A 57,671-nucleotide genomic window follows, 5' to 3' on the forward strand; every position below is an offset into this window, starting at 1 on the left:
AAACCAGACTCTTCGGAGTGTGGGGTTGTAGGACTGCCAATAAAGAAGATAAACTTAGGCGAAGCGAACTGGAAAGTTCGGGCAAAGAAGGTAAAACCCCTGTAGGCGAAAAGTTTAGAATCGGAGGCAGGATCCTGAGTACCGCGGGGCACGAGGAATCCCGTGGGAAGCAGGGGGGACCACCCCCCAAGGCTAAATACTCCTTAGCGACCGATAGCGAACAAGTACCGTGAGGGAAAGGTGAAAAGCACCCCGGGAGGGGAGTGAAATAGAACCTGAAACCGTATGCTTACAAGCAGTCAAAGCACAAGCAATTGTGTGATGGCGTGCCTTTTGTAGAATGAACCGGCGAGTTGTGATATGCAGCGAGGTTAAGTATTAAAGATATGGAGCCGAAGCGAAAGCGAGTCTGAATAGGGCGTCGAGTTGCATGTTGCAGACCCGAAACCGTGTGATCTACCCATGGCCAGAGTGAAGGTGGGGTAAAACCCACTGGAGGCTCGAACCCACTGTCGTTGAAAAGGCAGGGGATGAGTTGTGGGTAGGGGTGAAATGCCAATCGAACACGGAAATAGCTGGTACTCCTCGAAATAGCTTTAGGGCTAGCCTCAATGAATGGTATCTGGGGGTAGAGCACTGAATAGGCTAGGGGCCTTATCGGTTACCGAACCTTATCAAACTGCGAATACCAGATATAAGAAATTGGGAGTCAGACTGTGGGGGCTAAGCTTCATAGTCAAAAGGGAAACAGCCCAGACCGACGGCTAAGGTCCCTAAGAGACGCTAAGTGGGAAAGGATGTGGAACCGCCCGGACAACCAGGATGTTGGCTCAGAAGCAGCCACCATTTAAAGAGTGCGTAATAGCTCACTGGTCGAGTGGTTCTGCGCCGAAAATGTAACGGGGCTCAAGCGTCACACCGAAGCCACGGCAAGGGATCGATTCATTAAGACTTCAGAAGAGAGAACGACATTAGAAATTTTGCCACAGAATAGAGAAAGAATAAGACAGAAGCAAAATTTCCAAATGGACTCAGGGAAAAAGCAAAGAGAGCTGAGGGTTTAATGAATCGATTCCTTGGGTAGAGGAGCATTGTCACAGCGTAGAAGTTGAACTGTAAAGTTTGGTGGAGCAGTGACAAGAGAGAATGCCGGTATGAGTATGCGAAAAGGAAGGTGAGAATCCTTCCCGCCGAAAATCCAAGGTTTCCTGGGGAAGGCTCGTCCGCCCAGGGTAAGTCGGGACCTAAGCTGAGGCCGAAAGGCGTAGGTGATGGACAATTGGTTGAAATTCCAATACCACCTTTGATTGTTTGAGCGATGGGGTGACACAGGAGGACAAAGCGAGCGTGTGACTGGTAGAGCACGTCCAAGCTGCAAGAGGGTGCTGCAGGCAAATCCGCAGCGCGAAACCTTGAGCAGTGATGGGGAGCGAAAAAAAGTAGCGAAGCGCAGAGTTCAAACTGTCAAGAAAAGCCTCTAGTGAGAGAGAAGGTGCCCGTACCGTAAACCGACACAGGTAGATGAGGAGAGAATCCTAAGGCGCGCGAGATAACCCTTGTTAAGGAACTCGGCAAAATGACCCCGTAACTTTGGGAGAAGGGGTGCTCTAGAAATAGAGCCGCAGAGAATCAGTCCAGGCGACTGTTTAACAAAAACACAGGTCCCTGCAAATCCGTAAGGAGAAGTATAGGGGCTGACGCCTGCCCGGTGCTGGAAGGTTAAGAGGAGATGTTAGCCGTAAGGCGAAGCATTGAATTGAAGCCCCAGTAAACGGCGGCCGTAACTATAACGGTCCTAAGGTAGCGAAATTCCTTGTCGGGTAAGTTCCGACCCGCACGAAAGGCGTAACGATCTGGACACTGTCTCAACAAGGGACTCGGCGAAATTGTAATACCCGTGAAGATGCGGGTTACCTGCGACAGGACAGAAAGACCCCATGGAGCTTTACTGTAGCTTGACATTGGATTTTGGTATAAAATGTACAGGATAGGTGGGAGGCAGAGAGCCGAGTACGCCAGTATTCGGGGAGCCGCCGGTGGGATACCACTCTTTTTGTACTGAAATTCTAACAAGTGTCCCTAAGCGGGACATTGGACATTGTCAGGCGGGCGGTTTGACTGGGGCGGTCGCCTCCTAAAGAGTAACGGAGGCGCCCAAAGGTTCCCTCAGCGCGGGTGGAAATCGCGCGAAGAGTGTAAAGGCAAAAGGGAGCTTAACAGAGAGACAAACAAGTCGAGCTGGTACGAAAGTAGGGCTTAGTGATCCGGTGGTACCGAGTGGAAGGGCCATCGCTCAACGGATAAAAGCTACCCTGGGGATAACAGGCTTATCTCCCCCAAGAGTTCACATCGACGGGGAGGTTTGGCACCTCGATGTCGGCTCATCACATCCTGGGGCTGTAGTAGGTCCCAAGGGTTGGGCTGTTCGCCCATTAAAGTGGTACGTGAGCTGGGTTCAGAACGTCGTGAGACAGTTCGGTCCCTATCCGTCGCAGGCGCAGGAAATTTGAGAGGATCTGTCCCTAGTACGAGAGGACCGGGATGGACGGATCACTGGTGTACCAGTTGTACCGCCAGGTGCATAGCTGGGTAGCTAAATCCGGATCGGATAAACGCTGAAAGCATCTAAGCGTGAAACCGGCCTTAAGATGAGATTTCCCATAGCGAAAGCTAGTAAGACCCCTGAAAGAAGATCAGGTAGATAGGCCGGAAGTGGAAGCACGGTGACGTGTGGAGCGGACCGGTACTAATCGGTCGAGGTCTTGACCTAAAGGAAGATAAAGAAACCTATGTAAAAAGCTCTGTGCAGTTTTGAAGGAACACAGCCAGGGATGGCAAAGGAATTTGAACATCCCGGATAAAGGCAAAGGCCTTCAAGTGATCTGGTGACAATACCGGAGGGGTACCACCCGTTCCCATCCCGAACACGGAAGTTAAGACCTCCAGGGGCGACGATACTTTACGGGAAAATAGCAGGTTGCCAGGTAAATGGAATCAAAAAACACCGCTATCTGAATGGTATAATCATACTATGTGGATAGGGTGTTTTTGATATATATGAAAGAATCAGGTATAGATCAAGTTCTTTTACAAATTTTTTTAGTTGAAAGATAAATTGCCATTAAGTGAATTTTTTATCATATGATTATGCAAGAATCTTTTCAACAGTACCTCAGAAGCTAAAATTTTATTGAATTCAAGATGACGATTAAGGAGAAAAACATGTCAACCCACATAGATAGTGAAATATCAGATAGAATAAGGACCTTACGCAGAGAACTCGTAGCTGTCAGTAAAGATATTTATGAGCGGAAGCTTTCTTCAGGAATCTGCGGCAATTTAAGCGCAAGAGTACCGGACTGTAAAAACCTAATGTTGATTAAGGCCAGCGGAAAGAGCTTTAAGGACATGGCCGAACATGATTTTCTGCTTGCGGATATGGAACAAAATTTATACGAGGGCGAAGGGAAACCTTCCATTGAAATAAAGTTTCATGCAGGCATTTACAAAGCCAGACCTGAAGTAAACGCTGTTATTCATGGCCATGCTTCCTATACGACAGCAGTAGGCACAATAATGAAAAGCCTAAAGGTAATAACGGTAGATGCGGAAGTTGGCTTAAAACAAATAGGGATAGTGGACTATGCGGAAGCCGGTTCAGCAGAATTGGCAGAGGGGGTTATCAATGTTTTTAAAATGGAGGAAATTAATGCGGCTTTGCTGCGAAGGCATGGATTCATAACCGTGGGGAAAGATATGAGGCAGGCATACTATCTTGCGGATACACTGGAGGAATATGCCAAGACGGCTTATTTGATGGAAATGTTATCACCAGGTTATACTAGTAAATGAATAACAATGACTGAGAGTATGATACTTTCATATTGGTGAAACAGGGAAAGGAGTTTGCAAGATGACAAATAAAGCAGGTGTGCAAAAAGAAAATCAATCCCTAAGCCAGGGAGAATTAAAAGGTGATAACGATAACTATTTGTTCTTTTCCAGTATTGAATTAATGGAGTATTTCTTAAATAACGTGTCGGAAAAGGATCTAAAGACCCAGACCAAAAGGATCTTCGAAATGGCGAGGGTTTATATGGCGAAAAAGGATTTTGAGATTGAGGATGTATACTCAGTTTTTATTATGATGAAAGATATCAGCCAGGTTGAAACAGTTAATGAAGTATTCAAGCTGTATTTTAAAAAGGGTAAATATCCAACCAGGGTGGTCGTCCAATCTGCTGAAATGGAAGAAACGGCAGACATCGAAATAGAATTTTCGGCATACCGCGGAAAAAAGGAATACATCATTGATGAACAGATTGAGCAGCTTTCAGGGCCGGTATCGGCGGCTGTTAAGGCAGACAGTTTTGTATACTGTTCCGGTGTCGGACCTGAAAATTTCACAGAATCAGATAAGATGGACTTTAAAGATAGAGTCAAACAATGTATGGATAAACTGCAAAAGACATTGTCAGAAGCCGGTTCAGATTTCAAGAGGACTTATTCATTTATGATCTATCTGCAAGATGAAAATAAGATTAAAGATATTGAAGAGGTATTCGAACAATATATTGGAAAGGATGAAGAGAAGGCCAACCAACTGATGAAAGTCGAAAAAATGAGTAATGATTGCGACGTTCTAATATGCTGCTCTGCCTATCAATGAGGTCCTTAAAAAAAATGAACTAAAGACAGATGTTTAGATGTTTGAATGGATAAAAATCAGCCTATGAAAAGAAATCCCGAGTGCAATAAAGAATTGGTGGAATGAATTAAGATGAAAAAAAGAACAATAGTAATTTCAGCAATAATCATTGTGATCCTGAGTGCAGCAGCGATAAATTATATTTTTCAATCTTTAACATACAAAGAAAGTTTAAAAGGTCCCGCATTACATGAGAATGATTCAAACCAGGACGATAATGAACTTGCGGGAATGTCAAATTCCATCAATATTCTTTTTCTGGGGATAGATAAAACTGAAGAAAGAGAAAACTGGCTGGGAAGTTATCGAGCAGATACGATTGCTATTGCCAGAATCAATCTTGATACCCAAAAAATTAAAATTTTAAACATTCCGAGAGATACCTATTCTTTTATTCCGGTTGAGAATAAGAAAGATAAAATTAATCATGCTTATGCCTATGGGAGTATGCAGGGGGATGGAATCAAAGCCAGCATAGATGCTGTAAATAATTTGACCAATAACAAGATTGACTATTACTTTGCCATGGACATGGAACCTGTTCCTGGTATCGTGGATGAAATCGGCGGAATAAAATTGGATGTTGAAATTGATATGAAAGATCATGGGGTAAATCTTTCTAAAGGACTGCAGGTTTTGAACGGAGAACAAGCATTTGATTACATCCGTTGGAGATATTCTCCGGGAGGAGATATCGATCGAATCAAAAGACAGCAAAAATTTGTGAGTACATTTCTCAAGCAGCAGAGAGACTCTGGGAAAATAATTGAGACCGCGGAGCTTGTCTTAAAATATAAGGACAATATTCAGATGAATTTAACCTTTAAACAATTGATTGGTTTTGCTAAATTCCTTAAGGAAGTTCCGGAAGGAAGTGTAAGTTATCTGACTTTACCGGGAGAAGGAAAAATGATTGATGGAATTTCTTACTGGGTGTTGAATGAGGAAAAAACCAACGAATTATTCAATGAGTTTTTTAAATGAATTCTGTTTAAAAAAATATTTTTATCAATAAAAAAGGTGTCTGACTTTGTCAGATCACCTTTTTTCATTATTGTACCGGGTACATTCCATTGCTGTGCATATAATTAAAGAGTTCTTCACCGTGTTGCTGTTCTTCACTTTGAATGTGATTTAATACTTGTCGGATATTGGGATCTCTAAATTCAAAAATCGCAGTGTCATAGGTACCGGAAACATATTTTTCCACAGAAAGAGCGTCATGACATAAATATTCATTCTTTTTCTTATCCGCAGGCTGCTGATTATCAGAAGCGGATTTTTTCATTTCCCATTGATCGGGTTGTTGGAAGTTTGATTTATTTCCCGAGGATTGTTGAATATTAGGGACTTGTCCACTAAGAATTTGGGTAAGACTGTCAAAGTGGTGCTGTTCTGTTTGGGCATGATTCTGAAAGATTTGTTTAAGTTGTGGACATGTAGTCTGCGAAGCATAATTATTGTATTTTTGAATACAAATATCTTCCTGGCTTTTCAGTTCTTCCAGAAACATTTTTTCCTTTTGACTAAGCTGCTGCTCCATGATCATTACCTCCGAATTGATAAAATTAACCGTACATAGTTTTCTTCTTGTATGAGCGTTTTATTCATTAAATGTTTTTCATATGTTTCATCAATTTAAGCAAAAAATAGATAGTATATTTATTTTACTAATGAAAAAAAATATATTTAATCAGATTTTGCTGAAAGGAGTTTAGAAAATGTTTAAGCATGATAAACAGTTATTAATGGATGTAAAAGTTGATCGGGTGAATCCCAGCTATGCTGTTATGCTTCAGGATCAGTTGGGTGGACCCCATGGGGAAATGAAAGCCGCAATGCAATATCTCTCTCAGAGCTTTAGAATTAAAGACCCTGCAGTCAAAGACTTATTTTTGGATATTGCAGCTGAGGAAATGAGCCATATGGAAATGGTTGCTACTGCAGTGAACTTGCTTAACGGACACAAAGTGGATGCGATCAATGCGAATATCGGAAATATTGAAGCTCACCTGACCAGTGGCCTTGCGCCAATGATGACAAATTCATCAGGGTACCCTTGGACTGCGGCATATATTGAGACTACGGGAGATTTGGCCGCGGATTTATTATCCAATATTTCAGCAGAGCAAAGAGCGAAGGTTGTCTACGAATACCTCTATAGACAGATCAATGACAATGGTGTCCGTGAAATGATTGATTTTCTTCTGAACAGGGAGGAGGCCCATAATACCCTGTTTCGCCAGGCGTTTAATGAATTGGCTGAAACCGGGTCGCTTCAAGATTGGGGAGTTACTGAAGATTCGAAAATTTATTTTGATCTGTCTACACCGGGAAAATACTTTGATCGCTTAAACAATCCCCAGGCCCCAAAGTTTTCAGCACCAGATAAACAAAACGCTCATTAAACAAAGAAAAACGAAGGAGGGACCGTTGCAAAGGAATATCGGCTATTTGCGGCAGTCCCTGTTCTTTTAATAGAGATAGATCTTTTTAGGAATACTTTGACTGGTTAATATTGTTATCATTTTTGAGGGCTGAATAAAATATGATATGAGGACGCTAACTCTCCGATCAGCTGAAAACGAATCTGAATCAGATTCAATCGTCAGGAGGATTAAAAATGGATGATGACAAAAGCCCTCAGAAAGATCTTACAGTAAGTAAGGAGATCAATGATAATCTCACAGAAATAACGGGATTGGAAACAATCAACTTCACGCTGTTGGCTTGCTTCCGCACATTAACTGACTGCCGCCAGCCATATTATTTGAGGGTAATTTTTTGGAGCATTGTATTGCTGACCATTAGCCCGTTTGATTTGTGTCCGGATTTCATGGCATATATTGGATACATTGATGATAGTATTATAATTTTGCTTGGCAGTATATTGTTAAAGGTATCCTTAGAAAAAGAAATCATAGAGGAATACTACCAAAAGTCTGCAGCAGCAAATTCACACAGATTTGGGGATAAGGCAGGCTGTCTGTTAATCATCATGCTTTGGATTCTGATTACATATCTGACTTCAGAATTATTTATTATTTTGTATTAAGCAGTCTCTCCGCAAAAAAGGCAATATGCTTATCTGTATGGTTGTCGATATCTTCATGTCCATAATCAGGATAAGCAATAATTGTTTTTTCACCTGCAAGGTGACGGTAAAGTGCATAGATGGTGGACGGGGGACAGGCTGTATCCTTTAGTCCTACGGAAATCAAGACAGGACAATGAAGCCATGGGGCAAAATTGATTAAATCAAAATAACTAAGGGTTTGGAATATTTCCTTTTCTTTTTCATGAAGAGGGTCATGCATTCGAAAATACCAGCTTAATTCTGCCCATGGTCCGTCTCCATGGTCCAGATAAGCACGTTTCATATCCGCCAAAAAAGGGATGCCGGCATTAATTGCGGCGATCTTCCCTGTTATTTGCGGATTCCTTTGACTGCTTTTTTCCAGTAAGGCCGCGGCGGCAATAGCAATTCCCCCACCCTGACTATTGCCGAACAATCCTATTTTGGCCTCATTGATTTCCGGCCTTCGGGCCAGAGATTCAATGATTTGGACGCTATCCAGGTAAACCTGACGGTAATAGTATTCCATTGGAGAGTCAAGACCAAGTGTAAGCCAACCGGAGAAAGCGCCGGCAGAGTATGATCGGCCGTCCGGAGTATCTCCGCATTGGCCTCGGATATCCATGGCAAGGACGGCATAGCCTTGGAGGGCCCAAAGTAACAACTCGCTGATTTTGCCTTTATTTGAGGAATATCCGTGAAAACGCACAAGACCGGGCACCCGGTTTTCGGGAGAAGCCGTGGAAGGGAGGAGGTACCAGCCCTTGAGCAAGGTTCCATCTGCCGCTTCAATCTGAGCTTGATAAATAATGACTTGTTTCAAAGGAAAGGGGTATTTTTCTAAAACCAGATCATAAGAAACCTCAAATCTGTCCAGTTTCTCTGATTCAACATTAACCCGCCAACTTTGGCTTCCAATAGCGGGAAAGACTTCCTCCATCGCCTGATACCAGAAGGACTCAAAGTCAGGTTGTCTGGTAAGGTCTGGTTTATATTGCCGAAAGCCAGCTGTTTTTTCTTCTGTAATATCCATATGATCTACCCCTTTGGTTAATATAACAGTTGATGATTCGAGTGAATCACGATGTAAAAGCGGAAAGAATTAAAAAGAAGATCTGGTTTATTGAAAACGTCATAATATATTATACTATGTTTCAAATATTTGCAAATTCAAATTATTTTAAGAATATGAAAGATTTGCTATTTATTTTGAAGAATATGAAGGATTTAGCAATAAATTTAGAGAATAACACATCTTAACAAATCATAATCTATATTAATGGAGTGATTTTATTATGCAGATTACTAAAGCCGTAATCCCTGCCGCCGGTTTGGGAACAAGATTTTTACCGATAACCAAGGCATTGCCGAAAGAAATGCTTCCTATCTGTGATAAGCCTACAATTCAATATATTATTGAAGAGGCGGTTAACTCAGGGATAACTGATATTTTAATCATTACAGGGAGAGGAAAGTGGCCGATTGTCGACTATTATGATCGGTCTCCGGAATTAGAGGCCCATCTTAAAATGAAAGGCAAGGAAGAACAATTAGAAAAATTAATTGACTTGTCTAAAATGGCTAATATTTATTATACGAGGCAGACAGAGCCTCTTGGTCTGGGACATGCTGTTCATTGCGCCAAATCTTTTGTTGGAGAAGAGTCCTTCGCTGTTTTGTTGGGCGATGATATTATTAAGTCAAGGATGCCGGCAATAAAACAATTGATCGATGTCGCGGAAAAAAACCATTCCAGCGTTATTGGGATAAGGGAAGTTCCGGAGCATGATGTGAATAAATACGGGATTGTGGCCTCCGCAGGGAAAAAAGGGAACGTACATCAAGTCAGAAACCTGGTGGAAAAGCCATCATTGGAAAATGCCCCTTCAAGATTAGCCATTATGGGAAGGTATGTTCTCACTTCCTCCATATTTGGATACCTGGAGAAGATTCCTCAAGGATCGGGAGGAGAATATCAGCTGACTGACGCTCTCAATTTATTAAGTAAAGAAGACAAAGTCTATGCCTGTGAATTTGAAGGGACACGCTTTGATGCGGGGGATAAGCTTGGTTTTCTTAAAGCTACTGTCGAATATTCCCTGGAATCGCCCGACATTGGAGTTGAATTCGCAAAATATTTGGACGGTCTTTATGAAAGAAAAAAAGTAATTGCAGGCAGACCAAAAAGGCAAGTCACAGAAGGATAAACTTTGTAATAGATCTTGGTGATAGTCTTGTTAAGATTTTGAATAGGGGAAGTTCTTTGGTATTTAAATGGAAAAATTATTATAATTTGGAATATTTTAATAAGGAATCTTATTAATTATACGGAATAGTATCTTATGTAATCTTAAATCTAAAAAAAGGGGGGATTTTTATGCAATGGTATTTGGCGGTGTTGAAAAGGTACGCCAAATTCAGCGGCAGGGCCAGAAGAAAAGAATACTGGATGTTTGCTCTTTTCAACTTTATTTTTTCTTTTGTCGCCATCATTCTGGATCACGTATTGGGGTTGACGGCGATTGACACGGGATATGGTATGGAGTATGGTTATCTTTTTTTGTTATACGGACTATTTATACTTATTCCTTCGTTTTCAGTGTCCTTTAGAAGACTGCATGATCAGAACAAGTCCGGAGCTTGGATCTTGATCAATTTGATTCCTTTTGTCGGGACAATTTGGTATCTGGTGCTGATGCTCCTGAGCGGAACGGCCGGATCAAACAAATACGGGGAAGACCAGAAAGCGTTGGAGAGTGGGCGAAATAATGTACAGAACGATCTGGGCGCTTAAAAGACCTGTCTTCACTGGGGTCAAAGAGTAGAATGCAGCAAACAGCCGGGGCAAGTCCCGGCTGTTTGCTGCATTCTATATCATCATCTCAATCTGTAGGACTTACCCGATCTCCTTCCTTTAAACCATCGGGAGGTGTGGTGATGTACCGGTCTCCAACAGAGAGACCTTCCAATATTTCAATATACAGGTCTGTTTCCAGTCCTGTTTTGATATACTTTTTTACTGCCTTCCCGTCAGCAGCGATGAAGACAAACTTCCTATCGTCTTCTGCTTGAACAGCCCGGCTGTCGGCCGCCGGGATATCAGTTTTTTCCTTGATAGAAATATTCACGTCCACATCATAGTCGGCTTTGATATCTTTTTTTGAGTCATCCAGAGAAATCTGAACCTCATATTTCGGTTCCGTACTGGAGCCGGCAGTTGTATTAGAGACATCGCTGATGGATGTAATTCTTCCTGTGAGGGTTTCCCCCAGTCCTTTAACCTTTACAGAGGCTTTTTGCCCCGGGTTCAAAAGAACGGCGTCATATTGGCTGACATCGGCCTTGACGATAAGCCTGCTCAGGTCCAAAACCTGGACCTGACCCTGGGAACGTGAAGGGTACTGGTTTTCGCGTGCGTCCAGCAAGGTCAGTGTTCCGCTGATCGGTGATTTTATCGTACTCTCGGCAATCTTCCTGTTCAGATTCTGAATATCAAGGTTCAGCCGTTCCATCTGTTTTTGGACATCGGAGCCGCTGGAATTGAGGTTCAAGTTGTTGTATTGAATTTCTGCCAGTTTTACTTGGCTTTCAGCTAATTTTAACGCGTTATCCGCCTGATCAAGGTCATCCTTGGAAGCAGCTCCCGTATCGTAAAGCGCTTTGATGTTCTGGTAAGCTTTACCGGCCAGGGCATAGGAATTTTTGGCAGTATCAAGGTTTATGGAAGCCTGAGCCTTGGCGTTTCCTGTGCTTGTTTTAAGGGTGTCAAGGCTGAGAACCGCTTTATTCAGCTGGTATTCGAGGTCTTCCGTATCAAGAGTAACAAGGATATCCCCTGCTTTGACATCATCCCCAATGTTCTTATACCGTTTGATAACCTTTTGGGAAGAACTCAAGACAGTTTCATAAATTTCTTCAGACTCTATCTTGCCTGTTACAGATATTGAATCCGCCAGATTTCTTTTTTCCAGAGCTGCGACCGCAACCTCAACAGCTTTGGGTTTGAAAATTTGTATCATTCCAATGATAGCGGCCAACCCCCAAATTAATGCAATGGAGATCCGCACGATCGGGATTCCCGCGATGGAGATTCCCGTAATGGAGATCCGCCCAGCCTCTTTTGTTTTTGTTTCCATCCTGCCCGCCCCCTTTATCCATGATTGAATGCCGAAGCTAAACATCTATTCCCTGTTTTTTAAGATCTCAACGAGTGTGACTTTTTGCAAATGTCTTCCCAACAGGAAATTCACAACCAGATAGGACAGCAGGATAATCCCAATTACGGCCAAATATAAATTCAAGGGGATATAGCTTTCAAATCCTGCCACTACATTGGAAATCATAAACGGCCATATTGCCGCAACAATAAACCTGCTCACCGGTATTCCGATTACGGCTGACAACAAAACTGTATAAAAGGCACTTCCGAGATAGATTCTCTTTACTTCTTTTTCGTCGTAGCCGAAGACCTTAAGCAGAGATATGCTGAAGGTTGACTTATTCATCATCATCCTTAATAAAAGATACAGCACGACAATAAAGATAATTACAGACCCTGCCAGCAGTGTGATCATCAAACTTGCCATCATCTCATTAAATTTAGAGGCCGACTCGGCCAGGTCATTCAAATGAATGACGGAAGCAATCCTTCCCTGTTCGATGTTCAGCTTCTTATCGGAAAGCACCGTATTATAGAAATCATCTTCCGTGTCAAATACTTTGCGCAGATGATCGATATTCGCAAAAATATACAAGCCGTTGGAATACGGTACAATACCCGCTACATGAAAGCGATAACTTTTATTTTCAATATGATCATTGAGGATAATATGATCGCCAACTTTATAACCAAATTTATAGGCGACAGAATTCGAGATATAGACATCGTCGTTATCTCCGCTGTCCTTGATTTGAAAATAAAAATAAGGATTATCTTCTTTGATCCCCAGAAGGTTGACTTCTAAATCAGAATCAATCAGATTAAAATAGGCATACAAAGATTGACTGTAGGCCTCTTCGCCGTTCTCAGGAACCTCATCCTCAGGATACTGTAAAATATACATATATTTGAATTTGGCGTCATCGGTAGTGTGCTGCACATAATGATCAATGCTGCCCTTGATTTGGACGGCAAAGACCATCAGCAGGATTGCCAGAAACAGCCCCAGAATAATAGTGATATTTCCTCTGATTTCCCTTAAAAGCTGACGGACGCGATAGCGATGGATAAAACCCAAATTGCCTAAATCAAGATTGGCAATCCGGCTCTGCTTTTTTTCCTGACGCAGTAATTTTAACGGTTCCAAAGACAGCTTTTTATTAATGACCAAGAAATTGACTAAAGCGGCGATGATGACAGGTAAGACAATTCCGTATCCGATGAGGTAGGGTTTCATCACAGCTTGAAGTTCCGGAAAGGAATAGATCCCAGACGATTGGTTCATGACCGGGATCATGAAATAGCCGGCTGCGGTTCCCGTTACAGAGGCCGCCGCCACAAGCAAAAGGGGAAGAATCATGAAATGTTTCAACAAGTCACTTTTCATGTAACCGTGGGAATACAGCGCTCCGATTACGGGGCTTTCCCGTTCAATATTATTCACAATAAATACCGAGATCACATAAGCGAGCAATAATAAAATGATCAGGCCGGCAAAGAGCGCGCTGAGTTTGTTAATTTCGCAATCCGTTTTTACGTCATTAATCCTGGGATTATCTTCACTTGAGATAAAATAAGAAAGATTAACATATTGGTCGTCAATATTGTCTTCCCAAAAATCAAGCAGTGTGGTGCGCATTTCCCGAACGCCATTGTCCAAAGCGGAGGCTCCGTCGCTGAGCTCCCTGCCGCCCGCCGATAAAGAGGCGCTTCCATTATAAAGGTCATTCAATTCGGGGTTCAGACTTCTCAGGCTCTCATTAAGCGATCCCAGTTCCGCAAGAGATTGCACGCCGTCTGTTAAGCTGGTCAACCCGTCGTTCAATTCATTCAGGCCATCCTTTAAAGCTCTGCTTCCATCCGCCAGCCGGTCAAATCCTTTTTCCAGCTCTTGTTTTTTGCTTTCCGCCTCTTCCGCGGCTTCCAGCATATAACGGTTGGTAATCATGGATTTGTCAAAATCCATATCGGCTAAATGATCCTTTAACTTTTTAGCGGTGACATTGCCAGTCAGTAAATAGCTATAGCAAAATTCCGTATTTTCATCATTTTTCAGCTCTTCAAAGGTCTCGGGAGAAACAAACCCTATATTGAATTGATCAGAATCAGCTGCCACATCATACGGATTTTTTTTCACTGAAGCATAATCCGGCGCGGAACCAATACCTGTGACAGTATATTGTTTATTTTTTATTTCAATGGTGTCTCCTACCTTTAAACCGCGGCTGTCGGCGTATCGTTTCTCGATCACGATCTCACCGGCTTTGTCGGCCAATACACCCTCATCCAATTCCAAGGTATTAATCTGTTCTCTGTTTTTAAAGAGACGGAAGGTGTTCCCGCCCAGATCGATATCCAGATAAAAGTTCTCTTCCAGTTTGACGCCCAACGCTTCTATCTCCGCTGCCTGCTCCCTTGAGAATGGCACAAGAACATGAAATTCTCCATCCTCCACATGATTTTTCTGGTGATTTGTATCCACAGTATGGAAAACAGAATCTGTAGCCGAGGCCATACTGATCACAATGCTGAGACTGAACGCAACCAGAAAAAAAAGTGCCCCGTATTGAAGCCAGTTTCCTTTTAATTCCCGTTTTATTCTTTGATTTAAAATCATGGCAGCCACCTGCGTTCCGACCTACCACTCCAAATCCCCGGCAGGAATGATGGTCTCATTACGGTAATCTTTCTCTATTTTTCCATCTTTAATTTCAATGACTTTATGGACCATATCCTTAATCGCGATATTATGGGATACGATCAAAACCGTTGTTCCGTAATCCTGATTTACCTTTTCCAAAAGCACCAATATTTCTTTTGACATCGTGTAATCAAGGGCCCCGGTCGGTTCATCACAGAGCAAAAGCCGGGGATTTTTAACCAGCGCCCGGGCAATCGCGCATCTTTGCTGCTGTCCGCCCGACAATTGAAACGGAAATTTGTTTTGATGTTCCGTAAGGCCCAGGGCATCCTGCAATTCATAGAGGTCCAGGGGGGAAGAGGTGAGGTATTCACATACCTGAATGTTTTCCTTTACGGTAAGATTGGGAACCAAATGATAAAACTGAAAGATAAACCCCAGGTAGTTTTTTCTGTAGAGAACCAGTTCTTTCTGCTCTAGTTTCGCAATATCCAAACCATCAACCACAATGGATCCTTTATCAACACGGTCCAAACCGCCTATGGCATTTAATAACGTTGATTTGCCGCTGCCGCTCGGGCCGAGAATAATGCACATTTTTCCCCTTTCCAGAGTGGTGGAAACTCCGCGCAAAACTTTTGTATGGCTTTCTCCGGTCCCATAGCTTTTTTCAATTTCCCTGACCTCTAGAAACATGTCTAAGCCCGCCTTGTTCCTGCTATTTTCAGTTCCATGGGTAGTCATTGTCCTGATCGTCAGAAAGAAAACCTTCAATAAAAAGGATTTCCTCTGAGTTAGAGATATCTAACAAAAAGTCAAAATTAACTTCTTAAAATATGATAGCCAAACGCCAGGCCATTGTCAATCAATGCCCAGTGGAAAATTCCTTTAATAGTAACGAAACAGAAGACAGCTCGTTAATCATAGAAAACCCCGGGCCAACAGTATGGTTATTGCGGAAGCCGATCAAACCTATGTTTTTCCGTCAGGAACCGTAATAGCTTATTGCGGCAGCAGGTTCTTGGCCACATCCGTCTTATAGGCGTTCATGGCGGGCAATAGCGAAGCTGTGATTCCCAGCAGGGCAACAACAGCTAGGATAAGAAGTTCTTGGGGCAGGAAACCTACGGGGGCATAAAGGGACATGACGCTTTGCAAGTATGCCGCCACTCCGTAAGCCAGCAGATGGCCGAAGATCAGGCCGGAGACAAGGGAGGTCAGGACAAGGAGGGCGCTTTCCAAAACGACAACCTGGAGGATATCCCGTCTTGCCGCGCCGATCGCCCGCAATATGGCGTTTTCCCTGGCCCTGTTCAGCACAGACCAGTAGAGCGAGATGACAATGGTGAGTAAGGACATGGCCAGGACAAGATAAGAAACGACGGTCAGAATATCTTCGCTCTGCCCCAGCATATCAAAAATATCTGCCATCACCGCCCCAGGAAAAGCAGCCTGGGCCTCCTGACCGCTGTTGATCTCCTGATACATCTGCATCAGTCCGGCATAGTCTTTTGGCGTCACCATTAGGGCGGTTACGTCACGGTTTTTGTTGCCGTGCATTTCCCATACCGACTCAATCGGGGTAAAAATACCGTCGTCATAAGGCCTGTTCATTTTCTCCAGGATACCGACAACCACATAATCTTCGTCATGCTCGGAGTGCTCTAGGGCTGCTGTCAGACCGTGGCTGGCTTTAAAGCTGTCTCCGATCTGCAGCCGGAGCTTTCCGGCTGCGACCGCCCCAACTACCACTTCGTGCTCCTCGGCAAAAAGACGTCCTTCTTGCAGGGCAAAAATGGGTTTTTCTTGTAAACTGGGGCGCAATTGAAAAATATCCCCGGTCGTTCCGACAATCCGGTGGCCACCGTAATTATCGCCGAAAGCAAAGGGAATAACTTTGGCCGTCCGCTCATCTTTGACCAGTCGTTCGTGGATGGCGTTGGATATATTGCCCACGGGGGCATCCTGTAAAAATATCGTATTGAAGATAAGCTGGGTGGGGCTCCCTTTTGCTCCGACAATCATGTCGAAAGGCAGGGCAGCATTCACCATGCCCTGCCGTACGGAGGCCGCGATCAGTATGACGGCTAAAGACAGGCCGATGGCCGCAGCCGCTACGATCACTGTCAAGGTGTATTGTAACGGCTTTTGCAGCAAGTCACGCCATGCTATCCTGAGTAGCATCTTCTTTCGCTCCTTCTTTCGTTTGTTCTAAATCTATGACTCTTTTCAAACTTTTCAGTACTTCTTGGTCATGGGTGGCCATGATCAAAGTGGCGGTATTTTCCCGGCAGACCTCCCGTAAAAGTTCCAGGACCATCATTCTGGTTTTCATATCCAGGTTTGCTGTCGGCTCATCCGCGATGACGACGGCTGGCCTGTTGGCCAGGGCCCTGGCGATGGAAACCCTTTGCTGCTCGCCGCCCGAGAGCTGTCCTGGCTTATGGTTGATGCGATGGGATAACCCGACTCTTTTTAAAAGAGCAAGACAGCGCTCTTCTCTTGCCTGGGCCGGAATCTTTTTGCCGAAGACGATGGAGGCCAGGACATTCTCTTTCGCCGTCAACGAAGGAATCAGGTTAAACGTCTGAAACACATAGCCGATGGTCTGAGCGCGGAAAAGGTCTCTTTGCGCTTCCGGGAGCAGGTTGATTTCCACCTCGTTGATCCGCACGCTGCCCCGGGAGGGAAGTGAAATTCCAGAAATAATATTGAGCAGTGTTGTTTTTCCCGTACCGCTGGCTCCGGCAAGCCCTATTTCCTCTCCCGCCTGGATATCCAAGCGGGAGAGTGATAGTGCCGTAATCTCCCCGCCTTCCGGGCTGGGGTATTTTTTTTCAATATCCCTGAGTTTTATCAAACAGATTCGCCTCTTTTATTTGGTATATCCGCTGCTTGGAACAGCTTATTGTTTATATCCTCGCTTCTTACTGGACAACCTTAATCTTGTCTGAATAAATTCTCGCCTGGCTTACAAACCCCGTATCAGGATCGGTGTGGCTTCCCAGTTCAAGCCTGCCGGAAACTGTTAGGATTGCATCGGTAGGAGTCCGACTCTCACCTTTCGGTAAAAAAACCAGGATAATATCTTCTGGCCAGCTTGCATCGGTTGAACAAAAAGGGCAGATGCTCATGGGCTGTCTGGTAAGGACAAAAAAGGCGAAAGACGGTTTGAGTGGCGGGGCCATATATCCCGTGATCGCCACTTTTTTGCCGTTCAGGCCCGTTAATTTATCGGAAAATTTTAAGCCCCGGGAACTGCCGCCCGCGTACATCTCGGAAAATTTTATCTCTACCGGCTGACCGCTGCTGTTCTTTGGCGGAACTTCATTCTTCTCGGTTGCCTTGTCTTTCATTTCAACCGCCTTTGCTTCGGAGGCCGCTTCCGCTCCGCTGTTTCCCGTGTCTATCGTCTGAGCTTCCGGACTGTTCTTTACATCGTTATTTTTCGCATCGACATTGCTTCCGTCCATACTGCTGCCGGCGGCCGCTCCTGCGCCAGTTTCTCCGGCGTCGAAAGAATCAGACCGTCTCTCTTTCTCTGTTTCCGAAACGGTCTGATCTTTTTCAGCACATCCGTACAGCAGCAAGACGATGCTGAGAAGCAGTATTGGCAGGATCAATGATCTTGGGGTCCGCTTCTGCGCCAGCCGCTCCGATGCCATCCATGGCATCCGCGGCACTTGACCATCCCTGGCCGGCGTCTTAACTGCCATTGGGATATCCTCCTTATTTTGCTTCAGCTTGGTTATCTGCTGAATTTGGTGGGATCCAGGCCCAAAGCGTTGATAATTCCGAAAAATACCTCTGTATTATCCATAATTGCCTTGTCAAAGTATTCGGACCCCGTGCCATAGGCCGTCAAAGGGATATCGTCAGCCGAATGTACTTCCTGGGTGTCCGTGACCGGCAGGTTCCCCGCTATTAAATAACCGCCGGGTGCGCTGCCTTCCGTGTTGGCCGCCGCTTTGCCATCCACGGTGATAGCGGGAGAGATAGGTACGGAGGAATACTTGAAATCTTCTATATAATCGGGATGGTTGCCCCAGCCGATAGCAAGCGAGATATCGGTGGATACGACCTGATCGAATTTGCCGTCACCGTTTTCATCTTTACCGGTGTCAGGAAAGCCGTCGCCATCGTTATCTTTATAAGTAGGCCAGGCTGCTTTTTCATAGACCCGGACGGCATCTCTGCCGCTTTTGCTGTAATCAACCGTGCCATATACAGATACGGAGTGGGAATGGTCTGCCACCACAATCACCAGAGTATCGCCATTTTTGTCGGCAAAATCTTTGGCCACGCCCACGGCTTTATCCATTTCGATGGTATCCCATACGGCCCGTTCCCAGTCCATCACATGCTCCTGCTTGTCGATGGAGGCGCCTTCCACCATCAGGAAAAATCCGTTCTTATTTTTGCTCAAAATATCCAGGGATTTTTGCGTCATATCCCAGAGCATGGGCTGATCGGGATAATTTTTCAGGACATTGGGATTTTTCTCAATGGCCTTATCGATATAGACGTTCATCGTGGTATTGTGGAACAGGCCCAGTAATTGATTGGTTTTAGAGGCATCGACATTATTCAGTTCCTGAGCGTTTCCTGCAAATTGGTAGCCTTGACTTTCAAAATCGCCGATTAAGTCTCTTTCATCCGCCCGTTTGGAGCCTGCTACCGATTTGGGCCAGAACCACTGGGCTCCACCGCCCAAAATAACGTCGGGACGTTGGGCAGGATAAAACATCTGGTTGGCTATTTCCTGCATATTGGAACGCTGGGGAACGTGGACAAACATGGCGGAGGGGGTGGCGTCGGTAATTTCCGCGGTGGAGACGATTCCTGTGGCTTTCCCCGCCTTTTTGGCCAGTTCGATAATGTTTTCCACCTTGGGGGGAACCTGGTTCTTATCATTGGGGTCAAAAGTGTAAACGCCCATGGCGTTATTGGAAGTCTTATGCCCTGTAGCATAAGCATGCGCGCTGTTGGCTGAGTCGGTCACCACAGAATTGAGACCGGAGGTTGTCACAAGCGTCACTTCATCCATATTGTCCATTTCCAGCAAGCCGTTGTATTTGCCTTCAGTGAGATTCTTAGACACCATTCTGGCGGCGGTTCTCATGGGAAGAGCCAGGCCATCGCCAATGACTAAAATAACATTTTTTGCTTTCCCGGCTTCAGCTTTTACAACATTGTACTGAACTTCTTTGGAAAGCGTCCAGCCTTCACCCCGGGCACTGACCGACACTGTGTAATTGCCGGCCGGTGCTTTGAAGGTAACATCCTTCCACATCTTATACGGGCCATCCTTGGTGGTGGCTCCCGTGCTTGCCGTCTGATTAAAGAAGGTTTCCGCGTTTGTGCCTTGTACCCGTACATCAAATTCGGTGGGAGCACTGGGAATATGATTGAGTTCCACCTTTAAGTCGAAAATGCTGCCGGCCAAAATACTGGCCTTATCGACGGGAAAGATAACCGCCTGGGGAGCGGCCTGAGCCGGTTCCGCGGCAACGGCCTGTCCGCCGGCAGACAAGTTGCCGATCAGCAAGGCCGAAACCAGGATAAGGAAAAACGTTTTTGAGAGCTTTCTCATAGAAATATCACACCTCCAAAACAATACTTGGATATCCAGAGAAAGTATAACAAAGGAATATATTAGAAAAATTAACCATATGTAAATTTTTCATTAAGTTTATATTATGGTAGAAATTAAATTTGCCCTGGGCGTTGAATACAGAAGCTACCGGATGGCATACAGCTTACGTTCGGAGTCTATAAGATTCGCGGCACAGGGCAACACCTGATCCATAGATTCATTAAATACAGTAGAACCGAAATAGAAGCAGTACTGATTATGGGGGAAGGCCATCTATGCAAAAACTCTTGACAAACTGATTTTTAAAGGACTAAAATAAAAATAGAACGATTGTCGGTCTGCATAGGAGGGATTGAATGAAGACAGGCAGCAAAAAGCACGAAATCAGGAAGCAAGAGCTTATAGAAATTGCGACTGAACTTTTCGTTGAGAAGGGTTATGAAGCCGTATCAGTGAGGGATATTTTAAATATCGTGAACGGTGCACAGGGCATGTTCTACCATTACTTCAAATCCAAGCAGGACATTTATATTGCCGCGATGAGTCAATATATTGACAGGATGATTGAAGAACGGGTAAGTATTTTAAATGATGAAGGAGTGCCCTTCCCTGAAAAACGAGATCATCTCCGGGAATTGCTGGCAAGCAGTTTTGCTGATTATTTGAAAATATTTGGAACAGGAGAAGACGACAGTGTGGAAAGCGATGCCCACCGGATACGGATTTTTGTCGAAATGCTCGACAAGCTTCATATGCCCTACGCAAATTTTATCTTGCAGGGATTGCGTGTGGGGCAAATCCCGAAGGATACAGGTATCAACGAGTCTAATGCTAATATTTATGCTCTTTTTGTGTTGTATGGTATATTCGGAGTACTGCACAATGATACGCTAAATCGCAAAGAACCTCGTGGCTTTGGATTCAAAGACATATTTCCGGTCATTGAAAACATCTTTTTCCCTCACTCTGGGCCATGATAGTTTTTTTTGACTCATTAGTTAGGAATCTCTAACTAATGGTCGTGGAACGAAGGTTGATTGTATTGAAAAAACAGGCAACCACTTGGATTATCGATCATTCCGGCGAGGGTGGCGATAAAAGCGCACTATAGTATGGCGTCTTTTTCGACCCATAAGTTAGTTTTTTCTAACTAATCGAAGATGGAAAGAGGGTTGATTGTATTGAAGAAACAAGCAAGGAAAAGACGGGGAATCGCTCGGATTATTGAGCTTTCCGGCGAGGGTGATAACAAGATCGTACTATGCGGGATCTTGACCTCTATCGGCGGACTGCTACAGCTATTCCCCTTTTTGTCCGTCTATTTGGTTTTAGCGGAGCTACTCGGGCACATAACAGATTTTTCGCAACTGAATAGGGGTTATATGATCGGGTGGGCCATCTCAGGAGTTGCGGGACTTGTGATTGGATATGTGTTCATGTACGCGGGAGGCATGGCCGGCCATATTGCCGCCTACCGTATCATCTGCGGTACAAGGCTTAAATTGGCAGAACACATCGGCAGGCTTCCGATGGGCTATTTCAATACCAACACCATTGGAAAAACAAAACAGATCTTGGAAACGGAATTGGATCATATTGAACGGTTTGTCGCTCATCAGATACCGGACCTGATTAACACGGTGGCTACGCTTTTGGTGATGTTTATCATCATGTTCATAATGAATGTATGGCTGGCCCTGATGGGCCTGTTGCCTATTATCCTAGGCTTTGCCTGTGAAGCATCGATGCTGGTTGGAAAAAAGGCGAAACCGGCAATTAAGGAGCGTGTTGATGCCGCAGAGGAAATCAACGCGTCCTCTATTGAATATGTGCGCGGCATGCCCTCCATTAAGATATTTGGTCAAACCGTACGCTCCTTCCAAAATTTCTATAATGTGATTTTAAAATTCAGGGATGCCGCCGTTCATATGGCAATGATGATCCGCCCTGGATATGTTCAGTTTCAGACCCTCATTATGTCGATCGGAACATTCATTATCCCTGTCGGATTGTTCCTGCTGACGAAGAATCCGGACAACATTTCTTATGCCGTTACTTTGACATTTTTTCTGGTTTTTGCCCCCGGCGTCACTTCGCCGGTATTCAAGTTATTGAACTTTGTGGAAGAAATGACCATTCTTTCCGAGAACGTCAATCGTATTGATTCAATTTTAGCTTACGAGCCGTTGAAAGAACAGGAGCGTGGGAGTAAGCCTTCTGCTTATGACATTGTCTTTGGGGATGTCAGCTTCTCCTATTCGGGACCTACGGAGGATGGAGAATCCGTAGAAAACACGCTTTCCCATATCAGTTTCACTGCGCCGGCAAATCAGATTACCGCCTTGGTCGGGCCTTCCGGTTCCGGAAAATCCACCATCGCGCAACTCATTCCCCGTTTTTGGGATGTGCAGGTCGGAAAAATCACTATCGGCGGCGTCAATATCCGGGACATGGAAATGGACGACTTGATGAACACGCTCTCCTTTGTGTTTCAGGACAGTTTCCTTTTTTCCGATACGCTTTACCATAATATCGCCATGGGAAAACCGGGTGCAGCAAAGGATGAAGTCTACGCGGCGGCAAAGGCGGCTCAGTGTGATGAATTTATCCGGGCCTTGCCGAATGGTTATGATACGCTAGTGGGCGCCGGCGGGGTTTACCTTTCTGGTGGTGAACAGCAGCGCGTTTCCGTGGCGCGCGCAATCCTCAAAAATGCTCCCATTTTAATACTTGACGAAGCCACAGCTTATGCCGATCCCGAAAATGAGTATGAAATGCAACTTGCGCTGCGTGAGTTGATTGCGGGAAAAACCGTACTTGTGATTGCTCACCGACTTGCAACTATTCAGAATGCAGACCAAATTCTTATGATAGCAGACGGACAGGTTCGGGAAAGAGGTAAGCATCAGGAATTATTATCACAAGGCGGCCTGTACAAAAGAATGTGGGATACCTATACAGGAAGCGGAACATGGAGGATTTCCCGTACGAGCAAGGAGGCGTTGGCGTAATGATGAAGGCGCTGCATAATATTTCAGTTGGTGAAACCAAAAAGCTTATCAAGCCGGTCATTTGGATGAGTATCGTCAACTTTGTGAATATGATACCGTTTATCCTGATCGCCGTTATCGTCCATCTTATTTTTGACTATTACAGCGGCGCACCTGTGGAATTGTCCATGCTGTGGAAATTATGGGGCGGCATGGTCCTGTGCTTTGCTCTCATGTATGTTTGCCAGAATAAAGCGATGGTCATAACCTTCCTGGACGGATACAGCGCCGCAGCCGATGGCCGTATTCGGCTGGCTGAACACATTCGTAAACTACCGATGGGCTACCTTACAAGTAAAGATTCTGGCGAGCTTGGCAATATGATGATGGTGGATTTTGACCAGACCGAACGTGCTATGACCCATATTCTGCCGCAGCTTATCAGCAGTATTGTGGTATCCGTTATATCGATCTTTTTATTGTTTTTTTTGGATTGGCGTCTATCTCTGGCGACATTTGCCGGATTGCCGATTGCAGTTTTAGTTTTGTGGGGTGTTTCCGGGCTGGAGCGGAAAATAAATGTACGGCTTTCGTACGCCAGGATAAAGCAGTCGAATCGCTTACAGGAATATCTGACCGGTATGAAGGAGATCAAAGCGTACAATTTGCAGGGTGCAAATTTCAGTGCGTTCAGGGAAGCCTGCGAGGACTATCGGGACGCCTGTATACGGGCCGAGGGAGTGATCGGCCCGATCAATCTGGTTTCATCGGTGTTTTTGAAAGCGGGACTTTCCTTAATTACAATTACCGGAGTCTTTCTTCTGCTTGGTGGCAGCCTGGAGATAAGTGTGCTTGCCCTCTTTTTGATCGTCGGCACACGCATTTTTGATCCGCTCACGACGGTCATTATGCGACTGTCGGAATTAAAATCTTGTCACGTCTCTGGAAAGCGTGTTACTGCTTTATTCGAACAGCCCGTTATGGGAGGAACAGACAATTTGCCTGAATCCCATGATATCCGTTTCGAGCATGTTATCTTCGGCTATGGAAACGACAAGATACTGGATGACGTAAGCATTGTAATGAAGGAAGGTGAAATGACCGCTATTGTCGGTCCGTCCGGCAGCGGAAAAACTACTGTTTTACGTCTGGCGGCCCGGTTCTACGACCCGCAGAGCGGAAAGGTGCTGTTCGGAGGGAAAAACGAGGCGGAGATCGATCCAGAAAAGCTGATGTCAAAAATATCGATGGTATTTCAGGATGTTTATTTGTTCAAAGATACCATTTTAAACAATATCCGCTATGGCAGGGAAAACGCTACGCGAGAGGAAATCGAAGCCGCCGCCAAGGCTGCCCGTTGCTACGATTTTGTGGTAAAACTCCCGCAGGGATTCGAGACGATGGTTGGTGAAGGCGGTTCCACGCTTTCCGGCGGAGAAAAACAGCGCCTTTCCATTGCACGGGCCATATTGAAGGATGCGCCGGTTATCCTACTGGATGAGGCGACTTCTTCCCTCGACCCGGAAAACGAAATTGAAATCCAGAAAGCAATTAATCATTTGGTACAAGGGCGTACGGTCATTATGATTGCGCACCGTCTGAAAACAATAGCCGGCGCGGATAAAATCGTTGTTCTGGACAGGGGGCAAGTTGTGGAGGAAGGAAAGCACTCTGATCTGCTCCATAAAGGCGGGCTATATGCCAATCTGTGGCAATTGCAAACACAAATGAGCGGTTGGAAGATTGGAAGAATGCAATAAATTATCAATATTTTAGGAGGAGGTACACAAGAATGTTATCTAAGTTTAAGCACATCGTTGCTCTATTACTCGCACTAATCCTGACGTTCGGCACATTGCTGTCAGCGATAGCGGGTGAAATATCAACATCCGAGCCGACATAATTTGTTAAGAATAATTTTATGTTGACGATAAAGTTATGGGAAATTTTAGATAAATGAGATGAATAGGAATCGCAATGAAAGATGTTGGGAGGTGAGATGTCTATTGAGTACTTTTTATCCAAGATTCTTTCTTCAAACTTGTTGCAAGAGATTTAATAATTAAGGGAGGTGAAAAATCGTATATATGAGAACAAACAAACTTTTAATCATTTTGAGTATCTGCATAATCCTGATGCAAGGGTTTTACTGTCGCTCAACAGTTGCAGATACTAGTAGCTCCAGCGTGAACGACATAAGAATCTCAGGAAACGATAGATATCAAACAGCGGTTGAAATCTCAGAAAACGGCTGGACTACATCGGATTATGTTGTCTTAGCCAGGGGAGATGACTTTGCCGATGCTCTTTGTGCAGGACCATTAGCACAAAAATATAATGGTCCCATCCTATTGACTCAGTCGAATGCCTTAAATCCAAACACATTCGCTGAGCTGCAGCGATTACGGGCAAAACACATTATCATCGTTGGGGGCACAGGAGCCGTTTCTCCGGAGGTTGAAAATGAGTTGAAAACTGCCGGGTTTAATAATATCCAGCGTATTTTTGGTAGCGACAGGTTTCAAACGTCTGTTATGATTGCCCGGGAGTTGAATGCCGGCACTAAAGTAGCACTGGCCACCGGCAACGATTATCCCGACGCACTGTCTATCTCCGGTATTGCATCCAAATTGGGAATGCCCATACTTTTAACAGGTGCTAACAGCTTAGATAACAACGTATTGGATTATCTCTGGCAACACAGGGGGATTACCCAAACCTATATCATTGGTGGAATTGGGGCTATCAGCAGTGCTATAGAACAAATCGTGCCAGGCCCGGTAAGACTGAGCGGCCAAAACCGGTTTGAAACAAATATTGCGGTCATTAGGAACTTTGAAAGCATAATCAGCTTTAACAAGATCTATGTAGCCACAGGAAATGATTTTGCAGACGCACTCACAGGGGCGCTCTTATCAGCCGGGTCAGGTTCCCCGTTAATCCTAGTGAGCAAAACGTTGCCTATAAGTACTTCCGATTATCTGAAAACTAAAATGACAAATGCAAGTATAGTGGTCTTATTAGGAGGGGGAGCGGCTGTCAATGAAAGTGTTATAAAAGATATAGCATCCATAAGGAACAATATCGGTAAATTGCCTACCGGTAACAGCGGTAACAGTGGCGGCGGCGGACGCCGTGGTTCGACAATGTATCAAGTAACATTTAATACAACACCCGCATTTTCAGAAGCCCAAAATATGCCGGCAGCCCAAAGGGTTGCGGCAGGCGGTCAGGCAAAGAGCCCGAGCAGTGCCCCGACTCTTGCAGGATACCTGTTTGTGGATTGGTATACCGATGAGGAGCTGACAACTCTATTCAATTTCAACACGAAAATTACGGCGGCAACGACAATATATGCAAAATTTGTTCCCGACTTTACAGGCTGGTCAGGAACATGGAATGCCATGACAAGTTATTTCGATGACCCCGAATTGCAGGAAGTCTTTTCACAGGGTGCTGAAGTCTGCTCAATGTCGGTCGAACAGCTTAAGACAATGTATGGTGCGTTGATTGGTACGGATAGCGCGTCTTTGGTTATAGACGGCAATATAATCAAGTTTTGCTCTGAGAAAGACGGCGCTGGCTCGGCGGAGACAATCACATATACTTATGTTGATGAATACACGCTTGTTTCTGATGAAGAACTGGTGTGGTACGAGTTCGAGGGTAGTACGGACGGAGAATATAAATATCTCGCAATCACTTTTCCGGAGCTGCAACCTTTATAAGCTCAGACTCCACAACAGAGGAAATCAATAATACTTTAACCTCTGTTTTTGAAAAACTTGCAGCATATTTTTCCGTAATGATGCAATAGATTGATTCATTATTCAAAGTGCTGTGTGTGACCCGAACAATCAGCCATGTTTACAAACATTAAAAGGTGCTGTGAAATGGTTTGTGACAGTGGCGATGTGGAAGCTCCGGCTTCCACATCGCTATCATACCCTGCTCTATTGTATTCTGGTATTTTCCGATAGTGACGCCGAGTAAAGCACCAGTTTTTTACAGATGGCATATAGGCAATACCCTATGCGTTTGAGTCAATCTATTTCTTCTGAACTGCCAAAAAATATTTTTTGTTTCTGGCAAGTGTTATAGAAATGAAGGCAATAATATTCAGGAATTGTAGCGTCTTAATGAATTTTTCATGAAAGAATACGTTTTTATTGGTTCGCTGGATCAGGTTTCCGACTGCATAGAGATCGTAAGGAAATTTGGCAGGAATGGATAAACGCAGTTGCTGGTAATGAACATGGAGAGTAAGCTCCAGATTCTTTTTTTAAGAACGTATTTAGGATAAATAGATTGGCCTTTTGGTAAAAAAGTGGTCTGTTCAGTAGACCCGAAATAGAATCAGTATTGATTATGGGGTAAGGTCATTTTATCTGTAGAGAGTATAATGTCTGTTGTATGATATTTGTTAAATCACTTGGAAAATTTTCTTTGTCTGTAATGAAAGATACTCTAACGACTTCATTCGTGTTATTAATGTTTAACCAGTAATCTTTTCCGGATCTAACCTGCTGCCCATGTACAGTCGTCCATTCAATTATATAGCCTTGATAATAATTAAGTTTGATATTATCCATTTTATAAAATATAAAATCAAAAGGACTTAAATATTTACTGTGATCAAGAAATTCTTTTAGACTTTCAATTTTCCATAACTGAATATAACCCCTATAAGCTAATTTATTGTTCGTATAATATATGCTAAACAATATTTCGCTCCCTTCAATATCCGGATCAACTTGAACTTCAGTAAAATGAGGAACCTCAAATTTGACTGAATAACCTTTTATAAGATATTCACAAGATTTAGTATGACGAGAAAAGGTTGCTGCATCTTTTTCTAAACCTTTGTAAGACGAAGTATAAATTGCGAATAAAGAAATAATACCAATTGAAAAACCGATTAAAATTGGGATTGTAATTTTTGCTCTCATCTATTCATTCCTCGTTCTTACTATGCTACTTTTAAATATTCATAGATTCAGACTAAAATGACATCTGACAAAAAGAGTTTATTGTCTGTGAAGAACTGTTGGGACAAAGACCCCTTCGGTAATAATGCATACCATTAAGGCAGCTGTTTTTGAAGGTACGGACAAGGCGGTATTTAAAGACCGGCGTGAGTTTAGCGGGTTCCCTCCTGAAGCAGCTCAACGAGGTATATGAATATATTTCGCAGTACAATAGAATCCGGGCGGAATTCTCAGGCCTTCACCGGATAGATACGAAAGATTACCCCGAAGAAGCATTGCGGGAAGCCCTGCTCAATTCCCTTGTTCACAGAGATTAATGATTGTCCTCTGAAGCCTATCTTTGACGTATCCAACAATGCATTCAAATCACTTTGCCCAATAAGAATACTGATAATAAAAAAAATCGGCTGTCCGAACAGGAGCAAGCTGCAGTTAGTCTGACAGAGGAAAAAAAGGAAATCACACGCAAGGATGTGGAGGCTATATTGAAGGTTTCCCAAACCATGTCCGGTCGTATCCTTAATCAGCTTGTAAAAAAAGGAATTATGATTCCCATGTATACAAAACAGTGTAAAGTACTTGATAGTATTCGTTTTATTTTTGGGATACACTAAATTAAATGACAAAAAGAAGGAAGGTGATAATATGTCTGCTGCTAAAAACGGAGTATCCAATAGATTGATCCATGAAAAATCCCCTTATCTCCTTCAGCACGCTCATAATCCAGTAGACTGGTACCCGTGGGGCATCGAAGCATTCGAAAAAGCCGCAAAGGAAAATAAGCCGGTGTTTTTAAGTATCGGTTATTCTACTTGCCACTGGTGCCATGTGATGGAAAGGGAATCTTTTGAAGACAAGGAGGTTGCGGAAAAACTCAATAAGAGTTTTATCGCCGTAAAGGTTGACAGAGAGGAACGACCGGATATTGACCACACCTATATGACATTTTGTCAGGCTTTGACGGGAGCCGGAGGCTGGCCATTAACAATTTTGATGACACCGGATAAAAAGCCCTTTTTTGCCGGTACCTATTTTGCCAAGAATTCCGGAGGCGGAAGGGTGGGTCTCATTGATGTTTTGGATTATACCTCGGAAAAATGGAAAAACGAAAAGGAAAAAATCCTCACTTCCGCAGAAGAATTGTATACAGTGGTGAGCAGTCATTATGGAGGCAAAGATCAGGAAACTGTCTTCAAAAAAGAAGGATTGCTCGAAGAAGTCAGGTATGCCGATGCTCGTAAGCAGACAAAGGACGACATTATGGTTTGGGGAAAACAGATGATTGAAAAAGGGTATGAAATGCTTGCCAAAACTTTTGACCCTAAGTTTGGCGGATTTGGTCATGCACCGAAATTTCCTTCCCCGCATACTTTGGGATTCCTCATGCGCTGCCACCTGGACCGTCCTGATCAAAATGCCTTGGAAATGGTCAGGAAAACCCTTGATCTGATGGCCGACGGAGGGATATACGATCAGATCGGCTATGGTTTTTCAAGATACAGCACCGATCGTTTTTGGCTTGTTCCTCATTTTGAAAAGATGCTTTATGATAATGCCACATTAGCTTATACTTACTTGGAAGCTTATCAGCTTACGCATGAACAAAGATATGGGCAGGTTGCCCGCGAAATTTTTTCTTACGTCCTGAGAGAGATGTGCTCACCTGAAGGCGGTTTTTATAGTGCGGAAGATGCTGATTCTGAAGGGGAAGAAGGCAAGTACTATATCTGGACATATCAAGAGGTCATGGAAACATTAACAGCCGAATTATTGCGAATCCAAGAAAACCGGGCATCTTTAGACCAGCCGGACGGCAGAGACATTTTTCAGAGCCAGTTTGCACATCCTGACGTTTTGCCGGGTCTTTATTGCGAAGCTTATCAGATCACGAAGGAAGGGAATTTCGAGGGGAAAAACATTTTGAACCGCCTTTTTAGTGACTGGCGGGACCTGGCCCGAAAAGCCAGCATCCCCTTTGATGAATTTGTACGGGCTATCCGTTATTGCAATACGATTCTTCTGCGGGTCAGAGAAAGAAGAGTACGTCCAATCCGGGATGACAAGATATTGGTTTCCTGGAACGGGCTAATGATTGCGGCACTGGCCAAAGGCGCACAGGTATTATCCTTCCCGGATCAAACCTTCGCTGTTCATGAGAATGCATCCCTATACTTAACTCAGGCTGAAAAAGCGGCAAATTTTATTGATGACAATATGCGTTCCTCCGATGGCAGGCTTTTTGCCAGGTATCGTCATGGTGAAGCGCAGTATCCGGCATATCTCGATGATTATGCTTTTTATATTTTTGGGCTCTTGGAGCTTTACACAGCGTGTGGAAAACCGGTTTACCTGCAAAGGGCGATTGAACTCCAACAGCAACAGGAGAACCTGTTCAGGGATACAGAAAAAGGAGGATATTTTTTTACGGGAAAAGACAGCGAAGAACTGCTTTTCCGGCCCAAAGAAGTTTATGACGGAGCTCTGCCGTCAGGGAATTCTCTGGCCGTCTTAAACCTGACAAAATTATGGAAAATGACAGGGGACAATAAATGGAAAAATATTGCCGAGGGCAATATTCAAAGCTTTCATGCTGAAATGAAGGAATACCCGGCAGGACATTTAGCGTTCTTGCGGAGTATCCAGCATTATATCAGTGATGGAGATGAACTGATTTTAGGAGGGGCTCTGAACAATGAGGTCCTGAACAAAATGAAAGAAGTATTTTTCAGGGATTTCAGGCCTTATGCAGTGTTGTTATATCATGAAGGTACAGTTCAGGAACTGGTTCCGGAATTGGCCGGTTATCCGCAACAAGAAAAAGCAGCTGCTTACCTTTGCCGGAATTTCAGTTGTCTCAATCCAGTCTTTTCAGTTGAAGAACTCCAGCATGTTCTCCGGAGCTAGAGGGAAATTTAATGAAAATACTTTTGTTCTTATTGGGGCCGCTAGGCTGGCTGGCAGCCTTTGCGGCTTCAGCCAGACCAGAATGGGTAGAAAAATATTATTCTGAAGGACTCTATAAACTGATGATGTCTCCGGTAAGCAGGATCAGCGCGGGAGTACCATTTTCACTCGGCGAGCTTATTGTAGTCCTGGCTGGCTTGATTTTCATTTATGCTTTGGCAGAAATCCTTATTGATGCTGTCCGCTTTTGTTTACGGAGACCCAAAAGTGGATTTTGGATACGCCGAAATGGACAGTGCTTACTGATGGTAATCAGTTTGGGATATTTCTTTTTCATCATGATGTGGGGATTGAATTACTACAGGGAACCATGGGACCGGCTTGCTGATTTAGAGATTAAACAGGCGGATTCCTCGGAAATCGCCGGCCTTTGCACAGAGCTGATCAAAAAGGCAAATGATTACAGAAAAGAGATCCCCGAAGATGGTAAGGGGGTAATGACCCTTGGGGAAGATAAAGTGAAAATATTCTTAAAAGCATCGGAGGGCTTTCGCACCGCGGCAGAGGAGTATAGTCAGCTTGGAGGGAATTATGGCCGGGCTAAACCGGTTTTCTTTTCAAGGGCTTTGTCTTTCATGGGAATAACAGGCATCTACTTTCCTTTTACAGGAGAGGCCAATGTGAATATTGACATACCGGACATGATGATCCCTTCCACAATTTGTCACGAAATGGCTCATCAACGGGGTTTTGCCCGGGAGGAGGAAGCAAACTATATTGCGTATTTGACTTGTCAGGACCAGCAGGATCAAAAGTTTAAATACTCGGGAGTCCTGCTTGCCCTGATTTACTCCATGAACGCTTTAGATGAACAAAACCCGGAGGCCGCTTCCCAGTTAAGGGAAACGTATAGTCCGGGTTTAAACAGGGATTTGACGGAAATAACAGCGTATTGGCAGCTGCATAGGGGAAAAATCGAAAACTGGAGTACGCAGTTTAATGATCAATACCTGAAAAGTAACAGGCAGACCCAAGGGGTAAAAAGTTACAATGGGATGGTTGACTTATTGCTTGCGGAAAGAAGAAAAGCGATGCGTTGAAAACATAAATAGAGATTATTCCGGTAATGTAAATAATGTGGTCAAAGAACCGACCATTGAGATAGTATCTTTACGGATGAAGCCGGGGTTTGCCGGGCCGGGTTTGGTATATTTTATTGCTTTTTCAATCATATCCACACTCAAAGGAGCAGCATTAAAGTCGGAGCATTGTTCAGGTGCGAAGAAACCTACGGCACTGACTTCAGCTGGGTCCGGTTTAAGTTCGCCGCCAAGGAGTTCCATCAGGAAGACGATATAAATGTCATGCTTAACTCCAGGTAGATCTTCAGGACGGTCCTTAATGGCGATAATCGTGACCGGTTGGGTGATCAGGCCCGTTTCTTCGCGGATTTCCCTGACCACAGCATGTTCTATTTTCTCATCCTGTTCGACAAATCCGCCCGGAATTGTCCAGCGGCCTTTGCCTGGATGATAAGCACGCTGGACCAACAGGCCTTTGTTGTTCTTCACGATAACACCGCCAACACCCAGGGAGAACTCGCCCCAGTGAGTATACCCGCAAACAGGGCATTTAAGGCGTCTTTTATCTTCAATGATATTGTATTCCAGTAAAGCGGAACAAAGAGGGCAGTACCTAAATTCGTTTTGGGCAAAAGCCATAAAAATTCACTCCCGTTCGATAGATCATCTTCCCAATAAACTATTGTATAATTAATTATTTATTTGAGCAAAACAATTTATTTGCTCGTAAGATACAGGAGATTAAATAAGTTTGTAGAATAATATAACTTAAAATTCAGGCAGTACTTTAGGTGTCTTGGAGGTTTTGAGCAACAGATGGAAAAAGAATTGTGGTTGGATAAGCAAGAAATTGAGCAGCTTCTTTCCGGTTCCTTATTCTGGCAGGATGTCCAAAACAGGGCTGATATAAAGATTATGCATAAACCGAAAGAAGACCCATCAACCGTGGAGGAACAAAAACCGACCGGCAATTTTATGAGAGACGAGCTTTGGGGCAACCGAGGCACGGAACAGAAGTCTGCCGCCGTTATAAGTAAAGATAGACCCGGACAAGACAGGATTTCGGAAATAAGCGAAGCTGAAAAAGATGATGGGCAAATGGGTATTGCTCTGGCTGAACCCGATCTGACGGAAGCAGGGCCTGTAGAGGCAGAAATCCCGGAAAAGGAATCAGAGAAAAGTCCGCGAAACGAATCAGAAGCAGAGGTAAAGACAGAAGCGACAGAGACGGAGCAAGCGGCAGCACCTGTACCGGCCGCAGAAGAAAGAAATGACGAAGAAGCGTTTCAGACCAAACATAGAGAAGGCAAACCGGATAACGATGAAGTACAGGCGGAAAACATCGAGGCTGAAGAAACGGCCGAGAGCGTCCAGAATGGGGTAAGCCTTTCCGGTCCTGAAGAATTTATGGAGATGGGACCGCAGACAGGGAGCATACCTGAAATAGAAGAGATGGAAAAAAGTTTGGAGAAAACCTTTGGCAATGGAAATGAGTTTAAGAAGCTCATTTTAGAAAGAGAACTTGAAAAAGGTTTTGAGAACCGGCCGTTTGACGGAATAAAGATTGTAGCTTTAATGGGAATAGTTGCTGCGATTACGATTGCGGTCTGGATATTCTTTTTGTCTAAATAATTTTTTTATATTATGGTTATGGACAGGTGATGTAAATATTACCTGTCTTTCTTTGTTTTTTAGAAAAAAGCTTTGCAAAAAAAGTAAAAAAGAGTAATATAAATATAAAGGTCAGAAAAGGTCATAAGGTCAAGAAAGGTCATATAGATAAAAAGACTTCTATAAGATGGTTGTGATTACTCATCAGGAACAGCCGAATGACCGGATCGCAGAAAGGAGGTATCGCAGGATGCGGAATCTGGCGGATCGAATAGAAGAATATATCAAGAAAACAATCGGGCAGGCGCAGGAAGATTTTATTGTCCTGCAGAGAGGCTTTTTAGCAGAGATTTTTTCTTGTGCTCCTTCTCAGATCAACTATGTACTGACAACCAGGTTTACGGCTGAAAAAGGGTATTTGGTGGAAAGCAGGCGGGGCGGCGGCGGATATCTTAGAATCGTGAGACTGGGACTGGATCCTGAAGGGAAATTTCAGCGCTTGATGAGTGAGCTTATTGGAGACCGGCTTTCTCAGGACCGGGCATTTGACCTGATCAGCAGGTTGGAAGAAGAAGAAATCTTTACGAGAAGAGAAGCCGCGATCATTAAGAGTATTTTTACAGATAAAATATTGGAACCGTATGTCAATGATCAATCTTCCCTGAGAGCGAGACTGATGAAAGATATTTTGGCTAATCTGTGCAGGGAAGATATAAAGGATTAGAATTTTTGAAAAAAGGAGAGGCTTAAATGATTTGCGAAAACTGTCATGTCAGAGAGGCTAAGGTTCATTTTACTAAGATAGCCAACGGACAAACCGGTGTAATGCATTTATGTCAGAAATGTGCCCAAAAAATACAGGGCTTTGGTTTTGGCATTTATCCGGGCATGGTTTCTGATTTTCTTCAAGCTCTCTTTGAAGCTGAATCCAATAAGCAGTTTGTTCAGTCTGAAAATAAGGAGACTGAAAAGTGTCCTTTGTGCGGGATGACTCTTTCTAAGATTCAACAACATGGAAAGATCGGCTGCAGTGAATGCTATAATCAATTTGAACCACAGTTGGAAGTATTATTGCGGAAGATTCACGGCGGTGGGTTTCATGTGGGAAGAGTACCTGCACATGGCCGGCCTGAATTGCAATCCAGAAATGAATTGCAGCAGTTAAGGAAAAAGCTGCAGGAAGCAGTGCACAGCGAAGAATTCGAAGAAGCGGCTGTCTTGCGGGATCGGATCAAAGAACTGGAGAAAACGGCTGGTGGTGAGCAGGATGGAAAATAAAGAGTTATTGGTGAAAGACAGCTGCTGGATGCAAAATATCCAGGACACTCCTATTGTTTTAAGCACCCGAGTCAGGCTTGCAAGGAATCTGGCCGGAGCTTCTTTTCCGCATATTCTGGGAGCTGAAGGCGGAAAAGAAGTGGAGAAAAAGATTTCTGATACTTTTGGGGAAACGGTTGTTTCAGGGGAGCAATTCACCTATTTATCACTCGGCGTCCTCAATCCTCTTGAAAGAAGAATTTTGGTTGAAAAACACTTAATCAGTCCGGACTTGGCCAATGGCAAGGAATTCAGCGGTGTAGCCCTTACAGACAGTCACAAAGTATCTGTAATGGTCAATGAAGAGGATCATTTGCGGATTCAAGTACTGATGCCGGGTTTTAATCTCAGCGAATCACTGGCTTTGGCAAAAGAGACGGATGAAAAGATGGAAAGCAAATTGGATTTTGCTTTTAAAGAGAAATTTGGTTATTTGACGGCTTGCCCGACAAATGTAGGCACCGGTCTGCGGATATCGGTTATGATCCATCTCCCTGCTTTAGTCATGACCAATCAAGTTCAACAGGTATTAGGGGCGCTTACTCATATCGGATTGGCCGTTCGGGGGCTGTATGGGGAAGGTTCGAGAGCTTTAGGGAATGTTTTTCAGATATCCAACCAAGTGACCTTAGGGAAGAGTGAAGAGGATACCCTGGCATATCTGGAGACAATGACGGGGCAAATTGCGGAAAGGGAGTCTCAGGCGCGCCAGGACTTGTGGAAAGAAGTGGGAGTTATGCTCCAGGATAAGGTCTGGAGAGCAAGGGGGACCCTTGAACATGCCAGGCTTTTAAGTGGGGATGAAGTGATTGGTCTTCTGTCGGAAGACAGAATGGGTGTGGAAATGGGGATTCTGCCCAAAGTTCAGGCAGGATTTGCCTCTTTGCTGGTCAATTCCTCTTATGGCTGTCTGCAATATAGGATAGACAGGCCTCTGGATGGCAATTATGCTGATTTCGAACGAGCGAATTATATCCGAGGTGTGTATCATACCAAGGATTAATTACAATATTTTATTTAGTATTAATTTGTTGGAAAGGAAGTGTTCAATTATGCCCGGACGTTTCACACAGAAAGCAGAACAAGTTTTTTTACTCGCGGAGAGTACCGCCAAAAGGATGGGTCATAAGACTATTGGGACAGAACACATCCTTCTGGCCCTGCTGGAAGAGGGAGAAGGTGTTGCGGCCACAGCGTTAAAAGAAATGGGCCTGGATGAAGAAAAAATGAGTGGAAAAATTATTCAGCTGATTGGAATTAGTGAGCCGATCGCCGGTGAGGTAGGGTTATCACCGCGAGTAAAAAGAGTTATTGAAATTGCCACCGAAGAGGCCCAAAGGCAGGGTGTAAACTATGTGGGCACAGAGCATGTGCTTCTGGGTATTCTGATCGAAGGAGAGGGGATAGCGGCCAGAGTTCTTGCTGATCTTAAGGTTAACCCTGAAAAACTCTGGGAACATGTTGTGGCTCTTCTGGGCGGAGAGGCGGAAAACACTTCTGTACCGGGGAGCAGCCCCGGTATGACTGGTGGTAAAAATGTTTCGTCCAATACCCCCGCATTAAATGAATTCGGTCGTGACCTGACAGTCATGGCCCAAGAAAAAAAGCTTGATCCGGTCATTGGCAGAGAAAAAGAAATAGAAAGGGTCATTCAGGTGCTTAGCCGTCGAACCAAGAACAATCCCGTTCTGATCGGGGAACCTGGTGTAGGCAAAACAGCTATTGCCGAGGGTTTGGCCCAAAGAATCGTAAGTGGCGGTGTTCCTGAAATTCTTGCGGACAAAAGAGTTGTCACATTGGACCTGTCGTCAATGGTTGCCGGGACAAAGTACCGCGGCGAGTTTGAGGAACGGATGAAAAAGGTTATGGAAGAAATTCGCTTCGCCGGAAATATCATCATATTCATTGATGAACTGCATACCTTGATTGGCGCCGGAGCGGCGGAAGGCGCGATCGACGCGGCAAATATCTTGAAGCCTGCTCTGGCCCGCGGCGAAATGCAGTGTGTTGGGGCGACCACGCTGGACGAATATAGGAAATATATTGAGCGTGACTCTGCTTTGGAGCGCCGTTTTCAGCCGATAAAAATCGGAGAGCCGACCGTTGAAGAAGCTATTGAGATTTTAAAGGGCTTACGAGACAGATACGAAGCACATCACCGGGTAAAGATTACTGATGAAGCAATCGAGGCGGCGGTTCGGCTTTCGGACAGGTATATTTCAGACAGATTTTTACCGGATAAGGCCATCGATTTAATGGATGAAGCAGCCTCAAAAGTAAGGCTGAGCAGTTATACGGCTCCTGGAGAGCTAAAGGAATTGGAAACTGAGGTTGAAGCGCTGAAAAAGGAAAAAGAAGCGGCTGTAAAAAGGCAGGAGTTTGAACAGGCAGCTAAAATCAGGGATCAGGAACAACAAAAAAGAGAGCAGCTCAGTACACTGAGAAAAGACTGGGAAGCAAACAGAGAAAAGAACCTTTCTATTCTCAATCAGGAGGACATCGGTAAAATCGTGTCAAGCTGGACCGGAATACCGGTCAATAAATTAGAGGAAGAAGAAAGCGCCAGACTGTTGAAGCTTGAAGAAGTATTGCATGAAAGGGTTGTCGGTCAAGAGGAAGCAGTCAGCGCCGTCGCTCGTTCTGTGCGCAGAGCAAGGGCCGGTCTTAAAGATCCCAAAAGACCGATCGGGTCATTTATCTTCCTCGGCCCGACAGGTGTAGGTAAAACAGAGCTTGCCCGGGCCTTGGCCGAAGCTTTATTTGGAGATGAAAATTCTTTAATCAGAGTTGACATGTCCGAATATATGGAGAAACATGCCGTATCCAGAATGGTCGGTTCCCCTCCGGGATATGTAGGCCATGATGAAGGCGGCCAGTTAACGGAAGCAGTAAGAAGAAAACCATATAGTGTCTTGCTTTTTGATGAAATTGAAAAGGCCCACCCGGAAGTATTTAATATTCTGCTGCAGGTTTTGGAAGACGGCAGGCTGACCGATTCCAAAGGCAGAGTAGTTGATTTTCGAAATTGTGTGCTGATGATGACCTCCAATGTCGGGGCGTCTTTTCTCAGAAAAGAAGCGATGGGTTTTATGTCCTCCCACAGTGAGGACAGCGAATACAGGAACATGAGTGCAAATGTGATGGAAGAACTGAAGAAAGTATTTAAACCGGAGTTTCTGAACAGAATTGATGAGATCGTCGTTTTCCATCAGCTAAAGGATGAAGAACTCCAGAAAATTGCGGCGATTTTGCTTGCATCACTGGGCAAAAGGCTCCAGCAGCAGAATTACACCATCATTGCCGATGAGAAAGCGATGCAATTGGTGGCAAAAGAAGGAAATGATCCCGCTTTTGGGGCGAGACCGCTGCGCAGAGCAATTCAAAGACTGATTGAAGATCCCCTTTCTGAAAGGATTCTCCAGGAACAATTTAAACCGGGAGATACAATTTATGTGAGCGCGGAAAATAATACGATGATTTTTAGCTCAGAAAAACAGTTGTCCGAATCTGGAGAAAGCAAAAAACCGGCAAAACCGCAAAAGAAAGTCAAAGCAAAAACAAAGAAAGATGAGATATAATTTAGAGGAAAAGCAGGGGGAAAGCTGAGTGGCAAGGATTAAGACGAAGTATTTCTGTAAAGAATGCGGGCAGGAAAGTCCCCGCTGGCTTGGTAAATGCCCTGCATGTGGAGAGTGGAATACCTTTGCCGAGGAGAAAATTTCTGTTTCCTCCTCAAGTTTGACTGACAGGGGAGCTGTTAAAGCAGCCCCCCTGTCAGAGATTACATCCATGGAAATAGAGAGACTGGATACGGGGAACGGGGAATTGAACAGAGTGCTGGGAGGAGGGGCCGTGCCCGGCAGTTTTGTACTTGTCAGCGGAGAGCCTGGTATCGGCAAATCCACCCTGTTGCTTCAGCTTGCGGATTATTTGTCTAAAGAGAATAATGTTTTGTATGTTTCCGGTGAAGAATCGGCGCGCCAGATTAAAATCAGGGCGGACCGTTTGGGGATTTCCTCATCAAAGCTACATATTCTTACGGAGACAATACTTCACAGAATAAGAGAAATCGTTCTTCAGGACAATTATCAGGTATTGGTGATTGATTCGATTCAAACGATGATGCTGGAGGACCTGGAATCTGCACCGGGAAGCGTCAGTCAGGTTCGGGAAGGCGCCGCTTTTCTGATGAAGCTGGCCAAGGAGAACCATATCATCATTTTCCTGGTTGGTCATATTACCAAGGATGGAAATATCGCAGGACCGCGTGTTCTTGAACACATGGTGGATACTGTACTTTGTTTTGAAGGAGATCAGCATTATATCTATCGTCTTTTGCGGACAATCAAAAACCGTTTTGGCCCGGCAAACGAAATCGGTGTTTTTGAAATGAGAGGAAGCGGGCTTTGTGAAGTTGCCAATACTTCGGAGGTTTTTCTCGGCAGCAGGACGTCAGATGTTGCCGGTTCGGCGGTAGCCGTAACAATGGAAGGGTCGCGTCCTTTGCTGGTTGAAATCCAAGCCCTTGTGACACCGACAGGATTCAATCCTCCCAGAAGGACGGTCAATGGCATGGATTATCACAGGCTGCTCATGCTTCTGGCTGTGCTGGACAAGAGAATCGGCAATGTCTTTTATGCCCGTGATGTCTTTATTAATATTGCAGGGGGACTGAGGATAGATGATCCCGCTGTGGATCTTGCAATTATTGGAGCCATTCTTTCCGCGATGAATGATACTCCGCTCCCCAAATTGGCGCTCATTGGAGAAGTGGGCTTAACAGGAGAGCTGCGGGGAGTATCGCAGATAGAGCAGCGTATTAAAGAGGCCGAGAAGCTGGGGTTTGAGGGCTGCATGATTCCAAGTGTCAATAATCAGGCGGCATTAAAAAGCGATTGCCTGATTTACGCTGCGGGAACATTGGAAGAGGCAAAAAAATACTTGAAGTTTTGATTGGATAAATGGATAAAAAAATGACAACAATAGGAACAAAAAGGAAAAGGAACTTGCTGAGCAAATCCCTTTGATGAAGAAATCATGAACACAGAAAAAGCAGAGATAAATTGTGCAGATGATGTAAAAATTAATAAAATCAATGAGAATAAGAATCGGTTTTTAAACCAGATTATAGATACCGAGAGTATTTAATTTAGCAGTTTCCTTTTCTAAGATGTCACTGAGAGAAAGACCTAAAGTATTAATAAGCGCGGTTAAATAAAAAAGCTCTTTGCCAAGTTCAGCTTCAATCACATCCCGGCAGTTCTCACAAAGAGAGCCTTGAATGTGGTTGTTTAAAAGCTGCTTGAGGTCATATAAGGTTGCGTTTTCGGGTATCGTGATTTTTGATGCATGGATGCTGATACAACCACAAGTCGTAACAGCTTTGACAACAGCTCTATTGACCTTCGATGAAGTTTCCTGTCCTTTGGAAAGAATGTCGAGAACGCTTTGGTGCTGTAGAAGCATTGCAGCCACAATACTCTGGAAATGGTTCGTTGTGTCGCTCACCGGGTTTAACAGCTCCTTTCTGATTCAAGTTAATTATAGACAGGTCATGAAGGAATTGTCAATTTTATGTAGTTCCCTTTGACCAAAGCTTAAACTGACTGCTATAATTAGTCAGGCGGCTTCGTCAGAGCTAACAGGAGTATCTGGTTTACTCCATAATCGTTTAATCAAAATATTTTTAGAAAACACCAAGAAGGAGGTGATTTTATGCTGATTCGCCGGATCGTTCGTTTCATTATAACTTTGCTTTTTGGCGGACTTGGTTTCTATTTAGATTATCTGATGGTAAACTTTTTTGATATTGAAATATTAAATAATGTACTTGGTTTTTCAATTAGATTATTCTGGACTTATATTATTTCGTCGGTATTATTTGCGGTAATCGGTTTTCTAATAGCTCCTTTCTGTGTCAATTTCTTTTTGAACATGGTGAAACGACTGGAAACATTACTGACCAAAATGCCCTCCAATGACCTGATAGGGGCTTTTATCGGGGTGATTGCCGGGCTCCTGATCGCCAGTCTCTTCAGCAGTTCTTTTTCAGGTATTCCTTTTTTAGGCCCTATCTTTTCAGTGCTTCTGAGTGTTTTTCTGGCTTATGTCGGCTTTATTATCGGGATTAAAAGGAAAGAAGAGCTTTTTGGCTTTTTGAATTTTATTCCGAAGAGGAAAGGAGAAAAAGCTGAAAAGGGAGAAAAGGGTGAAAAGTCAAAAGAAGTTTTGGCTCAAAATGATCATGTGCTGTATAAGATTCTTGATACAAGTGTAATTATCGACGGCCGGATTTCCGATATTGTCCGGACTGGTTTTATTGATGGGATACTGTTGGTTCCTAACTTTGTTTTGGAAGAGCTGAGACATATTGCTGATTCCTCGGATGCCCTTAAACGAAACAGAGGGAGACGGGGTTTGGATATCCTAAACCAGATTTCCAAGGAAGCTGCAATCCAGGTTGAGATTTATGAGGGAGACAGTTTTGATGACCTGGCTGAGGTTGACAGTAAATTGGTTCGCCTTGGTCAGATCCTAAATTCTCCGGTGCTGACCAATGATTATAACTTAAATAAGGTTGCCGAGCTGCAGGGAGTGAAGGTTCTGAATATCAATGAGCTGGCCAACGCCATCAAGCCTGTGGTTCTCCCTGGTGAAGAAATGTATGTTCAAGTGATGAAGGAAGGTAAAGAACCCGGTCAGGGTGTCGCTTATTTGGATGATGGAACAATGGTTGTTGTCGATGGCGGTAAAAAACATATCGGACAAGAAACCACGGTGCTTGTGACGACCGTCCTGCAGACGGCGGCAGGCCGTATGATTTTTGCTAAGCCGAAGGAATTAATGGATCGATCGATAGAGGAGTACAGTGAAGTCAATGTGCTTGGATAAAACAGGCGCAGTGATTCCTGCTGCGGGACAAGGCAAAAGAATGGGGGGTGAAGGCAACAAACTCTTTCTTGAGATTGCCGGCACCCCTGTTCTGGTTTATACTCTCAGGGTGTTTCAGAAAGCAAGAAGCATTGCTGAGATTGTGATCGTTGCGGCCCGTGATGAGATCGTGCTCATAGAAGAACTGGTAAAAAAATACGAATTGGATAAAGTGGTTGGGGTTGTTGAGGGCGGAGCACAGAGGCAGCAATCTGTCAAAGCAGGAATTCAGGCGCTTAGCCCCGAGATCAACCGTGTCGTCATTCATGATGGGGCAAGGCCATTGCTGAAGATTAAAGAGCTTGATCATTTTTTGTACAACGCTCAGGGGTATGATGCGGCAATTATGGCTGTACCATTGAAGGATACGGTGAAAATAGTGAACGAAGAAAATACCGTTTTAGAGACACCTTCCCGGGAGAAATTAAGAGCGGTGCAGACACCGCAGGTGTTTTGCCGTTCTCTTTTGGAAACGGCGCATCGGGAGGCGGAAACGAAAATCTTTCTGGGGACAGACGATGCGTCACTGATCGAATGGATGGGACAGCCTGTCAAGGTGCTGGACGGTACTTATGAAAATATCAAGGTGACGACTCCGGAGGATATGCTTTTGGCAGAAACGATTCTCAGAAGATACCGGAAGGATGAAATGGGATGCGAATAGGCATTGGTTATGATGTACATGCCCTTGTTGAAAAGAGACAATTGATTCTGGGCGGAGTAAGAATCCCTTATTCCCAGGGTTTGCAGGGACATTCTGATGCTGATGTTTTAACTCATGCGGCAATGGATGCTTTGTTAGGAGCTTGTGCACTTGGTGATATCGGGAAGCATTTCCCTGATGACGATGAAAAATACCGGGATATTTCCAGCATGGAGCTCCTGAAAGAAGTGATGGGGCTGATCGGGCAAAAAGGATTGACGATTGGAAATATCGACTGTATCATTATCGCCCAGAAACCGAAGCTTGCTCCTTATATTGAAGACATGAGAGCCAATCTGGCTTTAGCCATGAAAACTGACATTGCCAATGTTTCTGTAAAAGCTACGACGACGGAAGGTCTTGGTTTTGAAGGCAGAGGAGAAGGAATAGGGGCGCAGGCTGTGGTTCTGCTGCTTCCTGTGTTTTGATCGGATGAAATCGAGATATTTTAATAAAAATCTGGTATAGTATTTGAAATAATAACTTTTATAGCGAGAGGGGAAGGAAATGACAGTCAAGGTAAGATTCGCACCAAGTCCTACCGGACCATTACATATTGGCGGGGCAAGATCGGCGTTATTTAATTATTTATTTTCCTGTAATAAGAAGGGAAAGTTTATTCTCCGCTTTGAGGATACCGATCTGGAAAGATCAAGCCGGGAGTCTGAGAAAAATATTATTCAGGCTCTGCGCTGGTTAGGGATAGAATGGAATGAAGGAATGGATAAGGGCGGAGAAAACGGGCCCTATCGCCAAACTGAACGATTGGAAACATATCAGAAGTATACGAATAAATTATTAGCTGAGGGCAATGCATATTATTGTTATTGTTCAGAGGAGGAATTGGATCAGGAAAGACAAGAGCTGCTCATGAAAGGGGAAACACCCCGTTACATGGGGAAATGCCGCAGCCTGACCGAAGCACAAAAGCAGGTGTTTGAGTCCCAGGGACGTAAACCGGTCGTGCGCTTCAGGGTGCCGGAGGGACAAGAGATCACCATCAATGATTCTGTCCGGGGCAAGGTCACCTTTGACAGCAATGGGATAGGCGATTATATCATTGTAAAATCCGATGGGATTCCTACTTATAATTTTGCCGTAGTCATCGATGATGTATTGATGGGAATTACACATGTTGTCCGCGGCGAGGAGCATTTATCAAACACCCCGCGCCAGGTATTGATCTACGAAGCACTAAACTTTGATGTCCCTGAATTCGCTCATATCTCTTTGATCTTAAACACTGAAGGGCATAAGATGAGCAAAAGAGACGGGGATACGGCTGTAATTGACTATTTCCAAAAGGGGTATTTGCCTGAAGCGATGGTCAATTTTATTGCTTTACTTGGGTGGTCCCCTGCCGGAGAAAAAGAATTCTTTACGATGGAAGAGCTTAAAGAAGAGTTTTCCTTGCAAAGGGTATCAAAAAGTCCGGCTGTATTCGATGTTAATAAGCTGAATTATATTAATTCCCATTATCTTAAAGAGGCCGATTTAGAGAGACTGGGTTGTCTGGCATTGCCTTTCTTACAGGAAGAAGGGCTGTTTGTTCAGGATCTCTCCAGTGAGGATCAAAACTGGATCAGGATATTCCTCGGCGCGGTTCGGGAAAAAATATCGTCTTTGAGTGAAATCAAAGCGTATGTCCAATACTTCTATGGACAGATCATCTCCGAACCGGATCAGGAAGCGGCCTCGGTACTCCGGGGAGAAACGGTACCTCAGGTTCTCGAGCTTTTTATGGAAAAGATCACGGCGGCGGAGAAGCTTGACCCGTCAAGGGCCAAGGGAATCCTTAAGGAGATTGGCAAAGAACTGAATTTGAAGGGCAAAGATATCTTCATGCCGATACGTATTTCGTTAACGGGAAAAATGCACGGGCCAGACCTGGATGCAATCATTGCTCTCTTGGGAAAAGACAGCATTCAGGCGCGCTTGGCAAAGACAAAGAAATATTTGCTTGGTTAGGACTATTGTGGAGGAAGAGCCATGACAGTAAAAATATATAATACAATTCATAAGGAAAAAGAAGAATTTATCCCACGGGAAGCCGGGAAGGTGGCAATGTATGCCTGCGGCCCAACCACATATAATTATTTCCATCTGGGCAATGCCCGTATGCTGGTTGTTTTTGATATGGTAAGGCGTTACCTCGCTTATAAGGGTTACGAGGTAACTTATGTGCAAAACTTTACCGATGTTGACGATAAGATCATTAAACGGGCCTCGGAAGAAAACTGTGAACCACTGGCTTTAGCCGGCAGGTACATTGAAGAATATTATAAAGATGCAAATGCCCTGAATATCCAACCTGCCACAGTGCATCCCAAAGCGACAGACCATATCAAAGAAATGATTGAAATCATCAAAGGTCTGGAAAAAAAAGGATTGGCCTATCCTGTGGAAGGAGATGTCTATTTCGCGGTAGAGCATTTTCCACAATACGGCAGGCTTTCCGGCCGGAACCTTGAAGATCTGCAGGCTGGAGCCAGAGTAGAAATTGATGACAAAAAGCTCAACCCCATGGACTTCGCTCTTTGGAAGAAGGCTAAACCGGGTGAGCCCGCATGGCCGAGCCCCTGGGGAGACGGCCGACCCGGCTGGCATATTGAATGTTCGGCTATGGCCTTGAAATATTTAGGGCCCAATTTTGATATTCATGGGGGCGGAGGAGATCTCGTGTTCCCCCACCATGAAAATGAAATAGCCCAATCGGAAGGGTATCTTGATGGAGAGCAGTTTGCGCGTTATTGGATGCATAATGCTTTTATCACGGTTAATCAAGAAAAAATGTCCAAATCTCTGGGTAATTTCTTTATGATCAGGGATATCTTGAAAAAGTTTCCCGGAGAAGTTGTCCGTTTTTATCTTTTGGGCACCCACTATCGAAGCCCCCTTGATTTTGACGATGAGAAGCTGGAAATGGCGGCCAGGGGGTTAGACAGGCTAAAGACCAGTGTCAGGCTTGCCGGAGAAGCTTTAAGCAAGGGAAAATCCACAGATTCTGCAGGAACCCGGGGAGAATTATTGAACGCTTCTTCCAAAGCCCGGGCTGCGTTTGAAGAGGCTATGGAAGACGATTTTAATTCTGCACAGGCCTATGCTTCTCTTTTTGATTTGGCCAAGGAGATCAACACGGCCCTGAATGAGGGAGGATGGACAGGCGCTCAGATCGCTGAAGCGAGAGATACCCTGATCGATTTGGCAGGCATTCTGGGTTTTGACCTGCAAAAAGATAGTGAAGTTCCAGCGGGTGAATCGGGAAAATTCAATGCAGTAATGGAATTGGTCTTAGAGCTTAGAGCAAAAGCACGTGCAGACAAAGACTGGTCAACAGCCGATCTGATCAGGGACCGGTTAAAGGAAGCCAGTATTATTCTTGAAGATACCGCTGAGGGGTCAAGATGGTATCTCAAATAGATCAGAATAGTTCACCCTTGACGATAAAATGGCAGGAAGTAAATATTCTGACTCTGGCCTATCTGGGAGATGCCGTTTATGAATTATGGGTCCGCAGCCATCTCTTAACAAAAGGGATTGCAAAAGTGGAGGATCTGCATAAAGCCGCCGTCCACTATGTGCAGGCGAGATTTCAGGCAAGCCTGCTCAAACTGATTTTGCCTGAACTTGATGAGACAGAAACAGGTGTAGTCAAGCGGGGGCGAAATGCGAAGGGGCATCATCCGAGAAATATAGATGTGGTGACCTACCGCCATGCGACGGCTTTTGAAGCACTTGTAGGCTACTGGTATCTGGCAGGGTGTGAAGAGAGAATGCAGGGTATTTTTAGCCGAATTGATGATTTGACAGTGCAAATAGATTCGGAACAATAAGAAACAAGACGGAAATAAAAAGAATACCTGTTGCCATTTAGAAGGGGAGTACAATGAAAGCTCTTGTCGCGGTTGATTTAAACTGGGGAATTGGATATCGGGGCAATCTGCTGAAAAGAATCCCGGAGGACATGAAACTTTTTAAAAGGCTGACTTTGGGCAAGGTGGTCATTATGGGGAGGGCGACCTTTGAATCATTGCCGGGAAAAGAGGCTCTTAAAGACAGAATCAATATTGTGCTCAGTAAAAATGATGATTATGAAAAGGCCAATGTAACAGTATGCCATTCGTTACAGGAGTTATTTCCGGAAATACAAAAGTATAGCTCTGAGGACATATTTATCATCGGCGGGGAAACAATATATTCACAATTGTTGCCATTTTGTTCCCAGGCCTATATCACAAAAATCCAGAATAAATATGCTGCTGACAAGTATTTTCCCAACATTGACCAAGACCGGTCATGGAAACTTGTTTCTCAAAGTGATTTAAAAATTTATGAAGATATACAGTTTTTCTTTACGGAATATGTAAAGATTAAAGAAGGTGAGAATAATGGATAAAAAAGATAGTTTAGTATTTGGACGCAATGCTGTAATAGAATTATTAAAATCCGGCCACCCGGTAAATAAGGTGTTGATCAATAGTGAGAACAGGTCAAATCGTAATGCGGATATTCTTTCTTTAATGAAAGAACGCGGGGTGCCTTATCAGTTTGTTGAACGGGCAGTATTGGACAAGTTCAGCGGCGGGGACAAGCATCAAAATATTGTGGCGTTTACAGCGGCACGGGAATATGTAGAAACCGAAGATATCCTGAACATTGCCCGGCAAAAGGGGGAAGATCCGTTTATTCTTGTCTTGGATGAACTAGAGGACCCCCATAATCTAGGTGCGCTGCTAAGAACAGCAGATGCGGCGGGGGTACATGGAATCATCATTCCCACCAGGAGAAGTGTGGGTCTGACGCCGGCAGTAGCCAAAACTTCCGCAGGAGCGATAGAATATGTGCCGGTAGCCAGGGTAGGTAATTTGGTTCAGGCTTTAAAACAGCTAAAAAAGGCCGGGTGCTGGGTAACGGGAGCCGAAGCGGGCGGAAGGGATGTTTTCTCGGCTGATCTTTCCGGTCCCAGAGTTTTAGTCGTCGGAGGGGAAGATAAAGGGCTGGGCAGATTGATAAAAGAGACATGTGATGAGATCGTATCACTTCCCATGCTGGGGAAAATGAGTTCGCTGAATGCCAGTGCCGCTGGGTCGATACTGATGTATGAAGTGCGAAGGCAGAGAATATCAGGTCATAACGACAATTCCAGACAATCTTCTTCTTGACGCTATTTAAGACATACAGGTATAATACTTTTATTGAATGCTTGATTAGAGCGGGTTTGCCCGATTTGTTAAAATTGATTACGGGAGGGATGGAATTGACCTATAATATCCAGCCTGAACTTTCTGAAGAGGACTTTGAAGAGGTAATTGATTCCGTAGTCGATGATGAAGAGATGGTCGAACTGGCGAAAAACGGTGACTCAATTTCTCAAGAGTATCTGATCAACAAGTATAAGAACTTTGTTAGGGCTAAAGCCAGGTCGTATTTTCTAATCGGAGCTGACAGGGAGGATATTATACAGGAAGGTATGATCGGGCTGTATAAGGCTATCCGTGACTTCAGAGGGGACAAGTTGTCGTCTTTTCGAGCTTTTGCCGAGCTCTGTATTACCAGGCAAATCATTACAGCGATTAAAACAGCGACAAGGCAAAAGCATATTCCGCTTAATTCCTATGTATCTTTGAATAAACCTATCTATGATGAAGACTCGGACAGGACACTGCTTGACGTCATTTCGGGGACAAAGGTAACAGATCCTGAGGAATTAATCATCAGCAGAGAGGAATTCGATGATATTGAAGAAAAGATGGGGGAGATTCTCAGTTCTTTGGAATGGGAGGTCCTCATGGCTTACCTTGAGGGAAAATCATATCAGGAAATCGCCGTAGATTTGGACAGGCATGTTAAATCAATTGATAATGCGTTGCAGCGGGTGAAGAGAAAGCTGGAACGGTATCTGGAAAAGCGTGATTAGACAGGGGCGGCCAATCCATACATAGCGGCAGAAAAGCAGGTAATGGTTGGCTTTAGCAAATTCTTAAATATCTCAAAATTTGTTGTTGCATTATAGAAAGTTATTTGATATACTCTTTAAGTGTCGCCGACGCAAGCCGACGTAGCTCAATTGGTAGAGCAGCTGATTTGTAATCAGCAGGTTGCGGGTTCGAGTCCCATCGTCGGCTCCAGAAGTCTTATGGGTAGGTGGCCGAGTGGTTAAAGGCGGCAGACTGTAAATCTGTTCCGAAAGGTACGGTGGTTCGAATCCATCCCTACCCACCAAAGAAAATTTAACATCGCGGGGTGGAGCAGCGGTAGCTCGTCGGGCTCATAACCCGAAGGTCGTCAGTTCAAATCTGGCCCCCGCAACCAATCGTGTTTAAATCGCTGATAGCATTGATCTCAATCTTATCGTCAGCGATTTTTATATTTAAGATGTATTTATTCAGAATCTCTTTCATGCAGCCAGGTTCATCCATGACACGCCGGGCATCAGTCGATAATTCCTTAATCAGAAAATCCCGACTGACAGGCTTAGTGATGACAGGATACGTATTTTGAAGTTGCTGTTCTAACAGTTTTTTTCTCTTTTCCATATCTAGGGCTGCTTCCCGGACAGACTCAGAATCAAATCCATCTGCCAGTATGCGGGTTAAATTACCAATCTTGATAGTAAGACTTGTAATTTCTTTTTTGATCGATTCTAGGGCATTTTCACGCCCAGGAGAGGCCCCGAAATTTAAAATAGCATCTGCTGTCGCCTCGATTAGTTCGCCGTTTAATAGTTTATCTTTAAGAAGCATAACAACCAAGGTCTCAATTTCATCAGCAGAGATATTTTTGCAGGAGCATGTTCGGGTCCGCCGCTTATTAGCGCAGGTATAGAATTTATATTCATACCCTTTTTTATTAATAGTGGTCACACCAACAAAAGACCCGCCACAACTGGCGCATTTTAGAAGTCCTGACAGGAGATATTCCCGATTAATACGGCTCTTATTGAGCCTATTTTTTTTGTTCTCTTCCATACGCTTTTTCACCCTTCCCCAGGTTTCATCGTCAATAATTCTCGGGATTTTATTTTCAATAATAATCGCGTTCGGGTTCGGCTTCCCCCCGGCCCATTTGCGGAAAAATTTCATCTGTTTTTTATTCCAGGAGTAAACCCCAATATACCGTTCGTTTCGGAGGATTTCAAAAAGGGAATTAACTCCGATAGGCCGTCCACGCTTGCCAACAACTCCATTTTTTTTCATCTGATCAACGATATATGAATAACTCTTTCCCGCAGCATATAGGCGAAAAATGTCACGGACGGCTTCTGCCTCCCGTTCATTAACTACATATTTCTTTTCGACGTCAATATCATAGCCGAGCGGAGGGATGCCCCCGCAAAATCTCCCCTGCTCAGCAAGGGCGGCAATCGCATTCATGGTTTTTAATCTAGTTTGTAAAACATGATGTTGGCCGATACCAACAGTAATCAGTTCGGTAAGGAAATCTGAAGGATTTGTGATGTCTCCTAGCTTTTCCGTAGCGGATAAAACTGGCAGGCCCAGCGTTCTCATCTCCTTGCGGAAAGAAAACCAGTCAACCACGTCTCGGCTTCCTCGGGTCAGGTCATAAATGACTACAATATCAAATTGCCGCATCTTGGCACCTTCGACAAGACGGGCGAAATCCCCCCGGTCTAAATTCGTGCCTGTTTCACCTTCATCTTTAAACCAAGCCACAATATTGATGCCATAACCTAGGCAGAAATCAGCGATTTTTTTATACTGAACTTCTATTGTCGCAACATTGATATCTTTTCCTTTTCCCTTTTCGTTTTTCTTCTTCTTCGTGTCACTAAACCGTGCATAAGCAGCTGCGCGAAGGCCCCGCAGGACCTCCATATTTAAGCCGCCTTGACTGCCATAGAAAGAATTAAGGATATTGTTCATGTAATCACCTTTTTATAAATATCTCTTCGTTACTTCAACCAACTGTTGTTGTAATTTATAAACATCGTTAACATCAGAAACTTGAACCCTAACCGGGCGCTTACTTTCATCCGGGATCATGATACTTTTTTGTGCTGAATTAAGCGAAATACGACAAATCCACTTCAATTTGTTGTCATCAAGCAAGATTCCGAAATATGATTCCGTGTCTCTATGAAAAATTCTTGATGGATCAACAACATCTTTGAGGACGCTTTTAATTGCGAAGAAATACTCCAACTCCTCTAGAGTCGTTACTATTTTTGATCCTTGAGGCTCGGTTTCATTATGGACGGTCTCTATGGGCTCTACAGTTGGTGCCGCCTCCTGAACTGCCTTCTCTGACTGTCCTATAGCCGCTTTAATGCGGTCGTTCATAGTCTCATTAAGAAATTGATTGTAGGCACGTTTAACAATAACCCTGAATCTATCCACGGTAGCTTTTGTGCGCTTGCCGTCATAAACCTCACCCAGGATATATGTTACAAAATTATCTTCAAGATCATAGAGCTGTTTGGTCAATAAGGCCTTAATGAGACTAGAATATTTCAATTCAGATGCGGTATTGAAAACCGATTCAATATCCATCGCTGACTTATGGAATTTTTTTAATTCAGGAACCAATGATTCTTTGATGTCCAACAGATTCAATTCCATAAAAGGTTTTTCATCCATTTTGTTTGGCTCTTCCAAGTCGGTAAAAAATTTATAAATTAAACCGTTAGTTAAAATTCCAAACTTTGCCTTAGATGTTCCAAAATATCTAAATAACTGGGAACTGTGTTTATCTAAATTCTCTCCGCACCATTTTGCTTCTATCAAAATAATCGGGATGCCGTTCTGAAAAATTGCATAATCAACTTTTTCACCTTTTTTAATCCCCACGTCAGCGGTAAACTCTGGGACAAATTCCGTAGGATCAAAGATATCATATCCAAGTAGCTGAAAGAAAGGTAAAATCAAAGACGTTTTTGTTGCTTCCTCGGTGGCAATTTGATCTTTTAAATTTTCTACTCTTGATGCGAATTGTTTGAGCTGATCGATGAAATCCATGTTTATTCCTCCTCTTTGTTTCTTTTTTAATATGTAATAACTGTTCTCTTAAGCTTACCAATAATTCTTACGCTATAGTCCTCCTTTCCATCACAGACAATAGGCGGATAATCCGGATTCTCAGATTGCAAAACCAAAGTGTCACCAGTTTTATACACCTTTTTCAACACGGCCTGGTCATTAATTAGAACAGCAGCGATTTCTCCGTCATCAACATCGGGCTGCTGGCGAATAAGAAGCAGGTCACCATCCTGAATACGGGCATTTTTCATGCTATCTCCTTTGGCTCGGAGATAGAAGTACTCACCGCCGTTTAACCATGTTTCAGGAGTAGGTTCATAGCCTTCAATTTCTTCGTAAGCGAGAACACCGTTGCCACAGGAAATACGGCCCACGATGGGGAGAGAAACGAGGACATCGCGGGGTTCTGCTTCCGTTAACCCAAGTAATTGAATTGGGCTTACACCAAATATCGCTGAAAGTTTTTCAATTGTTGAGCGTTTTAAATTTTCGACTGAACCGGTTTCCCATTTATTAACTGCGGCCCTTTTGACTCCGATTAAATTTCCTAACTCTTCTTGGGTAAGACCCTTCTTTAGTCTTAGTTGTTTAATGAGATCCCCTGCGCCCATATCCGTTCTCCTTCCATTTCTTAGCAGTATCTTAATATTAACAATTATATCTAAAGTATGCAATAATTTTTTAAAAAATATAATAAAAAGATACAAGACGTATTGACCCCTAGATTTTATAATGATAAGATTTAAGTATCTTAAAAAGATACAGGCAGGAGAGGAGGGAAGGTATGAACTCAAATAAGTTGAAGGCCGCAATGGCTTTATATGGCGATACCGGCAATAGCCTGGCATCTGCTTTAAGCTTGTCTCCCCAAAGGTTTTCCAGCAAACTTAACGAAAAAAATGGAGCAGAATTTACCCAAAGGGAAATTCAAATAATGGCTGAAAGATACGCCCTCGATGCAACCGCAGTTTTTGATATTTTTTTTAACAAAAAAGTATCGTAAAAAGATACAAATCCGTTAAGGAGGGGAATCTAAGATGCCTAAAAATGAGCGAACAATAAGCATAACATATTCCGGACAGTCAACCATTGCCATAAATGAAATTGCTGAAATCCTAGCCCGGCATATTACTAACGGAGATCATGAAGGATACCTGCGGAAGGTTGCTGAGAAGAGAGGAGGTGAAGAATCCAAATGCAAAATTTAAGCCCAGCTTCTAACCATTCAGTCGGTTCAATTCTAGACAATATGATTGCGGCTCATGCAATGTTTTTAGAACTGAAGGAAAAGGGCCTTCTATCCTGCGGTACAGGCAACTTCATTCAGGTGACTGAAGACCTTTTCACCTTGATCCCGGGCGAAACGGTAAAAACGCCTCTACCGTCCGCAGACTTTCCATACCAGTACACAAAAAATTACAAGGGCGTTGAGTTCATCTATGTCGGGAGATAAGGGCCAATTTGAGAGGAGGTGAAGTAAAACGGACTGCTTAGAAATTACTGTGAGGTGCCCAGAAGCCGCCAACTGTATCAACATTTGCAGGGCAACGCCAGGGTGTAATCTTGACCAAGATTTTGATTTCTGCCTTCAATGCCCAGTTCACGGGTGTGAGAAGTACCCAGAAGGGTATGGACAAAAAGAGACCGCGCAATAAAGCACGGCCACCAAAAAAAACATTTCAAGATTATTGTACTGTCCGGTATACCGGGAGTCAAGAGGAGGGATTGGAGCAACATGAAAATCAAAGATGAAATCCTGGCGATACTTGCCGAATGCACCACAAGTGAAACTATCATCTATCTGCCGCAGGTCCAACTTGACCGCAAAACCTACGAGGTTGTAAACAAATGCCTGGAATCTATCGGTGGCAAATGGAACAGAAAAGCCAAGGGCCACATCGTAGACGGTGATGCCGCAGAGCTTTTGGATAATTTGGTTCTAACGGGTGAGACGACGGACCTTAAAAAGGAGTATCAATTTTTCCCAACGCCGCGCGAAATTGGAGTCCGCATGTGCGAAATGGCCGAGATAAACGAGCATAGCCAAGTTTTAGAACCATCCGCGGGTAATGGCAAGCTTATCGAGGCGATTTTAGCAGCGGGCCCGCGCAGCATTTATGCTGTTGAGCTAAATCCACAAATGGCTGAAGGCTTATGGAAATACAATGAAGACCCAGACGGTCCCGTTGTTGTGGTTGAACAAGGCGATTTCCTTAAACTCGGACTGGCCAACAAAATCAGAGTAAACCGCATAGTCATGAACCCGCCGTTTGCCAAACAGCAAGACATTGACCATATCTTCGAGGCGTTCAAGGTTCTTCATCCCGGCGGAATATTAGTTTCTGTTGTTAGCGAAAGTCCATTTTTTCGCACGAACCGCAAATCGGCAGAGTTTCGAGAATTCCTCGAAAAACACGATACTGAAATGGTTCAGCTGCCTGAAGGTGCCTTTAAAGAAAGTGGGACAATGGTCAGAACGAGGATTATTAAAATTCAAAAAGCTGGATAATGGCTAACCAGCAAGAAGAGGAGATTAGACCATGGATAAAATCAAGGGTTTCAAAGGATTTAATAAAAATTTGCAATGCACCCCTGCTGGTAAAACATTTCAATTTGAAATTGGGCAGGAGTACGAACATAAAGGCAAAGTAAGCGCCTGCAACAGCGGCTTCCATTTCTGCGAGGCTCCGCTTGATGTCTTCGGTTATTATGCGCCGGCAGACAGCCGTTACTGCGAGGTTGAGGGCTCTGGCCAAACTGACGGGGGTGGAGCTGACAGTAAAGTCGCTGTCTCTAAGCTCAAAATCGGTGCAGAAATAGGCATTCCTGGGCTTGTAAGGGCACAGATCGAATATGTCAAATCTCGCTGCACTACTGAGCATACCGATCCGGAAAAGGCCACGGCAGGGAATTACGGTGCAGCCACGGCAGGGGATAGCGGTGCAGCCACGGCAGGGAATTACGGTGCAGCCACGGCAGGATATCGCGGTGCAGCCACGGCAGGGGATAGCGGTGCAGCCACGGCAGGGGATAGCGGTGCAGCCACGGCAGGGGATAGCGGTGCAGCCACGGCAGGGGATAGCGGTGCAGCCACGGCAGGGAATTACGGTGCAGCCACGGCAGGGGATAGCGGTGCAGCCACGGCAGGGGATAGCGGTGCAGCCACGGCAGGGGATAGCGGTGCAGCCACGGCAGGGGATAGCGGTGCAGCCACGGCAGGGAATTACGGTGCAGCCACGGCAGGATATCGCGGTGCAGCCACGGCAGGGGATAGCGGTGCAGCCACGGCGCGCGGATCTGTAACCGTTGGTAAGGATGGCTCTGGCCTTGTGCGCGGAAATGGTATTAAAATCCGTGGCGGGCTTGGTGCGGTGCTGGTAATCGTTAACGAAAAGGCAGGCAGCTGCGATATCGCCGAATGGAAAACCGTTGTTGTCGATGGCGAAGAAATCAAAGCCGACACTTGGTATCGCCTCAAAGATGGGGAGGTTGTGGAAGCTGATGACGCACAAGAATAATATCATCCTGGCGATCACTGTTGTAATCCTTATCCTCTTACTTGCGGCCTGTGCAGGCCTGAGGGCCGATATTAACGATCTCAAAGACCAAGTTTCCATACAACAAGACCAGTTGTTAAACCTCTCGTATGACCAGAAATGGACGATGGAAACATTGGCAAACTGGCTGGAAGCATGGCAAACGAGTCAAATCAGCATTGACCAGGACTTATATTTACTCGCACAACTTGTCCATGCTGAGGCAGGCGGCGAACCTTTAGGCGGACAGATAGCAGTGGCAAATGTGGTCATGAATCGTGTTAAAAGTGATCAGTTTCCCGGCACAATCGCTGAAGTTATTTATCAGCCCGGACAATTCTGCACAACCAAATATTTGCACAACGTAGTACCAACAGAAGAAAATCTGGCAGCAGCACGGGAAGCTATGGGTGGATATACCCTAGTGAACGCCTTGTATTTTTGGAATCCCAAAGTCGCAATGTGTGAATGGATTAAGACCCGGAAGATTCTTAATACAATCGGCAATCATGCTTTCGGGGTGTAGGTTATGGAGATCATCAAAGATGTCAACTGCACAAAAGACACTCCGGTGATTTACGGGCATCTTGACGCCCCGATCTACGGCTCCGGTATGTGTGTTCAACCATTGGTTCCAGGTAAAACGAAACTGAGTATGAGAAGAAAAGCTTTCTTCCTGAACTGTTACCTCTTGAATCTTATTGTCGTTTTGTTTTCAGGCGGAAAAGACAGCACAGCAGCTTACTTTCGGCTCTTGGAGCTTGGTGTACCTAAAGAGAAGATTGAACTCTGGCACCATGATATCGATGGAGGACACCCAACTAGGCGCAGGGACTGGCCGGTTACTCCGGCATATGTCAAATCTTTTGCACAGGCTGAAGGCGTCCGTCTCCGAGTTAGCTGGCGAGTGAATGGTTTTTGGGGTGAGGTTTACTGGCTCGGCGCTTTCGGCGGGAGTGAAGGAGGGCCGTGCTGAAATGAACGGACAAACCTTAGCAAATAAAACCTCAAAGCAGCGGCCAGCAACAGATTTTTACCCGACGCCGCCAGAAGTCACAATTGCTCTACTGAGATATCTAAGGTTGCCTGAATCGACAGTAATCTGGGAACCGGCATGTGGCAAGGGTCATATGGCGGAAACCATGAAGGCAGTAGGATATCACGTGATTTCCAGCGATCTGAACGACTTCGGATATGGCATGACCGGTATGGATTACCTCAGTACCGAGATCGCATGGCACGACATGATTGACTGGATAATCACAAACCCGCCATTTAGCCAGTCGGTAGAATTCATAAAACAAGGCATCCATAACCGGAAACCTTTCGCACTGCTCCTAAAATCCCAATACTGGCACTCAAAAAGCAGGATGGACCTGTTCAATCAGTTTAGACCGAGAGCGGTGCTGCCGCTGACCTGGAGACCGGATTTCCTCTTCGGACAGAAGAGCGGAGCACCGACGATGGAGTGTTATTGGACAGTGTGGGACAGGCGGCCGGCGGAGAAAACGGTTTATGAGTTATTGGAAAAACCGAAATGAGAGGAGATAAAAAAATATGAAATCAACCGGAATCGTTCGTAAAGTTGACGAGTTCGGCAGAGTGGTCCTGCCGGCTGAAATCAGGCGAACGTTTAAGATTTGGGAGAAAGACCCTCTGGAAATCTATATCGATGAAGATAAAATCATCCTGAAAAAGTATACCCGGGGCTGCCATTGCTGCGGCTCCATGGAGGACCTGTCCGAGGTCCAGGGGCTGCCGCTGTGCTCGACTTGTATCGAGCGCTATCACAAAGCTATGACAATTTTGAGGAAGGAGGGTAAGGCTGTATGAGCATCAAGATTAACAAACTTGAAATCGAAAACGTAAAGCGAGTTAAGGCCGTCAAAATAGAGCCTACGGCTAACGGATTAACTATTGTTGGAGGCAAGAACAATCAGGGCAAAACTTCAGTTCTTGATTCTATTGCCTGGGCTTTGGGAGGGGAAAAATATCGTCCGTCAAATCCGGAGCGCACCGGATCAGTAATTCCTCCTTATCTCCACATAGTCCTATCTAACGGGCTGGTAGTAGAACGTAAGGGGAAAAACAGCGATCTAAAAGTCCTGGACCCCAACGGTCAAAAGGGCGGACAGCAACTTCTGAATGAGTTTGTGGGGCAGCTTGCGCTAGACCTGCCTAAATTTATGCAAGCCTCAAGCAAAGAAAAAGCTGACACTTTGCTCAAGATCATTGGAGTAGGAGACAAGCTCTATGAATTTGAACAGCAGGAAAAAGAACTTTATAACCGCCGGCTGACTATCGGCCAAATAGCAGACCAGAAAAAGAAATACGCTAAAGAACAGCCGTATTTCCAGGATGCGCCTAAAGAACTGGTTTCTGCGTCCGACCTGATTAAGCAACAGCAGGATATCCTGGCCCAGAATGGAGAGAA

At 44.4% G+C, this 57,671-nt stretch carries 54 protein-coding genes, 3 tRNA genes and 2 rRNA genes (2 of these 59 only partly in view); 44 read left to right on the forward strand and 15 right to left on the reverse strand.

The window, feature by feature from the left end:
* The 5 genes from SGLY_RS01410 to SGLY_RS01430 form a co-directional block, all read left to right on the forward strand.
* Nucleotides 1–2,770 (forward strand): 23S ribosomal RNA (locus SGLY_RS01410); it begins 270 nt to the left of the window's first position.
* Nucleotides 2,771–2,881: 111 nt separating this feature from the next.
* Nucleotides 2,882–2,986 (forward strand): 5S ribosomal RNA (gene rrf, locus SGLY_RS01415).
* 236 nt (nt 2,987–3,222) lie between these two features.
* Entirely contained in the window at nt 3,223–3,852 is a 630-nt protein-coding gene (locus tag SGLY_RS01420) for a class II aldolase/adducin family protein (protein ID WP_013623504.1), read from the forward strand.
* A gap of 61 nt (nt 3,853–3,913) precedes the next feature.
* Nucleotides 3,914–4,669 carry a RidA family protein gene (locus SGLY_RS01425; protein ID WP_013623505.1) on the forward strand — a complete coding sequence of 252 codons (756 nt, stop codon included), beginning with the start codon at nt 3,914–3,916 and terminating at the stop codon, nt 4,667–4,669.
* A gap of 111 nt (nt 4,670–4,780) precedes the next feature.
* A complete protein-coding gene (locus tag SGLY_RS01430) occupies nt 4,781–5,692 on the forward strand; it encodes an LCP family protein (RefSeq protein WP_013623506.1) in 912 nt (303 codons plus the stop codon).
* Nucleotides 5,693–5,759: 67 nt separating this feature from the next.
* On the opposite strand, the gene SGLY_RS01435 is transcribed toward SGLY_RS01430, so the two are convergent.
* Complete coding sequence (locus tag SGLY_RS01435) at nt 5,760–6,251, reverse strand: spore coat protein (RefSeq protein ID WP_013623507.1); 492 nt, start codon at nt 6,249–6,251, stop codon at nt 5,760–5,762.
* A 178-nt stretch (nt 6,252–6,429) separates the two neighbouring features.
* Here SGLY_RS01435 and SGLY_RS01440 point away from each other — a divergent pair, with 178 nt between their 5' ends.
* Together SGLY_RS01440 and SGLY_RS01445 are read left to right on the forward strand one after the other, a co-directional pair.
* The gene (locus SGLY_RS01440) at nt 6,430–7,116 is read left to right on the forward strand and encodes a manganese catalase family protein (protein WP_013623508.1); all 687 of its coding nucleotides are present in this window, start codon (nt 6,430–6,432) and stop codon (nt 7,114–7,116) included.
* Nucleotides 7,117–7,331: 215 nt separating this feature from the next.
* Complete coding sequence (locus tag SGLY_RS01445) at nt 7,332–7,763, forward strand: DUF1232 domain-containing protein (RefSeq protein WP_013623509.1); 432 nt, start codon at nt 7,332–7,334, stop codon at nt 7,761–7,763.
* On the opposite strand, the gene SGLY_RS01450 is transcribed toward SGLY_RS01445, so the two are convergent.
* Nucleotides 7,750–8,817: an acetylxylan esterase gene (locus SGLY_RS01450; RefSeq protein WP_013623510.1), complete on the reverse strand. Its 1,068-nt coding sequence runs from the start codon at nt 8,815–8,817 to the stop codon at nt 7,750–7,752. The two genes, SGLY_RS01445 and SGLY_RS01450, sit on opposite strands and share 14 nt — an antisense overlap.
* A 262-nt stretch (nt 8,818–9,079) precedes the next feature.
* Between SGLY_RS01450 and galU the strand changes: the two genes are divergently transcribed.
* Nucleotides 9,080–9,991: a UTP--glucose-1-phosphate uridylyltransferase GalU gene (gene galU / locus SGLY_RS01460; protein WP_013623511.1), complete on the forward strand. Its 912-nt coding sequence runs from the start codon at nt 9,080–9,082 to the stop codon at nt 9,989–9,991.
* A 170-nt stretch (nt 9,992–10,161) separates the two neighbouring features.
* Nucleotides 10,162–10,578 carry a DUF805 domain-containing protein gene (locus tag SGLY_RS01465; protein WP_013623512.1) on the forward strand — a complete coding sequence of 139 codons (417 nt, stop codon included), beginning with the start codon at nt 10,162–10,164 and terminating at the stop codon, nt 10,576–10,578.
* An 88-nt stretch (nt 10,579–10,666) separates the two neighbouring features.
* Here SGLY_RS01465 and SGLY_RS01470 read toward each other — a convergent pair whose 3' ends face one another.
* The 7 genes from SGLY_RS01470 to SGLY_RS01500 form a co-directional block, all read right to left on the reverse strand.
* A complete protein-coding gene (locus tag SGLY_RS01470; RefSeq protein WP_013623513.1) occupies nt 10,667–11,920 on the reverse strand; it encodes an efflux RND transporter periplasmic adaptor subunit in 1,254 nt (417 codons plus the stop codon).
* A 45-nt stretch (nt 11,921–11,965) separates the two neighbouring features.
* The gene (locus SGLY_RS01475) at nt 11,966–14,560 is read right to left on the reverse strand and encodes an ABC transporter permease (RefSeq protein ID WP_013623514.1); all 2,595 of its coding nucleotides are present in this window, start codon (nt 14,558–14,560) and stop codon (nt 11,966–11,968) included.
* Nucleotides 14,561–14,581: 21 nt separating this feature from the next.
* The gene (locus tag SGLY_RS01480; RefSeq protein WP_013623515.1) at nt 14,582–15,280 is read right to left on the reverse strand and encodes an ABC transporter ATP-binding protein; all 699 of its coding nucleotides are present in this window, start codon (nt 15,278–15,280) and stop codon (nt 14,582–14,584) included.
* Nucleotides 15,281–15,586: 306 nt separating this feature from the next.
* A complete protein-coding gene (locus SGLY_RS01485) occupies nt 15,587–16,768 on the reverse strand; it encodes an ABC transporter permease (RefSeq protein ID WP_013623516.1) in 1,182 nt (393 codons plus the stop codon).
* Nucleotides 16,743–17,444, reverse strand: coding sequence for an ABC transporter ATP-binding protein (locus SGLY_RS01490; RefSeq protein ID WP_013623517.1), 702 nt, complete (start codon nt 17,442–17,444; stop codon nt 16,743–16,745). Before SGLY_RS01490 ends, SGLY_RS01485 begins: the two co-directional genes overlap by 26 nt.
* A 67-nt stretch (nt 17,445–17,511) precedes the next feature.
* Entirely contained in the window at nt 17,512–18,300 is a 789-nt protein-coding gene (locus SGLY_RS17750) for a hypothetical protein (protein ID WP_013623518.1), read from the reverse strand.
* 32 nt (nt 18,301–18,332) lie between these two features.
* Nucleotides 18,333–20,177, reverse strand: coding sequence for an alkaline phosphatase (locus SGLY_RS01500; protein ID WP_013623519.1), 1,845 nt, complete (start codon nt 20,175–20,177; stop codon nt 18,333–18,335).
* Between the two features lie 359 nt (nt 20,178–20,536).
* Between SGLY_RS01500 and SGLY_RS01505 the strand changes: the two genes are divergently transcribed.
* The 4 genes from SGLY_RS01505 (at nt 20,537) to SGLY_RS16910 (ending at nt 26,898) form a co-directional block, all read left to right on the forward strand.
* Nucleotides 20,537–21,157 carry a TetR/AcrR family transcriptional regulator gene (locus tag SGLY_RS01505; RefSeq protein WP_013623520.1) on the forward strand — a complete coding sequence of 207 codons (621 nt, stop codon included), beginning with the start codon at nt 20,537–20,539 and terminating at the stop codon, nt 21,155–21,157.
* Between the two features lie 204 nt (nt 21,158–21,361).
* The gene (locus tag SGLY_RS01510; protein WP_013623522.1) at nt 21,362–23,191 is read left to right on the forward strand and encodes an ABC transporter ATP-binding protein; all 1,830 of its coding nucleotides are present in this window, start codon (nt 21,362–21,364) and stop codon (nt 23,189–23,191) included.
* Nucleotides 23,192–23,193: 2 nt separating this feature from the next.
* On the forward strand, nt 23,194–24,930 hold the full coding sequence (locus SGLY_RS01515) for an ABC transporter ATP-binding protein (protein ID WP_207635585.1): 1,737 nt from the start codon (nt 23,194–23,196) through the stop codon (nt 24,928–24,930).
* 327 nt (nt 24,931–25,257) lie between these two features.
* A complete protein-coding gene (locus tag SGLY_RS16910; RefSeq protein ID WP_013623525.1) occupies nt 25,258–26,898 on the forward strand; it encodes a cell wall-binding repeat-containing protein in 1,641 nt (546 codons plus the stop codon).
* Between the two features lie 651 nt (nt 26,899–27,549).
* Here the strand turns inward: SGLY_RS16910 and SGLY_RS01525 are convergent.
* Nucleotides 27,550–28,119 (reverse strand): hypothetical protein, encoded by a 570-nt coding sequence (locus SGLY_RS01525; protein ID WP_013623526.1) that lies wholly within the window; start codon nt 28,117–28,119, stop codon nt 27,550–27,552.
* 149 nt (nt 28,120–28,268) lie between these two features.
* Between SGLY_RS01525 and SGLY_RS01530 the strand changes: the two genes are divergently transcribed.
* The 3 genes from SGLY_RS01530 to SGLY_RS01545 all read left to right on the forward strand — a co-directional run bounded on the left by SGLY_RS01530 (nt 28,269) and on the right by SGLY_RS01545 (nt 32,162).
* Nucleotides 28,269–28,475 carry a hypothetical protein gene (locus SGLY_RS01530; protein ID WP_041444537.1) on the forward strand — a complete coding sequence of 69 codons (207 nt, stop codon included), beginning with the start codon at nt 28,269–28,271 and terminating at the stop codon, nt 28,473–28,475.
* Between the two features lie 328 nt (nt 28,476–28,803).
* Nucleotides 28,804–31,062, forward strand: a complete 2,259-nt coding sequence (locus SGLY_RS01540; RefSeq protein WP_013623527.1) for a thioredoxin domain-containing protein — start codon at nt 28,804–28,806, stop codon at nt 31,060–31,062.
* A gap of 11 nt (nt 31,063–31,073) precedes the next feature.
* Nucleotides 31,074–32,162, forward strand: a complete 1,089-nt coding sequence (locus tag SGLY_RS01545; RefSeq protein ID WP_013623528.1) for a DUF3810 domain-containing protein — start codon at nt 31,074–31,076, stop codon at nt 32,160–32,162.
* 15 nt (nt 32,163–32,177) lie between these two features.
* Here SGLY_RS01545 and SGLY_RS01550 read toward each other — a convergent pair whose 3' ends face one another.
* The gene (locus SGLY_RS01550) at nt 32,178–32,783 is read right to left on the reverse strand and encodes an NUDIX hydrolase (RefSeq protein ID WP_013623529.1); all 606 of its coding nucleotides are present in this window, start codon (nt 32,781–32,783) and stop codon (nt 32,178–32,180) included.
* 177 nt (nt 32,784–32,960) lie between these two features.
* Here SGLY_RS01550 and SGLY_RS01555 point away from each other — a divergent pair, with 177 nt between their 5' ends.
* The 6 genes from SGLY_RS01555 (at nt 32,961) to radA (ending at nt 40,025) form a co-directional block, all read left to right on the forward strand.
* Complete coding sequence (locus SGLY_RS01555; protein WP_013623530.1) at nt 32,961–33,776, forward strand: hypothetical protein; 816 nt, start codon at nt 32,961–32,963, stop codon at nt 33,774–33,776.
* A 229-nt stretch (nt 33,777–34,005) separates the two neighbouring features.
* Nucleotides 34,006–34,479 carry a CtsR family transcriptional regulator gene (locus tag SGLY_RS01560; RefSeq protein ID WP_013623531.1) on the forward strand — a complete coding sequence of 158 codons (474 nt, stop codon included), beginning with the start codon at nt 34,006–34,008 and terminating at the stop codon, nt 34,477–34,479.
* Nucleotides 34,480–34,505: 26 nt separating this feature from the next.
* Nucleotides 34,506–35,033, forward strand: a complete 528-nt coding sequence (locus SGLY_RS01565) for a UvrB/UvrC motif-containing protein (RefSeq protein ID WP_013623532.1) — start codon at nt 34,506–34,508, stop codon at nt 35,031–35,033.
* Entirely contained in the window at nt 35,023–36,075 is a 1,053-nt protein-coding gene (locus SGLY_RS01570; protein ID WP_013623533.1) for a protein arginine kinase, read from the forward strand. The genes SGLY_RS01565 and SGLY_RS01570 overlap by 11 nt, the downstream gene beginning before the upstream one ends.
* Before the next feature lie 49 nt (nt 36,076–36,124).
* A complete protein-coding gene (locus SGLY_RS01575; RefSeq protein ID WP_013623534.1) occupies nt 36,125–38,650 on the forward strand; it encodes an ATP-dependent Clp protease ATP-binding subunit in 2,526 nt (841 codons plus the stop codon).
* Nucleotides 38,651–38,678: 28 nt separating this feature from the next.
* Entirely contained in the window at nt 38,679–40,025 is a 1,347-nt protein-coding gene (gene radA, locus SGLY_RS01580; protein WP_013623535.1) for a DNA repair protein RadA, read from the forward strand.
* A gap of 162 nt (nt 40,026–40,187) precedes the next feature.
* Here the strand turns inward: radA and SGLY_RS01585 are convergent, their stop codons facing one another.
* Entirely contained in the window at nt 40,188–40,580 is a 393-nt protein-coding gene (locus SGLY_RS01585) for a nucleoside triphosphate pyrophosphohydrolase family protein (protein ID WP_013623536.1), read from the reverse strand.
* A 207-nt stretch (nt 40,581–40,787) separates the two neighbouring features.
* Here SGLY_RS01585 and SGLY_RS01590 point away from each other — a divergent pair, with 207 nt between their 5' ends.
* The 12 genes from SGLY_RS01590 (at nt 40,788) to SGLY_RS01645 (ending at nt 49,017) form a co-directional block, all read left to right on the forward strand.
* A complete protein-coding gene (locus SGLY_RS01590; RefSeq protein WP_013623537.1) occupies nt 40,788–41,963 on the forward strand; it encodes a PIN/TRAM domain-containing protein in 1,176 nt (391 codons plus the stop codon).
* A complete protein-coding gene (ispD, locus tag SGLY_RS01595) occupies nt 41,950–42,666 on the forward strand; it encodes a 2-C-methyl-D-erythritol 4-phosphate cytidylyltransferase (protein ID WP_013623538.1) in 717 nt (238 codons plus the stop codon). The genes SGLY_RS01590 and ispD overlap by 14 nt, the downstream gene beginning before the upstream one ends.
* The gene (gene ispF, locus SGLY_RS01600) at nt 42,657–43,133 is read left to right on the forward strand and encodes a 2-C-methyl-D-erythritol 2,4-cyclodiphosphate synthase (protein ID WP_013623539.1); all 477 of its coding nucleotides are present in this window, start codon (nt 42,657–42,659) and stop codon (nt 43,131–43,133) included. Before ispD ends, ispF begins: the two co-directional genes overlap by 10 nt.
* Before the next feature lie 79 nt (nt 43,134–43,212).
* Entirely contained in the window at nt 43,213–44,673 is a 1,461-nt protein-coding gene (gltX, locus tag SGLY_RS01605; RefSeq protein WP_013623540.1) for a glutamate--tRNA ligase, read from the forward strand.
* A gap of 21 nt (nt 44,674–44,694) precedes the next feature.
* Nucleotides 44,695–46,125 (forward strand): cysteine--tRNA ligase, encoded by a 1,431-nt coding sequence (cysS, locus tag SGLY_RS01610; protein WP_013623541.1) that lies wholly within the window; start codon nt 44,695–44,697, stop codon nt 46,123–46,125.
* Nucleotides 46,110–46,538, forward strand: a complete 429-nt coding sequence (locus SGLY_RS01615; RefSeq protein WP_013623542.1) for a Mini-ribonuclease 3 — start codon at nt 46,110–46,112, stop codon at nt 46,536–46,538. Before cysS ends, SGLY_RS01615 begins: the two co-directional genes overlap by 16 nt.
* Before the next feature lie 53 nt (nt 46,539–46,591).
* Nucleotides 46,592–47,101, forward strand: a complete 510-nt coding sequence (locus tag SGLY_RS01620) for a dihydrofolate reductase (protein ID WP_013623543.1) — start codon at nt 46,592–46,594, stop codon at nt 47,099–47,101.
* Nucleotides 47,094–47,867, forward strand: a complete 774-nt coding sequence (rlmB, locus tag SGLY_RS01625) for a 23S rRNA (guanosine(2251)-2'-O)-methyltransferase RlmB (RefSeq protein ID WP_013623544.1) — start codon at nt 47,094–47,096, stop codon at nt 47,865–47,867. The genes SGLY_RS01620 and rlmB overlap by 8 nt, the downstream gene beginning before the upstream one ends.
* A gap of 95 nt (nt 47,868–47,962) precedes the next feature.
* Nucleotides 47,963–48,622 (forward strand): RNA polymerase sporulation sigma factor SigH, encoded by a 660-nt coding sequence (sigH, locus tag SGLY_RS01630; RefSeq protein ID WP_041444539.1) that lies wholly within the window; start codon nt 47,963–47,965, stop codon nt 48,620–48,622.
* Between the two features lie 135 nt (nt 48,623–48,757).
* A tRNA-Thr gene (locus SGLY_RS01635) sits at nt 48,758–48,833 on the forward strand.
* A gap of 10 nt (nt 48,834–48,843) precedes the next feature.
* Nucleotides 48,844–48,927: transfer RNA gene (locus SGLY_RS01640), tRNA-Tyr, on the forward strand.
* Between the two features lie 15 nt (nt 48,928–48,942).
* Nucleotides 48,943–49,017: transfer RNA gene (locus SGLY_RS01645), tRNA-Met, on the forward strand.
* Here the strand turns inward: SGLY_RS01645 and SGLY_RS17345 are convergent.
* From SGLY_RS17345 to SGLY_RS01655, 3 genes are read right to left on the reverse strand one after another with little or no spacing between them, the layout of a single operon-like run.
* Entirely contained in the window at nt 48,996–50,588 is a 1,593-nt protein-coding gene (locus SGLY_RS17345; protein WP_013623546.1) for a recombinase family protein, read from the reverse strand. The two genes, SGLY_RS01645 and SGLY_RS17345, sit on opposite strands and share 22 nt — an antisense overlap.
* A gap of 12 nt (nt 50,589–50,600) precedes the next feature.
* Nucleotides 50,601–51,680, reverse strand: coding sequence for a type I restriction endonuclease (locus SGLY_RS01650; RefSeq protein WP_013623547.1), 1,080 nt, complete (start codon nt 51,678–51,680; stop codon nt 50,601–50,603).
* A 26-nt stretch (nt 51,681–51,706) separates the two neighbouring features.
* Nucleotides 51,707–52,312 carry a LexA family protein gene (locus SGLY_RS01655; protein WP_013623548.1) on the reverse strand — a complete coding sequence of 202 codons (606 nt, stop codon included), beginning with the start codon at nt 52,310–52,312 and terminating at the stop codon, nt 51,707–51,709.
* Between the two features lie 173 nt (nt 52,313–52,485).
* On the opposite strand from SGLY_RS01655, the gene SGLY_RS01660 reads away from it, so the two are divergent.
* The 10 genes from SGLY_RS01660 to SGLY_RS01705 all read left to right on the forward strand — a co-directional run.
* Entirely contained in the window at nt 52,486–52,704 is a 219-nt protein-coding gene (locus SGLY_RS01660; RefSeq protein WP_013623549.1) for a hypothetical protein, read from the forward strand.
* Nucleotides 52,705–52,738: 34 nt separating this feature from the next.
* Complete coding sequence (locus SGLY_RS18010) at nt 52,739–52,909, forward strand: hypothetical protein (RefSeq protein WP_013623550.1); 171 nt, start codon at nt 52,739–52,741, stop codon at nt 52,907–52,909.
* Nucleotides 52,897–53,154 (forward strand): hypothetical protein, encoded by a 258-nt coding sequence (locus SGLY_RS01665; protein ID WP_013623551.1) that lies wholly within the window; start codon nt 52,897–52,899, stop codon nt 53,152–53,154. Before SGLY_RS18010 ends, SGLY_RS01665 begins: the two co-directional genes overlap by 13 nt.
* A 282-nt stretch (nt 53,155–53,436) precedes the next feature.
* The gene (locus SGLY_RS01675; RefSeq protein WP_013623552.1) at nt 53,437–54,210 is read left to right on the forward strand and encodes a DNA methyltransferase family protein; all 774 of its coding nucleotides are present in this window, start codon (nt 53,437–53,439) and stop codon (nt 54,208–54,210) included.
* Nucleotides 54,211–54,241: 31 nt separating this feature from the next.
* Entirely contained in the window at nt 54,242–55,219 is a 978-nt protein-coding gene (locus SGLY_RS18015; RefSeq protein WP_013623553.1) for a DUF7666 domain-containing protein, read from the forward strand.
* Nucleotides 55,203–55,763 (forward strand): cell wall hydrolase, encoded by a 561-nt coding sequence (locus SGLY_RS16915; RefSeq protein ID WP_013623554.1) that lies wholly within the window; start codon nt 55,203–55,205, stop codon nt 55,761–55,763. Before SGLY_RS18015 ends, SGLY_RS16915 begins: the two co-directional genes overlap by 17 nt.
* Nucleotides 55,764–55,766: 3 nt before the next feature.
* Complete coding sequence (locus SGLY_RS01690) at nt 55,767–56,213, forward strand: adenine nucleotide alpha hydrolase family protein (RefSeq protein WP_041444542.1); 447 nt, start codon at nt 55,767–55,769, stop codon at nt 56,211–56,213.
* A 1-nt stretch (nt 56,214) separates the two neighbouring features.
* The gene (locus tag SGLY_RS01695) at nt 56,215–56,778 is read left to right on the forward strand and encodes a DNA methyltransferase family protein (protein WP_013623555.1); all 564 of its coding nucleotides are present in this window, start codon (nt 56,215–56,217) and stop codon (nt 56,776–56,778) included.
* 16 nt (nt 56,779–56,794) lie between these two features.
* Nucleotides 56,795–57,070 carry an AbrB/MazE/SpoVT family DNA-binding domain-containing protein gene (locus SGLY_RS01700; RefSeq protein ID WP_013623556.1) on the forward strand — a complete coding sequence of 92 codons (276 nt, stop codon included), beginning with the start codon at nt 56,795–56,797 and terminating at the stop codon, nt 57,068–57,070.
* On the forward strand, nt 57,067–57,671 hold the beginning of the coding sequence (locus SGLY_RS01705) for an AAA family ATPase (RefSeq protein WP_013623557.1). The gene runs 688 nt beyond the window's last position; 605 of the gene's 1,293 nt are visible here — the first part of the coding sequence; the start codon lies at nt 57,067–57,069; the stop codon falls past the right edge of the window. The genes SGLY_RS01700 and SGLY_RS01705 overlap by 4 nt, the downstream gene beginning before the upstream one ends.

The organism is Syntrophobotulus glycolicus DSM 8271 (assembly GCF_000190635.1).
In the GTDB taxonomy this organism is placed as follows: Bacteria; Bacillota; Desulfitobacteriia; order Desulfitobacteriales; family Syntrophobotulaceae; genus Syntrophobotulus; species Syntrophobotulus glycolicus.

Bases quoted from the DNA above. Each gene is read 5' to 3' on its own strand.
- SGLY_RS01420 (WP_013623504.1), top strand. From the start codon at position 3,223: ATGTCAACCCACATAGATAGTGAAATATCAGATAGAATAAGGACCTTA.
- SGLY_RS01425 (WP_013623505.1), top strand. From the start codon at position 3,914: ATGACAAATAAAGCAGGTGTGCAAAAAGAAAATCAATCCCTAAGCCAG.
- SGLY_RS01430 (WP_013623506.1), top strand. From the start codon at position 4,781: ATGAAAAAAAGAACAATAGTAATTTCAGCAATAATCATTGTGATCCTG.
- SGLY_RS01435 (WP_013623507.1), bottom strand. From the start codon at position 6,251: ATGGAGCAGCAGCTTAGTCAAAAGGAAAAAATGTTTCTGGAAGAACTG.
- SGLY_RS01440 (WP_013623508.1), top strand. From the start codon at position 6,430: ATGTTTAAGCATGATAAACAGTTATTAATGGATGTAAAAGTTGATCGG.
- SGLY_RS01445 (WP_013623509.1), top strand. From the start codon at position 7,332: ATGGATGATGACAAAAGCCCTCAGAAAGATCTTACAGTAAGTAAGGAG.
- SGLY_RS01450 (WP_013623510.1), bottom strand. From the start codon at position 8,817: ATGGATATTACAGAAGAAAAAACAGCTGGCTTTCGGCAATATAAACCA.
- galU (WP_013623511.1), top strand. From the start codon at position 9,080: ATGCAGATTACTAAAGCCGTAATCCCTGCCGCCGGTTTGGGAACAAGA.
- SGLY_RS01465 (WP_013623512.1), top strand. From the start codon at position 10,162: ATGCAATGGTATTTGGCGGTGTTGAAAAGGTACGCCAAATTCAGCGGC.
- SGLY_RS01470 (WP_013623513.1), bottom strand. From the start codon at position 11,920: ATGGAAACAAAAACAAAAGAGGCTGGGCGGATCTCCATTACGGGAATC.
- SGLY_RS01475 (WP_013623514.1), bottom strand. From the start codon at position 14,560: ATGATTTTAAATCAAAGAATAAAACGGGAATTAAAAGGAAACTGGCTT.
- SGLY_RS01480 (WP_013623515.1), bottom strand. From the start codon at position 15,280: ATGTTTCTAGAGGTCAGGGAAATTGAAAAAAGCTATGGGACCGGAGAA.
- SGLY_RS01485 (WP_013623516.1), bottom strand. From the start codon at position 16,768: ATGCTACTCAGGATAGCATGGCGTGACTTGCTGCAAAAGCCGTTACAA.
- SGLY_RS17750 (WP_013623518.1), bottom strand. From the start codon at position 18,300: ATGGCAGTTAAGACGCCGGCCAGGGATGGTCAAGTGCCGCGGATGCCA.
- SGLY_RS01500 (WP_013623519.1), bottom strand. From the start codon at position 20,177: ATGAGAAAGCTCTCAAAAACGTTTTTCCTTATCCTGGTTTCGGCCTTG.
- SGLY_RS01505 (WP_013623520.1), top strand. From the start codon at position 20,537: ATGAAGACAGGCAGCAAAAAGCACGAAATCAGGAAGCAAGAGCTTATA.
- SGLY_RS01515 (WP_207635585.1), top strand. From the start codon at position 23,194: ATGAAGGCGCTGCATAATATTTCAGTTGGTGAAACCAAAAAGCTTATC.
- SGLY_RS16910 (WP_013623525.1), top strand. From the start codon at position 25,258: ATGAGAACAAACAAACTTTTAATCATTTTGAGTATCTGCATAATCCTG.
- SGLY_RS01525 (WP_013623526.1), bottom strand. From the start codon at position 28,119: ATGAGAGCAAAAATTACAATCCCAATTTTAATCGGTTTTTCAATTGGT.
- SGLY_RS01540 (WP_013623527.1), top strand. From the start codon at position 28,804: ATGTCTGCTGCTAAAAACGGAGTATCCAATAGATTGATCCATGAAAAA.
- SGLY_RS01545 (WP_013623528.1), top strand. From the start codon at position 31,074: ATGAAAATACTTTTGTTCTTATTGGGGCCGCTAGGCTGGCTGGCAGCC.
- SGLY_RS01550 (WP_013623529.1), bottom strand. From the start codon at position 32,783: ATGGCTTTTGCCCAAAACGAATTTAGGTACTGCCCTCTTTGTTCCGCT.
- SGLY_RS01555 (WP_013623530.1), top strand. From the start codon at position 32,961: ATGGAAAAAGAATTGTGGTTGGATAAGCAAGAAATTGAGCAGCTTCTT.
- SGLY_RS01560 (WP_013623531.1), top strand. From the start codon at position 34,006: ATGCGGAATCTGGCGGATCGAATAGAAGAATATATCAAGAAAACAATC.
- SGLY_RS01565 (WP_013623532.1), top strand. From the start codon at position 34,506: ATGATTTGCGAAAACTGTCATGTCAGAGAGGCTAAGGTTCATTTTACT.
- SGLY_RS01570 (WP_013623533.1), top strand. From the start codon at position 35,023: ATGGAAAATAAAGAGTTATTGGTGAAAGACAGCTGCTGGATGCAAAAT.
- SGLY_RS01575 (WP_013623534.1), top strand. From the start codon at position 36,125: ATGCCCGGACGTTTCACACAGAAAGCAGAACAAGTTTTTTTACTCGCG.
- SGLY_RS01590 (WP_013623537.1), top strand. From the start codon at position 40,788: ATGCTGATTCGCCGGATCGTTCGTTTCATTATAACTTTGCTTTTTGGC.
- ispD (WP_013623538.1), top strand. From the start codon at position 41,950: ATGTGCTTGGATAAAACAGGCGCAGTGATTCCTGCTGCGGGACAAGGC.
- ispF (WP_013623539.1), top strand. From the start codon at position 42,657: ATGCGAATAGGCATTGGTTATGATGTACATGCCCTTGTTGAAAAGAGA.
- gltX (WP_013623540.1), top strand. From the start codon at position 43,213: ATGACAGTCAAGGTAAGATTCGCACCAAGTCCTACCGGACCATTACAT.
- cysS (WP_013623541.1), top strand. From the start codon at position 44,695: ATGACAGTAAAAATATATAATACAATTCATAAGGAAAAAGAAGAATTT.
- SGLY_RS01615 (WP_013623542.1), top strand. From the start codon at position 46,110: ATGGTATCTCAAATAGATCAGAATAGTTCACCCTTGACGATAAAATGG.
- SGLY_RS01620 (WP_013623543.1), top strand. From the start codon at position 46,592: ATGAAAGCTCTTGTCGCGGTTGATTTAAACTGGGGAATTGGATATCGG.
- rlmB (WP_013623544.1), top strand. From the start codon at position 47,094: ATGGATAAAAAAGATAGTTTAGTATTTGGACGCAATGCTGTAATAGAA.
- SGLY_RS17345 (WP_013623546.1), bottom strand. From the start codon at position 50,588: ATGAACAATATCCTTAATTCTTTCTATGGCAGTCAAGGCGGCTTAAAT.
- SGLY_RS01650 (WP_013623547.1), bottom strand. From the start codon at position 51,680: ATGGATTTCATCGATCAGCTCAAACAATTCGCATCAAGAGTAGAAAAT.
- SGLY_RS01655 (WP_013623548.1), bottom strand. From the start codon at position 52,312: ATGGGCGCAGGGGATCTCATTAAACAACTAAGACTAAAGAAGGGTCTT.
- SGLY_RS01660 (WP_013623549.1), top strand. From the start codon at position 52,486: ATGAACTCAAATAAGTTGAAGGCCGCAATGGCTTTATATGGCGATACC.
- SGLY_RS18010 (WP_013623550.1), top strand. From the start codon at position 52,739: ATGCCTAAAAATGAGCGAACAATAAGCATAACATATTCCGGACAGTCA.
- SGLY_RS01665 (WP_013623551.1), top strand. From the start codon at position 52,897: ATGCAAAATTTAAGCCCAGCTTCTAACCATTCAGTCGGTTCAATTCTA.
- SGLY_RS01675 (WP_013623552.1), top strand. From the start codon at position 53,437: ATGAAAATCAAAGATGAAATCCTGGCGATACTTGCCGAATGCACCACA.
- SGLY_RS18015 (WP_013623553.1), top strand. From the start codon at position 54,242: ATGGATAAAATCAAGGGTTTCAAAGGATTTAATAAAAATTTGCAATGC.
- SGLY_RS16915 (WP_013623554.1), top strand. From the start codon at position 55,203: ATGACGCACAAGAATAATATCATCCTGGCGATCACTGTTGTAATCCTT.
- SGLY_RS01690 (WP_041444542.1), top strand. From the start codon at position 55,767: ATGGAGATCATCAAAGATGTCAACTGCACAAAAGACACTCCGGTGATT.
- SGLY_RS01695 (WP_013623555.1), top strand. From the start codon at position 56,215: ATGAACGGACAAACCTTAGCAAATAAAACCTCAAAGCAGCGGCCAGCA.
- SGLY_RS01700 (WP_013623556.1), top strand. From the start codon at position 56,795: ATGAAATCAACCGGAATCGTTCGTAAAGTTGACGAGTTCGGCAGAGTG.